The sequence below is a fragment of the Micromonospora sp. KC723 genome (assembly GCF_004348595.1).
GTDB lineage: Bacteria > Actinomycetota > Actinomycetes > Mycobacteriales > Micromonosporaceae > Micromonospora.
The window spans coordinates 1-48,245 of record NZ_SMKD01000031.1; the positions used below are offsets into that span (position 1 = coordinate 1).

At 72.5% G+C, this 48,245-nt stretch carries 44 protein-coding genes and 2 tRNA genes; 14 read left to right on the forward strand and 32 right to left on the reverse strand.

The window, feature by feature from the left end:
• Positions 1–285: 285 nt before the first annotated feature.
• A complete protein-coding gene (locus E1165_RS09955) occupies positions 286–1,764 on the reverse strand; it encodes a glutamate--cysteine ligase (RefSeq protein WP_132389973.1) in 1,479 nt (492 codons plus the stop codon).
• A gap of 236 nt (positions 1,765–2,000) precedes the next feature.
• Positions 2,001–2,579, reverse strand: coding sequence for a YceI family protein (locus tag E1165_RS09960; RefSeq protein WP_132389975.1), 579 nt, complete (start codon positions 2,577–2,579; stop codon positions 2,001–2,003).
• Positions 2,580–2,680: 101 nt separating this feature from the next.
• Between E1165_RS09960 and E1165_RS09965 the strand changes: the two genes are divergently transcribed.
• Positions 2,681–3,190 carry a MarR family winged helix-turn-helix transcriptional regulator gene (locus tag E1165_RS09965; RefSeq protein ID WP_132389977.1) on the forward strand — a complete coding sequence of 170 codons (510 nt, stop codon included), beginning with the start codon at positions 2,681–2,683 and terminating at the stop codon, positions 3,188–3,190.
• Between the two features lie 366 nt (positions 3,191–3,556).
• Here the strand turns inward: E1165_RS09965 and E1165_RS09970 are convergent, their stop codons facing one another.
• From E1165_RS09970 to E1165_RS09985, 4 genes are all read right to left on the reverse strand, one after another.
• Positions 3,557–6,151: a helix-turn-helix domain-containing protein gene (locus E1165_RS09970; protein ID WP_132389979.1), complete on the reverse strand. Its 2,595-nt coding sequence runs from the start codon at positions 6,149–6,151 to the stop codon at positions 3,557–3,559.
• A gap of 114 nt (positions 6,152–6,265) precedes the next feature.
• Positions 6,266–7,414: an acyl-CoA dehydrogenase family protein gene (locus E1165_RS09975; protein WP_132389981.1), complete on the reverse strand. Its 1,149-nt coding sequence runs from the start codon at positions 7,412–7,414 to the stop codon at positions 6,266–6,268.
• 97 nt (positions 7,415–7,511) lie between these two features.
• Positions 7,512–9,080 carry an acyl-CoA carboxylase subunit beta gene (locus E1165_RS09980; RefSeq protein ID WP_132389983.1) on the reverse strand — a complete coding sequence of 523 codons (1,569 nt, stop codon included), beginning with the start codon at positions 9,078–9,080 and terminating at the stop codon, positions 7,512–7,514.
• A gap of 117 nt (positions 9,081–9,197) precedes the next feature.
• On the reverse strand, positions 9,198–9,839 hold the full coding sequence (locus E1165_RS09985; protein WP_132389985.1) for a TetR/AcrR family transcriptional regulator: 642 nt from the start codon (positions 9,837–9,839) through the stop codon (positions 9,198–9,200).
• A gap of 35 nt (positions 9,840–9,874) precedes the next feature.
• Between E1165_RS09985 and E1165_RS09990 the strand changes: the two genes are divergently transcribed.
• On the forward strand, positions 9,875–10,213 hold the full coding sequence (locus E1165_RS09990; protein WP_132389987.1) for a rhodanese-like domain-containing protein: 339 nt from the start codon (positions 9,875–9,877) through the stop codon (positions 10,211–10,213).
• Between the two features lie 52 nt (positions 10,214–10,265).
• Here E1165_RS09990 and E1165_RS09995 read toward each other — a convergent pair whose 3' ends face one another.
• From E1165_RS09995 to E1165_RS10005, 3 genes are all read right to left on the reverse strand, one after another.
• A complete protein-coding gene (locus tag E1165_RS09995) occupies positions 10,266–11,186 on the reverse strand; it encodes a hydroxymethylglutaryl-CoA lyase (RefSeq protein WP_132389989.1) in 921 nt (306 codons plus the stop codon).
• A gap of 72 nt (positions 11,187–11,258) precedes the next feature.
• On the reverse strand, positions 11,259–12,596 hold the full coding sequence (locus E1165_RS10000) for an acetyl/propionyl/methylcrotonyl-CoA carboxylase subunit alpha (protein WP_132389991.1): 1,338 nt from the start codon (positions 12,594–12,596) through the stop codon (positions 11,259–11,261).
• A gap of 145 nt (positions 12,597–12,741) precedes the next feature.
• Positions 12,742–13,335: a TetR/AcrR family transcriptional regulator gene (locus tag E1165_RS10005; RefSeq protein WP_132390045.1), complete on the reverse strand. Its 594-nt coding sequence runs from the start codon at positions 13,333–13,335 to the stop codon at positions 12,742–12,744.
• Between the two features lie 206 nt (positions 13,336–13,541).
• Between E1165_RS10005 and E1165_RS10010 the strand changes: the two genes are divergently transcribed.
• Positions 13,542–14,915: an MFS transporter gene (locus E1165_RS10010; RefSeq protein WP_132389993.1), complete on the forward strand. Its 1,374-nt coding sequence runs from the start codon at positions 13,542–13,544 to the stop codon at positions 14,913–14,915.
• On the opposite strand, the gene E1165_RS10015 is transcribed toward E1165_RS10010, so the two are convergent.
• Together E1165_RS10015 and E1165_RS10020 are read right to left on the reverse strand one after the other, a co-directional pair.
• The gene (locus E1165_RS10015) at positions 14,812–15,150 is read right to left on the reverse strand and encodes a VanZ family protein (RefSeq protein WP_243704687.1); all 339 of its coding nucleotides are present in this window, start codon (positions 15,148–15,150) and stop codon (positions 14,812–14,814) included. The two genes, E1165_RS10010 and E1165_RS10015, sit on opposite strands and share 104 nt — an antisense overlap.
• Positions 15,151–15,199: 49 nt before the next feature.
• Entirely contained in the window at positions 15,200–16,102 is a 903-nt protein-coding gene (locus E1165_RS10020; RefSeq protein ID WP_132389997.1) for a sulfurtransferase, read from the reverse strand.
• A 108-nt stretch (positions 16,103–16,210) separates the two neighbouring features.
• On the opposite strand from E1165_RS10020, the gene E1165_RS10025 reads away from it, so the two are divergent.
• Positions 16,211–16,732 carry a SigE family RNA polymerase sigma factor gene (locus tag E1165_RS10025; RefSeq protein WP_132389999.1) on the forward strand — a complete coding sequence of 174 codons (522 nt, stop codon included), beginning with the start codon at positions 16,211–16,213 and terminating at the stop codon, positions 16,730–16,732.
• Entirely contained in the window at positions 16,725–17,960 is a 1,236-nt protein-coding gene (locus tag E1165_RS10030; RefSeq protein WP_132390001.1) for a hypothetical protein, read from the forward strand. Before E1165_RS10025 ends, E1165_RS10030 begins: the two co-directional genes overlap by 8 nt.
• Before the next feature lie 4 nt (positions 17,961–17,964).
• Here E1165_RS10030 and E1165_RS10035 read toward each other — a convergent pair whose 3' ends face one another.
• From E1165_RS10035 to E1165_RS10060, 6 genes are all read right to left on the reverse strand, one after another.
• Complete coding sequence (locus E1165_RS10035) at positions 17,965–18,417, reverse strand: hypothetical protein (RefSeq protein WP_243704688.1); 453 nt, start codon at positions 18,415–18,417, stop codon at positions 17,965–17,967.
• Entirely contained in the window at positions 18,414–19,181 is a 768-nt protein-coding gene (locus E1165_RS10040; protein WP_132390003.1) for an SGNH/GDSL hydrolase family protein, read from the reverse strand. Before E1165_RS10040 ends, E1165_RS10035 begins: the two co-directional genes overlap by 4 nt.
• Before the next feature lie 114 nt (positions 19,182–19,295).
• The gene (locus tag E1165_RS10045) at positions 19,296–20,345 is read right to left on the reverse strand and encodes a phosphatidylinositol-specific phospholipase C (protein ID WP_132390005.1); all 1,050 of its coding nucleotides are present in this window, start codon (positions 20,343–20,345) and stop codon (positions 19,296–19,298) included.
• 53 nt (positions 20,346–20,398) lie between these two features.
• Complete coding sequence (locus tag E1165_RS10050; protein WP_132390007.1) at positions 20,399–21,526, reverse strand: hypothetical protein; 1,128 nt, start codon at positions 21,524–21,526, stop codon at positions 20,399–20,401.
• Positions 21,527–21,682: 156 nt separating this feature from the next.
• Positions 21,683–22,786 (reverse strand): hypothetical protein, encoded by a 1,104-nt coding sequence (locus tag E1165_RS10055; RefSeq protein ID WP_132390009.1) that lies wholly within the window; start codon positions 22,784–22,786, stop codon positions 21,683–21,685.
• A complete protein-coding gene (locus E1165_RS10060; RefSeq protein ID WP_132390011.1) occupies positions 22,783–23,307 on the reverse strand; it encodes a SigE family RNA polymerase sigma factor in 525 nt (174 codons plus the stop codon). The genes E1165_RS10055 and E1165_RS10060 overlap by 4 nt, the downstream gene beginning before the upstream one ends.
• A 140-nt stretch (positions 23,308–23,447) precedes the next feature.
• On the opposite strand from E1165_RS10060, the gene E1165_RS10065 reads away from it, so the two are divergent.
• Genes E1165_RS10065 through E1165_RS10080 form a run of 4 tightly spaced genes read left to right on the forward strand, consistent with a single transcriptional unit; the run spans position 23,448 to position 26,827 of the window.
• A complete protein-coding gene (locus tag E1165_RS10065) occupies positions 23,448–25,214 on the forward strand; it encodes a proline--tRNA ligase (protein WP_132390013.1) in 1,767 nt (588 codons plus the stop codon).
• A 55-nt stretch (positions 25,215–25,269) separates the two neighbouring features.
• The gene (locus E1165_RS10070; protein WP_132390015.1) at positions 25,270–25,689 is read left to right on the forward strand and encodes a CBS domain-containing protein; all 420 of its coding nucleotides are present in this window, start codon (positions 25,270–25,272) and stop codon (positions 25,687–25,689) included.
• A 56-nt stretch (positions 25,690–25,745) separates the two neighbouring features.
• Positions 25,746–26,171, forward strand: a complete 426-nt coding sequence (locus tag E1165_RS10075; RefSeq protein ID WP_132390017.1) for a SufE family protein — start codon at positions 25,746–25,748, stop codon at positions 26,169–26,171.
• A 20-nt stretch (positions 26,172–26,191) separates the two neighbouring features.
• Complete coding sequence (locus E1165_RS10080) at positions 26,192–26,827, forward strand: DsbA family oxidoreductase (RefSeq protein ID WP_132390019.1); 636 nt, start codon at positions 26,192–26,194, stop codon at positions 26,825–26,827.
• A gap of 113 nt (positions 26,828–26,940) precedes the next feature.
• On the opposite strand, the gene E1165_RS10085 is transcribed toward E1165_RS10080, so the two are convergent.
• From E1165_RS10085 to E1165_RS10110, 6 genes are all read right to left on the reverse strand, one after another.
• A complete protein-coding gene (locus E1165_RS10085; RefSeq protein ID WP_132390049.1) occupies positions 26,941–27,492 on the reverse strand; it encodes a YbaK/EbsC family protein in 552 nt (183 codons plus the stop codon).
• A gap of 199 nt (positions 27,493–27,691) precedes the next feature.
• Positions 27,692–27,886, reverse strand: a complete 195-nt coding sequence (locus E1165_RS10090; RefSeq protein WP_132390021.1) for a hypothetical protein — start codon at positions 27,884–27,886, stop codon at positions 27,692–27,694.
• Positions 27,887–27,923: 37 nt separating this feature from the next.
• Complete coding sequence (locus E1165_RS10095) at positions 27,924–28,706, reverse strand: SDR family oxidoreductase (RefSeq protein ID WP_132390023.1); 783 nt, start codon at positions 28,704–28,706, stop codon at positions 27,924–27,926.
• A gap of 103 nt (positions 28,707–28,809) precedes the next feature.
• A complete protein-coding gene (locus E1165_RS10100) occupies positions 28,810–29,460 on the reverse strand; it encodes a GAP family protein (protein ID WP_132390025.1) in 651 nt (216 codons plus the stop codon).
• A gap of 104 nt (positions 29,461–29,564) precedes the next feature.
• Positions 29,565–30,932: an MFS transporter gene (locus E1165_RS10105; RefSeq protein ID WP_132390027.1), complete on the reverse strand. Its 1,368-nt coding sequence runs from the start codon at positions 30,930–30,932 to the stop codon at positions 29,565–29,567.
• A gap of 177 nt (positions 30,933–31,109) precedes the next feature.
• Positions 31,110–31,370 (reverse strand): hypothetical protein, encoded by a 261-nt coding sequence (locus E1165_RS10110; RefSeq protein ID WP_207916806.1) that lies wholly within the window; start codon positions 31,368–31,370, stop codon positions 31,110–31,112.
• A 208-nt stretch (positions 31,371–31,578) separates the two neighbouring features.
• On the opposite strand from E1165_RS10110, the gene E1165_RS10115 reads away from it, so the two are divergent.
• Both E1165_RS10115 and E1165_RS10120 read left to right on the forward strand, forming a co-directional pair.
• On the forward strand, positions 31,579–36,054 hold the full coding sequence (locus E1165_RS10115; RefSeq protein WP_132390031.1) for a cation-translocating P-type ATPase: 4,476 nt from the start codon (positions 31,579–31,581) through the stop codon (positions 36,052–36,054).
• A gap of 32 nt (positions 36,055–36,086) precedes the next feature.
• Positions 36,087–36,437 (forward strand): MBL fold metallo-hydrolase, encoded by a 351-nt coding sequence (locus tag E1165_RS10120; RefSeq protein WP_243704689.1) that lies wholly within the window; start codon positions 36,087–36,089, stop codon positions 36,435–36,437.
• On the opposite strand, the gene E1165_RS10125 is transcribed toward E1165_RS10120, so the two are convergent.
• From E1165_RS10125 to E1165_RS10135, 3 genes are all read right to left on the reverse strand, one after another.
• On the reverse strand, positions 36,388–37,350 hold the full coding sequence (locus tag E1165_RS10125) for an L-threonylcarbamoyladenylate synthase (RefSeq protein WP_132390051.1): 963 nt from the start codon (positions 37,348–37,350) through the stop codon (positions 36,388–36,390). The genes E1165_RS10120 and E1165_RS10125 overlap by 50 nt on opposite strands.
• A 77-nt stretch (positions 37,351–37,427) precedes the next feature.
• Positions 37,428–38,330 (reverse strand): hypothetical protein, encoded by a 903-nt coding sequence (locus tag E1165_RS10130; RefSeq protein WP_132390033.1) that lies wholly within the window; start codon positions 38,328–38,330, stop codon positions 37,428–37,430.
• 33 nt (positions 38,331–38,363) lie between these two features.
• Positions 38,364–38,960, reverse strand: a complete 597-nt coding sequence (locus E1165_RS10135) for an RNA polymerase sigma factor (RefSeq protein WP_132390035.1) — start codon at positions 38,958–38,960, stop codon at positions 38,364–38,366.
• 358 nt (positions 38,961–39,318) lie between these two features.
• Here E1165_RS10135 and E1165_RS10140 point away from each other — a divergent pair, with 358 nt between their 5' ends.
• Both E1165_RS10140 and E1165_RS10145 read left to right on the forward strand, forming a co-directional pair.
• Complete coding sequence (locus tag E1165_RS10140; protein ID WP_132390036.1) at positions 39,319–39,750, forward strand: uL11 family ribosomal protein; 432 nt, start codon at positions 39,319–39,321, stop codon at positions 39,748–39,750.
• On the forward strand, positions 39,743–40,147 hold the full coding sequence (locus E1165_RS10145; RefSeq protein WP_132390037.1) for a hypothetical protein: 405 nt from the start codon (positions 39,743–39,745) through the stop codon (positions 40,145–40,147). The genes E1165_RS10140 and E1165_RS10145 overlap by 8 nt, the downstream gene beginning before the upstream one ends.
• A 689-nt stretch (positions 40,148–40,836) precedes the next feature.
• On the opposite strand, the gene E1165_RS10155 is transcribed toward E1165_RS10145, so the two are convergent.
• The 6 genes from E1165_RS10155 to gyrB form a co-directional block, all read right to left on the reverse strand.
• Positions 40,837–40,912: transfer RNA gene (locus E1165_RS10155), tRNA-Ala, on the reverse strand.
• A 42-nt stretch (positions 40,913–40,954) separates the two neighbouring features.
• Positions 40,955–41,083 (reverse strand): DLW-39 family protein, encoded by a 129-nt coding sequence (locus tag E1165_RS29835; protein ID WP_243704690.1) that lies wholly within the window; start codon positions 41,081–41,083, stop codon positions 40,955–40,957.
• A 44-nt stretch (positions 41,084–41,127) separates the two neighbouring features.
• Positions 41,128–41,201: transfer RNA gene (locus tag E1165_RS10160), tRNA-Ile, on the reverse strand.
• Positions 41,202–41,555: 354 nt separating this feature from the next.
• A complete protein-coding gene (locus E1165_RS10165) occupies positions 41,556–42,449 on the reverse strand; it encodes a DUF3566 domain-containing protein (protein WP_132390038.1) in 894 nt (297 codons plus the stop codon).
• A 2-nt stretch (positions 42,450–42,451) separates the two neighbouring features.
• The gene (gyrA, locus tag E1165_RS10170; RefSeq protein ID WP_132390039.1) at positions 42,452–44,974 is read right to left on the reverse strand and encodes a DNA gyrase subunit A; all 2,523 of its coding nucleotides are present in this window, start codon (positions 44,972–44,974) and stop codon (positions 42,452–42,454) included.
• A 128-nt stretch (positions 44,975–45,102) separates the two neighbouring features.
• On the reverse strand, positions 45,103–47,049 hold the full coding sequence (gene gyrB / locus E1165_RS10175; protein WP_132390041.1) for a DNA topoisomerase (ATP-hydrolyzing) subunit B: 1,947 nt from the start codon (positions 47,047–47,049) through the stop codon (positions 45,103–45,105).
• Positions 47,050–47,570: 521 nt separating this feature from the next.
• Here gyrB and E1165_RS10180 point away from each other — a divergent pair.
• On the forward strand, positions 47,571–48,155 hold the full coding sequence (locus tag E1165_RS10180; RefSeq protein ID WP_132390043.1) for a hypothetical protein: 585 nt from the start codon (positions 47,571–47,573) through the stop codon (positions 48,153–48,155).
• The last annotated feature ends 90 nt before the right edge of the window (positions 48,156–48,245 follow it).

Consider the following 48,245-nt stretch of genomic DNA (forward strand, 5'->3'; position numbering starts at 1 on the left):
CCACCGCCCCACCGCCGCCGACCGATCCCGCGCCGTCCGGTGCCGCCCCGACCGACCCGGCACGAGACGGGGACGCCGCGACCAGGCGGCGGAGACCCGTGACCGAGGGCCGCGACGCCGCGTCGGCAGAGGGGTCCGGTCAGCCGGCCAACACACCCGGGGAGCAGACGGCCCCGGGGGCCGTTCCGACGACCCGGCCCGGTCGCCGCACCCGGTGACCCGGCTGGTGACGCTGTCCCGTCGGAGGCGGCGGAACCAGCGTCGGTGGCCCGGCGCGGCGGGGCGTCAGTCGACCGGCCAGGTGTGCACCGGCTGGTTGCCGCGTTGGAGGTCGGCGTAACAGCGGGCCATGTGGTGCAGGGCCGCGTCGCGGTCCATGCCTCGGTGCCGCTCCGCCGCCCAGACCGCCTCGGTCTGCCACACCGCGCCGTTGCGGCCGGTACGGCAGCGCTGCTCGATGATGCCGAGCAGCCGGTCCCGTTCGGCCGGCGCGACGCCGAACCGGTCCAGTCCGGTGGCCGCCGTCGGCAACAGGGTGTCCAGAACCAGCCTGGTCACCGGCACGTCGCCGAGCCGGGGCCAGTGCAACACGGCGTCCATGCCCCGGCGGGCGGCGGCGTGGAAGTTCTCCTCTGCGGTGCTGAAGGTGAGCTGGCTCCAGATGGGGCGGTCCGCCTCGGCGAGCCCCCGGGCCAGCCCGAAGTAGAAGGCCGCGTTGGCCAGCATGTCGACCACGGTCGGGCCGGCGGGGAGTACCCGGTTCTCCACGCGCAGGTGTGGACGGCCGTTCATGATGTCGTAGACCGGGCGGTTCCAGCGGTAGACGGTGCCGTTGTGCAGGCGCAGCTCCGCCAACCGCGGTACGCCGCCGGCGTGCAGCACCTCGACCGGATCCTCGTCCTCACAGATCGGCAGCAGCGGCGAGAAGTAGCGGACGTTCTCCTCGAACAGGTCGAAGATCGAGGTGATCCACCGCTCCCCGAACCACACCCTGGGGCGCACACCCTGGGCTTTCAGCTCGTCGGGGCGGGTGTCGGTGGCCTGCGCGAACAGCGCGATGCGGGTCTCCGCCCAGAGCTGCCGCCCGTACAGGAACGGGGAGTTCGCGCCGACGGCGACCTGGACGCCCGCGATGGCCTGCGAGGCGTTCCAGTAGTCGGCGAAACTGTCCGGCGCGACCTGGAGGTGGAACTGGAGGCTGGTGCAGGCGGCCTCCGGCGCGATCGAGTCGGTGTGGGTCCGGAGCCGTTCGACACCCCGGATGTCCAGTTCGAGGTCCTCGCCCCGGGCCCCGACGATCTGGTCGTTGAGCACCCGGTACCGCTCGTTGGTGGAAAGGTTGTCGGCCACCAGGTGACGCTCGGTGAGGGTGGGCAGGATGCCGACCAGGACGATCCGGGCGTCGGACTTCGCCGCGCGCTCGTCGGCGCGGGTGAGGCTGCTGCGCAGGTCCTGCTCGTAGTCGGCGAAACCGGTGCCCTCGATCAGCCGGGGCTTGGCGTTCAACTCCAGGTTGAACTGCCCCAACTCGGTCTGGAACAGCGGGTCGGCGATGGCGGCCAGGATCTCCTCGTTGCGCATCGCCGGCTCGGCCGCCGGGTCCATCAGGTTGAGTTCGATCTCCAGGCCGGTCATCGGTCGGTCCGCGTCGAAGCCGAAGTCGTCCAGCATCAGCGCGAAGACGTCCAGGCAGCGCCGGACCTTCTGCCGGTAGCGGACCCGGTCCTCCCGGGAGAAGGCGCCCTGCTCGACGTCTCTACCCATGTGCCCTCCTGGCGCGAGGCGCGCGGGACCGTGCCGTCCCGGCGCGCGTTGGTGAACCAACCGTAAGAGCGCTTTCGCATAAGGACCAGAGCCCGACGGTTGTACGCTCCGCGCCCATCTCTACCCCGCGCCCCTCACCCACACCGACCCGCAGTTGCCCACAAGCAGTGACAATCCGCACGTCGGATACGGCGAGGCCCCCGCTCCGCGAGCGGGGGCCTTCGTCGGAGGGTGGCTCAGGCCTGGCGCACGGCCTCGCCCTCGATCTCGATCTTGATCTTCTTGCCGACCAGCACGCCGCCGGTCTCCAGCGCCACGTTCCAGGTGAGACCGAAGTCCTCACGGTCGATCTCGGTGCTGGCGGTGAAGCCGAACACGTCGGTGCCGAACGGGGTGTGGCCGACGCCCTCGAACTCGACCTCCAGCTCGACCTGCCGGGTGACGCCCTTGATGGTCAGCTCACCGAGCAGGACGAACTCGTTGCCGTCCCGGGACTTCACGCTGGTGCTGCGGTACTCCAGCGTCGGGAACGCCTCGGCGTCGAGGAACTCCGGGCTGCGCAGGTGGGCGTCCCGGTCGGCCTGCTTGGTGTCGATGCTGGCCGCCTGGATGGTGGCGACGACCGAGGACTGCATCGGGTCGTCGGTGACGGTGATGGTGGCGGCCACGTCGGCGAACTCGCCGCGCACCTTGCTGACCATCATGTGCCGGGCGACGAAGCCGACCCGCTTGTGCGCGGCGTCCAGGAGGTAGGTGCCGGGGGCGGGGATGGTAAGGCCTTCCCAGTCGCGGGTAACCGACTCGGTGCTGGTCATGAAGCTGCCCTCCAGGGGGAATGAGTTAGCGTCCAAACGACTGACTGAGCAACTATAGCTTCGACAATATTCCCCGTGTCAAGCACTGCTAGGATGGCCAGGTGGACCAGAACGTGTTCGACGACCCCCGGATCACCGCCGTCGGCCTGCTCGTCGAGGCGTACGCCGGGCTGTCGGCCCGATTCGCCGCGCAGTTCGAGGAGCACGGCCTCTCCGCCGTCGAGTTCGAGGTGCTGATGCGGCTCGCCCGCTCACCCGGGCACCAACTGCGGATGACCGACCTCGCCGCCCAGACGTCCCTCTCCACCAGCGGCGTCACCCGCGTGGTGGACCGGATGGAACGCGACGGGCTGCTCTGCCGGCGGGCGTGTCCGTCCGACCGGCGCAGCTCGCACGCGGTCATCACCGCCTCCGGGCTGAAGCGGCTGAACGAGACCATCCCCGGTCACCTGCGGATCATCGAGCAGTGGTTCACCAGCCAGCTCGAACCGGAAGCCCTCGCCGCGATGCTCGACGGGCTGCGCCGGGTACGCGACGCCGTGCACCCGGGTGCCACGGCCGGCAGCACCGCGCCCGCCCCGGCCGACGACGAGTTCGACCCGCGCGACTGAGCCAGCACCGGCAGAACCACCGGCAGAACCCGGCGAACGGCCAGGACAACCCCGAGAAGGCCGACAAACCAGACAGGAAGCCTGGCTACCCTACGTCTCGCGCGGGGAAGCACCGGGGGGTGCTGGGCGCGAGCGATTGAGCGAGGGTGTCACCAGGGGGCTTCTTCGCTCGCGCCTCCCTCCACGTCACTGGCGGATCGCCGCCCGCGCGGCGCGCAGCCCGTCGAGAACGTGCCTCCGGACTCGGCCGCCCCTGCCAGCGGCGTCCTGCTCGGGGCTCCCCGCACCAGATCTGGGTCGGCACCCTGGACCGTTCCCGCACCACAGGTCTCTCGGTGGCGAACCATCCCGACACCGGCGACCCCTTCAGTCGTCCTGGTCGGCGTCGCGGGGCGGCCCCTGGTCGCGCAGCAGCCCCAGCTCGTACGGCAGGAGCCGGGTCCCGCTCTGCCGGCAGGCCCGGTCGAGACGTTCCCGCGCCACCGGGTCGCCGGTGCTCGCCACCAGCCCGACCAGCGCTTCGATGACGTCCCGCCGGTCCTGGCCGGTGGCACCGGCCTCGGCCGCGACGCCGAACCACTCCGCAGCCAGCTCCCGATCGCCCCGGCGCAGCGCCATGGTCCCCTCGATCAGGGCGCAGATCCCCTCCTCCGGCCGCCACACCGTCGGCGGGCCGGAGCCCGGACGCCCGGACCCGGACACCGGGCCGGCCTGGCCCGCACCCGTCCGCAGCTCGGCGAGCACCTCGGCGGCCTCGTCCACCCGGCCGTCCTGGGCCAGCGCCAACCCCACCGTGCCGAGCACCCGGCGGCGGTGCCCCGGGTCGCCCAGTTCGGCCAGCGCCCCCACCACCCGTCGACCCCACTCGACCGCCTCGGCGTACCGGCCCTGGTGACGGGCCACCTCGGCGAGATTGGCCCGGGCCAACAGGCGCAGCCGTCGCTCGCCGCACTGCGCGGCCAGCCGGTCGACCGTGGCCAGCCGGCGGCGGGCACCGGCCAGATCACCCAGGCGGATCTCGTGCCAGGTGAGGTTGTTCTGGGCGACCGCCATGTCGCGTGGCCGGTCGTGCAGGGTGGCCAGCGCCAACACTGTCCGCGCCTGGTCCCGGGCCTCGTCGTGACCGCCGGTGGCGATCAGCAACGCGCAGAGCACGTTGCGCGCCTCCAACTCGCCGGTGACCTCGCCGTGCCTGACGAACACGTCGAGCGCCGACCGGGCCGCCGCCAACTCCTGCGCCCCCGCACCGTGCTCAGCCGCCAACCGAGCCACCCCGAGCAGCGCCCAGGCCCGCACCACCCGGTCGGCGTCGGCGGTGCGCGGGTCCGCGAGCAGCCGCCGCAGCCACCGCCGTCCGGTGACGTCCCGCCCGCGCAGCCGCCACCAGCGGGGCAGGGCCGCCGCCAGCCGCAGCGCGGTGTGCGGATCGTCGGTGGCCGCGTGCGCCAGGGCGGTACCGATGTCGCTGGTCACCTCGTCGAGTCGGCGCACCGCACGGGCCAGCTCCGGGCCGGCCAGATCCGGTGCGGTGCGGGCCACCAGCCGGGTGACGACCACCGCGTGCCGGCGGCGGATCGCGGTCAGCTCACCCCGCCCGGCCGCTCGTTCGAGGGCGAAGTCACGGACCGCGTCGAGCAACCGGAACCGGAACGTCCCGGTGCCGCGGACGCTGACCAGACCAAGCTGTACCAGTCGGTCCAGTAGCGGGACCGGGTCGGCGACCCTGTCGCTCCCGTCGGCCAGCAACTCCTCGGCCAGCTCCACCGACCACCGGTTGGCGAAGACGGCGAGTCGACGCAGCGCCGCCCGTTCGGACCCGGCGAGCTGGCGGTAGCTGGTGGCCACCGCCTCCCGCAGGGTCACCGGCGCGGGGGCCCGCACGGCCGTCCCGGCCGGCTCCCAGCCCCGCCGGCCCGGGTCGGCGGCGGCCAGGTCGAGCACCCGGTCGCCGTACCGGTCGAGCAGCTCGTCCAGGTCGAGGATCCGGCCCCGGGCGGCCATCAGCTCGATGGCGAGCGGCAGCCCGCCGAGCCGGCGCACCAGCGTGGCCAGGGCCGGCAGTTCCCGCTGGTCGGGTGGGTCCCGGCGGACCCGGGCGAGGCGGGAGGTGAAGAGTGCCGCCGCCGGGTACCGGGCCAGGCCGAAGGCGTCGTCCACGCCGGGCGGGGGTACGTCCAGCGGGGCGACCGGCCGGACCAGCTCTCCCGGTACGCCCACCGGATGCCGGCCCGTCACCAGCAACCGCAGGGTAGGCACCACGTCGGTGAGCTGCCGCAACGCCTCTGCCACCGGGCCGGGGGCCCGCTCCACCGCGTCCAATAGCAGCAACGCCGGGCGGCCTCGGAGCCGGCCGGCGAGATCGGGCAGGCGGGCCGCGCCCAGAACCGCGCTGACCGTGGCCAGAATGTCGGCGGCGTCGGAACTCTCGTCGACCAACACCCCGGCCACCCCGCCCGGGTGCGCGTCGACCACCTCGTGCGCCACGGCCAGGGCCAGGGCGGTCTTGCCGACACCGGCCAGCCCGACCAGACTCACCACCGGCGGTCCCCCGTCGGCGGTGAGCAGGCCTACCACGTCGGCCCGGTCCCGTTCCCGGCCGACCAGCTCGACCGGAGGCGGGAGCGCGAACGGCGTACCCGGGTCGGGAGCGGAGGTGGCGACGGGCCGGGCTTCCCCGTCCCCGGCGACGGCCCGCTCGATGGTTCGACGCCGGGCGGTGGACAGGAAGGCGACACGCGCCTCGCCGGCGAGGCCGAGCGCGTCGGCGAGCAGTTCGACCGTGCTGCGCTGCGGTCGGCTGGCCCGGCCGCGCTCCAGGTCCCGCACCGTCCGCACCCCGAGCCCGGCCCGCTCCGCCAGGTCGGCCTGGGTCAGACCGGCGGCCAGGCGATGCCCCCGCAACAGCTCCCCGAGCGGGGTACCACCACCCGGGCCCGACAGGTGATCATGAGCCGGGGTCATGGGCAGGAAGGGTACGGATCGGATAGGACGGTCGACACCGGTACGTCGCATGCCCGACGGCCCGAACCTGACAGAACCCCTGCCCCACGGGCACGGCAGGGGTTCTGTCGGAAATCAGACTCCCAGGTCGCGGGCGATGATCATCCGCTGTACCTCGGAGGTGCCCTCGCCGATCTCCAGGATCTTGGCGTCCCGCCAGAAACGGGCCACCGGGTACTCGTTCATGAAGCCGTAGCCGCCGTGGATCTGGGTCGCCTCGCGGGCGTTGTCGACCGCGATCGTGCTGGCGTGCAGCTTCGCGATCGCGGCCTGCCGCTTGAACGGCTCACCGGCCAGCATGCGCGCCGCCGCGTCGTAGTACGCCAGCCGCGCGGTGTGCGCCCTCAGCTCCATATCGGCGATCTTGAACTGGATCGCCTGGTAGCTGCCGATCGTCCGGCCGAACGCCTGCCGCTGCTTCGCGTACCTGATCGACTCGTCGACACAGCCCTGGGCCAGACCGACGGCGAGCGCGGCGATGGCGATCCGGCCCTCGTCGAGGATCCGCAGGAACTGGGCGAACCCGCGCCCCCGCGTACCGAGCAGGTTGGCCGCCGGGACCCGGCAGTCGTCGAAGGTCAGCTCGTGGGTGTCCGACGCGGTCCAACCGACCTTCGAGTACCCCGGCGCGACCGTGAAGCCGGGCGTCCCGCTCGGCACGATGATGGTGGACAACTCCTTGGAGCCGTCCTCCCGGGTGCCGGTGACGGCCATGACGGTGACCAGCGCGGTGATGTCGGTGCCCGAGTTGGTGATGAACGCCTTCGCACCGTTGATCACCCACTCGTCGCCGTCCAGGACCGCCCTCGTCTGGGTGCCGCCGGCGTCGGAGCCGGTGCCCGGCTCGGTCAGACCGAAGCCGGCGAGCGCCTCACCGCTGAGCAGCCTCGGCAGCCACTGCGCCCGCTGCTCGTCGGTGCCGAAGCGGTAGATCGGCATCGCACCGAGGGAGACCGCCGCCTCCAGGGTGATCGCCACACTGGAGTCGACCCGGGCCAGCTCCTCCAGGGCCAGGCAGAGCGCGAAGTAGTCGCCGCCCATGCCGCCGTGCTCCTCGCCGAAGGGCAGGCCGAACAGTCCCATCTTGCCCATCTGCCGGACGATCTCGTACGGGAAGGTGTGCTTGTCGTAGTGCTCGCCGATGACCGGGGCGACCACCTCGCGGGCGAACTCCCGCACGCTGGACCGCAGCGCCTCGTGTTCCTCGCTGAGCCGGAAGTCCATCTGATCCTCCTGTGTGGCTGAGCCGCCGGGCGCTGGTGACGCCGGGACGGGCGGTGCTGGTCCCGGTCGTGCCAGGACCATGGCGGGGTGGGGCGGGTCAGACCGGGGTGACGCCGTGCCGGCGACGCGAGAAGTGCCGGTCCTTGGTGCGCGCGGCGGCGAAGCGGCGCAGCAGCTCGGCGCGGAGCTCGTGCGGCTCGACGATCGCGTCGACCACCAGCTCGCTGGCGAGCCGGACGATGTCGATGTCCCGCTCGTACTCCTCGCGCCGGGCCGTGACGAAGGCGGCGCGCTCGGCCACGTCGGCGATCGCGGCGATCTTGTTGGCGTAGACGGCGTTCACCGCGGCCTCCGCGCCCATCACCGCGATCTTCGCGGTGGGCAGCGCGATCGTCGCGTCCGGCTCGAAGCCCGGCCCGGCCATCGCGTACAGGCCCGCGCCGTACGCCTTGCGGACCACCACGCAGATCTTCGGTACGGTCGCCTCGGAGATCGCGGTGATCATCTTGGCGCCGTGCCGGATGATGCCCTGCTTCTCCACGGCGCTGCCGACCATGAACCCCGGCACGTCCGACAGGAACAGCAGCGGCACGTTGAACGCGTCGCAGAGCTGCACGAACCGGGTCGCCTTGTCGGCCGAGTCGACGAAGAGCACCCCGCCCTTGAACATGGAGTTGTTGCCGACCACGCCGACGACCTCGCCGCCCAACCGGCCGAGGCCGATGGTCAGCTCCTTGGCCCAGAGCGCCTGGATCTCGAAGAACGAGCCGTCGTCGAGTAGGCCCCTGACGTACCGGCGCATGTCGAACGCCTGCCGCTCGCTGGCCGGCACGAGCGCGGCCAGGTCGACCTTGTCGGACGCCGGCCTGGCGGGCGCGGCCGGCGGCTGCTGGGTCCAGTTCGCCGGCAGGTAGGACAGGTAGCGCTTCACCACGTCCAGCGCCTCGGCCTCGGTCTTGCAGAGGAAGTGCCCGACGCCGGACTCGGCGCAGTGCACCTTGGCCCCGCCCATCGCCTCCAGCGTCGTCTTCTCGCCGGTGACCATCTCGACCATCCGGTCGGAGCCGAGGTACATGCTGGCGTTGCCGTCCACCATGGCCACCACGTCGCAGAACGCCGGGATGTACGCCCCACCGGCCGCGCTCGGCCCGAACAGCGCGCAGACCTGCGGGATCGAACCGGAGGCGCGGACCTGGTTCCAGAAGATCTTCCCCGCGCCACGCCGGCCGGGGAAGAGCTCGACCTGGTCGGTGATCCGGGCGCCGGCCGAGTCGACCAGGTAGACCATCGGCACGCCGGTCGAGTACGCCCGCTCGATGATGCGGATGATCTTCTCGACGGTCCGCGCGCCCCAGCTACCGGCCTTGACGGTGGAGTCGTTGGCCATCAGGCAGACCTGGCGGCCGTCGATGGTGGCGGTACCGGTGACCACGCCGTCGGCCGGCAGGCCGTCAGCAGTCGTGTTGGCGGCCGGGCCAACCGGTTTGCCGCCGCAGGCGTTGGCGAACAGGCCGTCCTCGACGAACGAGCCGTCGTCCACCAGCAGGGCGACCCGCTCGCGGGCGAAGAGCTTGCCCCTGGCGGCGTTCGCCGCGTGGTACTTGTCCGCACCGCCGGCCCGGGCGCGCTTGCGCAGCTGCTCCAGTGCCTCACCGTCGAGCGTCACGCCGACTCCCTCGCCCCTGCGACGTCCGCCTCGTGAACGGACGACCCGACCTGAACGATCGTTAGGCTAGCGCATCGACTCCCCCCTCGGCGACCCGCCGAGGCTCTGCACCGCGACTTACGACGTGAGGGCTTCGACCAGTCCGTGCAGACTCCCGCGCAGCCGCTCGTCGCCGAGTTCGACCCGGACGGCGGCCACGTGCTCGGCAGCCAACGCAGCGAGCAGCAGGTGAGCGTCGGCCACCGGGTCGGCGCGGCCGGCCAGCAGCAGAGCGACATGCCGGTGCCAGAACCGGTACGCCCCAATCCGGTACCGCGCGCCGGGGGCGGCGGTCTCCGACACCCGCACCAGGTCCAGGTGGCCGAGCAGGTGGTCCAGGTATGCCTCGACGAAGGCACGGAGCCGCTCCTGGGAGGTCACCGCGGCACCGGGCGGCCCGGGCCCCAGCGGAGCCGGGCCGAACAGGATCGCCTCCTGCAGATCCCGCTCCTGCTCGTCGAGCAGCGCGGTGGCCAGGCCCGCCTTGTCGCCGAACCGGCGGAACAGCGTCCCCTTGCCAACCCCCGCGGCGGCAGCCACCGCGTCCATCGAGACGGCCTCCACGCCGCGTTCCCGAAAGAGGACGGCGGCCGCCTCCAGCACGGCCGCCCGATTGCGCGCCGCATCAGCCCGCTCCCTGGGCGGTGACATACGCAACTCCAGCAGCTCGGCGGGAGGAGTGGCGTAAACGGACTGCGGTCCGCTAACCTTCCGAGGCATAACCGGACTATAGTCCACCTACTTCGGAGGTCACCATGTCCAGCCTGATCGCCCGTGACGAGTTGCGCGCCGCCATCAATGCCGGCACCGTCACCGTCGTCGACGCCCTCGGCGGCGACCACTACGCCCGGCAGCACCTGCCGGGAGCCGTCCCCCTGATCGAGGCCGACGTGTCCGCACGCGCCGCGGAACTGCTGCCGGACCGGGAAGCCGCGATCGTCACCTACTGCTCCAACCCCTCCTGCCCGAACAGCGGCCGGGTCGCCGACCGGCTCACCGCCCTCGGCTACACCAACGTGCGCAAGTACGCCGAGGGCATCGAGGACTGGGTGGCGGCCGGCCTGCCGACCGAGTCGGGCGCGCCGACCCGGTGAACCACGAGGCTGGGGGTACGCCGCAGCCGACGTACCCCCAGCACCCCGTGACTCAGGCCGGGAGCGGCGTGAGGCGGGTACGGGGGCCGGCGCGCAGGACGCCGGAGGGCAGGCGCTTGCCGGTCAACTCCTCGGCCAGTTCCGCCGCCTCGATGAGCGCGTCCAGGTCGATGCCGGTGTCGATGCCCATGTCGTGCAACATGTGCACGGCCTCCTCGGTGGCCAGGTTGCCACTGGCACCCGGGGCGTACGGGCAGCCGCCCAGGCCGCCCACACTGGCGTCGAACTCGGTGACGCCCAGTTCCAGGGCGGTGAGCAGGTTCGCCAGCGCGGTACCCCGGGTGTTGTGGAAGTGCAGCAGCACCGGGACGTGGGCGTTTCGGTCGCGTACGGCGGTGAGCAGTTCCCGGACCCGGCGGGGCGTACCCATGCCGGTGGTGTCGCCGAACGCCACCCGGTCGGCGCCGTCACGGACCACCCGGTCGACGATCCCGGCGACCCGGGCGGGATCGACGTCCCCCTCGTACGGGCAGCCGAAACTGGTCGCCACGATCACCTCGGCCCGGGCGCCGGCCCCGTGCAGCAGGTCGATCAGCTCCGCGATGTCGTCCAGCGACTCATCCGTGGAACGGTTCACGTTGCGCCGGTTGTGGGTGTCGCTCGCCGACACCACCACCTCGATCTCGGTGAACCCGGCGGCCAGGGCGCGCCGCGTACCCCGCGTGTTCGGCACCAGGGCGGAGTAGCGCACGCCCTCGGCCTTGGCGGCCCGCCGCCACACCTCGTCCGCGTCGGCCATCTGCGGAATCGCGCTCGGATGCACGAACGACACCGCCTCGATCCGCCGTACGCCGGTGCGGGACAGGGCGTCGAGCAGCCGTACCTTGGCCTCGGTCGGGATGGGCTCCTCGTTCTGGAGCCCATCCCGGGGGCCGACCTCACGGATGGAGACGAAGTCCGGCAGTTCCGCCATTAGGGGTCACCTCACTGTGACGGTGGGATGCTGGTTCCCCCAGCATCCCACCGCACGAAAGAGACCGGATCGTCAGCGCATGCGGGTGACGATGGCGGTGTCGTAGTCGCCGGAGAGGAACTCCTCGTTCTCCATCAGCTCGGCGAAGAAGGGGAGGTTGTTCTTCGGGCCGGCCAGCTCGAAGGCGGCCACCGCGGCCTTCGCCCGCTCGATCGCCTCGGCCCGGTCGGCGCCACTCACGATGAGCTTCGCCATCAGGCTGTCGTAGAACGGCGTGACGGTGTTGCCCTCGACATAGCCCGAATCCACCCGGACGCCCTCGCCGGTCGGTTCGACCCACGTCTTGATCACGCCGGGACCGGGCAGGAAACGCTTCGGGTCCTCGGCGTTGATCCGCAGTTCGATGGCGTGCCCGCGCGGGGCGAGCGCGTCCGGGTCGAAGGTCGGCGCCAGCCCGGCGGCCACCCGTAGCTGCTCCTCGACCAGGTCCACGCCGTACACCAGCTCGGTCACCGGATGCTCCACCTGGAGGCGGGTGTTCATCTCCAGGAAGAAGAACTCTCCGGTGGTCGGATCGAGCAGGCACTCCACCGTGCCCGCGTTGCGGTAGTTCACCGCCTCGCCGGCGCGGACCGCCGCCGCCAGGAACCGTTCCCGCAGCTCCGGCGAGACCGCCGGGGACGGCGACTCCTCGACCAGTTTCTGGTTACGGCGCTGCACCGAGCACTCCCGCTCGCCGAGGGCCACCACCCGGCCGTCGGCGAGGCCGAGGATCTGCACCTCGACGTGGCGTACCCGGGGAAAGTAGCGCTCGATCAGCACCGAACCGTCGCCGAACATCCGCTCGGCGAACGAGCGCACCTTGTCGTACTCGATGCGCAGCGCGGCCTCGTCGTGGGCCACGCCCATGCCCATGCCGCCGCCACCGGCCGCGGCCTTGACCATCACCGGGTAGCCGATCTCGGCGGCGGCGGTGGCCGCCGCGTCCAGGTCCGCCGCCGGGTCGGTGGTGCCGGGCGCGACCGGCACGCCGGCCGCCGCCATCAGGTTCCGGGCGTTGATCTTGTCGCCCATCGCGCTGATCGCGTCCGCGCCGGGCCCGACCCAGATCAGGCCGCTGGCCTCGACGGTACGGGCGAAGCCCGCGTTCTCCGACAGGAAGCCGTACCCGGGGTGGATGGCCTGCGCGCCGGTGGACCTGGCGGCGGCGAGGATCGCCTCGGTGTTCCGGTAGCTCTGCGCCGGGTTGGCCGGGCCCACACAGACCGCCTCGTCGGCCTCGCCGACGAACGGCAGGTCGGCGTCGGCCTCCGAGTGCACCGCGATCGCACGGATGCCGAGCCGCCTGGCGGTACGGATGATCCGGCGGGCGATCTCGCCCCGGTTGGCGACCAGCAGTGACTCGATCATGTTTCCTCCCGACGTCCAGGGGTGAAGACGGCTGCCAGCCAACCATGACCCCACGGTTACTGACGAGTCACCGACCACCGGGCCCGGAATCGGACCGGGAAGTCCGGCGGGTACGGCATCGCCGGTGACGGGTACGCCGGGCGGTTCAGACAGGAGTGGGGGCGAGCAGGGCGGCCAGGGTGGCGCCGCGTAGCAGTGCGGCCCGCCGTCGACGTTCCACCTCGCCACCGAGGAACGGGGTGGAGTTCATCAGGCCGAACGCGGCGTGGGCGAGCACCCGGGCCTCACCGTCGGGCAGGTCGGGGTGCAGCGCGGTCAGCACCGTCACCCACTCCTCCACGTAGAGGCGCTGGAGCCGGCGGATGCGGCGACGCGGCTCGTCGGGCAGCCGGTCCAACTCGTGCAGGTGCAGCGCGATGACCGCCGGGTTGGCCAGCGCGAAGTCGACGTGGAAGTCGATCAGGGACTCCAGGGCGGCACGCGGCTCACCGGGGTGGCCGGCGGCCCGGTCCCGGCCGCCGTCGAGCAGCCCCTCGCTGACCGGGATCAGCGCGGCTGCCAGCATCGCCTCCTTGCCGGCGAAGTGGTGGTACAGGGCCGGCCCGGTCACCCCGGCGGCGGCCCCGATGTCGTCCATCGACACCCCGTGGTAGCCGCGTGCGGCGAAGAGACCGACCGCGATCTCCAGGATCTCGTCCCTGCGGGACCGCCGTCGACCCGTACTCGTCACGCCGTTCATCGCACCCCGCGCCTGCTGTTCCACCGCCACCGGGCAAGCCTAGACCGCCCGCCCGCCGTAAAGGAGGCTCGGTTACCCACCGGTCGCCGCACATTCGCACCGTCCGGCCCCACCGCTGGCCGTGCCCCGGTCGGCCGTAGGGATTCCGACCGCTCCCGAACCTTCCGTTTGACCCTCCACCTGGTCAAGGGTCCACGCTGCGTCACATGACCGCCCACCGTCTCGGCCACCCCTACCGACTGCTCTGGTCGGCCGCCGTGACTTCCCGCTTCGGCGACTCGGTGCGTACGCCGGCACTGGCCCTGCTGGCCGCCACGCTCACCCGCGATCCCCGGGCGGTGGCCGTGGTGACCGTCGCCGGGCAACTTCCGTCGCTGCTGTTCGGCCTGCTCGGCGGCGTGTACACGGACCGCTGGGACCGCCGCCGGACGATGGCGGTGGTGGACGCCGCGCGGGCGGCGCTGGTGGCGGTGCTGGCCGTCGCGGTCGCGGTGGACCGGGCCGGTGTCGCGGTGCTGGTGGCGGCGGCGTTCCTGCTGGCCACGCTCGGCGTGCTCTTCGACGCCGCCGCGTACGCCCTGTTGCCCGCGCTGGTCACCCCGGCCGTCCTGCCCACCGCCAACGGCCGCCTCCAGGCCGGTACGGCGGTCGCCGCCGGGTTCCTCGGCGCCCCGCTGGCCGGCGTCCTCTTCACGGTGTCGGCCGCTCTTCCCTTCGCGGTCGACGCCCTCACCTTCGCCGCGGCGGCCCTGCTGGTGCTCGCCCTCCCCGCCGCCGCACCCCCACCGGGCGACGGCAACGGGCGGGGGTGGCGCGGAGAGCCAGCCGACGGGTCGCGCCCCGGCGACACCCGCGCCCCGCACGGCGGAGGGCCGCAGGACAGCCCCGCTCCGGGCAGCGGGCAGGCCCGGGGCGGCCGGCTCCACCGGGAGGCGCTGGTCGGAGTGGCGTGGTTGCGGGGCGACCCGCTGATGTGGCGGATGGCGCTGCTCGGCGGGGGCGCCAACCTGGCGATCAGCGCGCTGATGGCGGTCCTGGTCCTCTACGCGCTGGACGTGTTGCGGGTGCCGGCCGCCGGGTACGGACTGTTCCTGGCGGGGGCGGTGCTCGGCGGCCTGGCCGGGGCGTTGGCGGCGGGACGGCTGGCCGCCCGGCTCGGTACGGTGCGGGCGCTCCGCGTGGCACTCCTGGCGCAGTCCGTCGCCCTGACGGTGTTCGCGCTGGTCCGGCAGCCGGTGGTCGGTGGGTTGGCGCTGGCGGTCTTCGGCGCGGGCGGCACGGTGTGGAACAGCCTGTGGGCCGCGTACGGCCAGGGTCGGGTGCCGGCCGGGCTGCTCGGCCGGGTCGGCGCGGCGCAGCGGACGGTGACGCTGCTCACCGCGCCGGTCGGCGCGACGGTGGCGGGGCTGGCCGGTGCCGCGTACGGGGTGGAACCGGTGGTGGTCGCGGTGGCCGGAGCGTTCGCGCTGGTCACGCTCACGGCGTGGCGGGCACTGCGGCCGGCCGCTGCGGTACCGGCCGGCGCCCCGCCCACCGCGGCCGGGACGCCAGCGCGGCCAGGGCCGCTCCGGTCGCGTTGATCAGCACGTCGTCGACGGAGGTGACCCGGCCCAGGTCCAACGCGTACTGCAACCACTCGACCAGCGCGGAGCCGGCCACGCCGAGCAGGAAGAGCCGGCCGACGCCGGCCAGGGCGGCCCAGCGTACCGGGGCGAGGAAGCCCAACGCGGCGAAGACCAGCAGGTTGCCGACCACCTGGACCACGGCGGTGGCCGGGCCGTCGTCGAGCAGGTCGACGACGTCGACCAGCGGCACCAGCTTGACCTCGCCGGCCGGGGCGGGCCAGGCCCGGCGACGGTAGGCGTCAGGGGGTCAGGCCACCCGGTTGGTCACCCTTGACGACGGGGGCGCGGACCAGGTTGCCCCACTCGGTCCACGAGCCGTCGTAGTTGCGCACCTGCGGGTAGCCCAGCAGGTGCCGCAGCACGAACCAGGTGTGGCTGGACCGCTCCCCGATCCGGCAGTACGCCACCACGTCGTCGGATCGGCTCAGCCCCAACTGGTCGGCGTAGATCGCGCGCAGTTCGTCGGCCGATCTGAAGGTGCCGTCGTCGTTGGCGGCGGACTTCCACGGCTTGTTCACCGCGCCCGGGATGTGCCCGCCACGCAGCGCGCCCTCCTGCGGGTAGTCCGGCATGTGCAGCATCTCGCCGGTGTACTCGCCCGGTGAGCGCACGTCGACCAGCGGCCGGCCGGCGGCGACGTGCGCCATCACCTGCTCCCGGTACGCCCGGATCGGCGCGTCGTTGCGCTCCGGCACCGGGTACTCGGCGCGCGGACGGATGACCTTCTCCCGGGTCAGCTCACGCCCCTCGGCCGCCCACTTCTGCCGACCACCGTCGAGCAGCCGCACGTCCGGGTGGCCGAAGAGGGAGAAGACCCAGAGGGCGTACGCGGCCCACCAGTTGAAGTTGTCGCCGTAGAAGACCACCGTGTCGTCCCGGCCGATGCCCTTCGCGGCGCACAGCTCGGCGAAGCTGACGGCGTCGAGGTAGTCGCGGGTGACCTGGTCGTTCAGTTCGGTGTGCCAGTCGACCTTGACCGCGCCCGGGATGTGGCCGGTGTCGTAGAGAAGCACGTCCTCGTCGGACTCGACCACGACGAGACCATCGTCGCCCAGATGCTCGGCCAGCCACTCCGTGGTGACCAGACGCCGCGGATCGGCGTACGACTGGAGGCGGGGATTCGGATCGCTCGGCACAGGCATGATCCCCAAGGTACGCCGGATCCGGGCCGGGCGAACGGTCATCGGGCGCAGCGGACCAGACCGGCCACACGTGTCAGGGGCGGGACCCGCCGACCACAGAGGACCGACATGACCGTACGGCAGCAGACCGGGTCACCCCCGGACGCCGCGCCAGCCGGGGACTTCACCGCCTTCTACCAGGCGCACTTCCACCGGATCGCGGTGCAGCTCTACGCCTACCTGGGAGACCACGCCGAGGCGCAGGATCTCACCCAGGAGGCGTTCTGCCGGACCCTGGAACGCTGGGACCGGGTCAGCGGGTACGACGACCCGTCGGCCTGGGTCCGGCGGGTGGCCTGGAACCTGGCAACCAGCCGGCTGCGCCGGATGCGTACCGCGGTGCGCCACCTGGCCCGGCAGCGGGAGGAACACGTGCCCGGCCCGGAGCCGGACCGGGTGGCGCTGACCCGGGCCCTGGCCACCCTGCCCGCCTCGCAGCGGCAGGCGATCGTCCTGCACCACCTGGGCCACCTGAGCGTCCGGGAGATCGCCGAGCAGGCCGGTGCGGCGGAGGGCACCGTCCGCTCCTGGCTCTCCCGGGGTCGCGCCGCGCTGGCCACCTACTTCTCCGAGGAGGCCCCCGATGCCTGAGAGCACAGTCGATCGGGTGTTCGCCGAGTTCGAGGCGGAAGCCCTGACCATGTTCCGTCCTCCGGGGGTCGCCGCGGCCCGGCGGCGCGCCCGGATCCTCCGACGCCGTCGCAGGGGATTCCTGGCAGGGCTGGTGGCGCTGCTGCTGGGCGGCCCCGCCGGCGCGTTCGCCCTGGCCGGGACGGACAACGCACCGCCGACGCCGGCACCGACACCCAGCGCCACGCCCAGCCCGTCCGACGGGCCGGTGATACGCCGGGTCGCGCCCTCCGGCGCGCCCGGCGAACTGCGGGAGCTGCGGTTCGTCAACGCCCGCGCCGGCTGGGGCCTGTTCAGCACCTGCGCGGTCGGTGGCTCGACCTCAAACTGCCGGTCCGCGGTGGCGTGGACCGACGACGGCGGCCTGACCTGGCGGGCGGCCGCCGTCCCGGACACCATCCGGGGCCACCTCCAGCTACTCCCCGCACCGGACGGCGAGACGCTGACCGTGATGGCGGAGACGGGTTGGCTGGTGACCTCCGACGGCGGCAGGACCTTCAGCGAGCATCCGCGGCAGTCTCCGCCACCGCCGGCACAGCGGGCGCTGGCCACCCTCAGTGGATACCTGCTCGGCTGCCCGGGCGCGGCCGCGTTGACCGTGGTCGACCCGGGTCCCGTGTGCGGCCGCCGCGTGCTGACGAATGTCGGGGGGCGGCGGGTTCCCGACCAGCCGCCGGTGGAGCTGCGGATCGACCAGAACCAACAGCTCGTCGAGGGCCGCGACCGGCGGCTGTGGCTGGCGGTCCACCAGCGGGGCCGGACAGTCGTGCTGGTCCGTGGCAGCGCGACGACGGACCGGTGGCGGACGCTGCCGTCGGTGCCCGGCGAACTCACCCTGCTGGTGTCACCGGACGGTCGGCACGTCTGGCTGGCCGGCTTCCAGGAGCGCAAGCCGCTGTGGCGGCTCACCGGCGACAGCTGGCGGGAGCTTCCCGGCCTGCCGGACGACACGGGCTCGGTGGCCGCGCTGGACGACGGGCTGCTGATCGTCGGCGGCGGCTCCGGAACCGTCGGCTTCCTGGTCGACGGCCGCTACGTCGACCGCCCCGAGCTCCGGGACGGACCGGGGTCGACCGGACCGGGCGTCGGGGTGCTGGCCGACGGCACCATCGAGTTGGACTACAACGGCACGAAGGCGCTGGGCGTCGGATCGGGCGTCGAACGCACCTGGGTGCGGTACTTCTCCTGACCGGTCAGGCCCGGCGGTGCACCAGCCGACCGGCGACCACCGTGGCCAGGCAGGTGCCGTCGTCGGCGAAGACGGCCAGGTCGGCCCGCCCGCCGGTCACCAACACCGGCGGGCACGGCCCGGCGGGCACGGCCATGTCGTTGCGGACGGCGGCGGCCCGCAGCTCCGGGTCGGTCAGGTACGCGGCGGGCACCGCCGCCACCCCGGCCCGGAACAGCGCGTGCACCCGCTCGCGCGGGCTGGGGGCCGGGGGCAGCGGCCCGTCGTGCACCAGCGCCGGCCCCAGGGTGCCGGCCCACCGCCGCACCCGCACGGTCGGGTACGCCTGCGTCAGCTCGTCCAGCGACGCGACCGCCTCGATGCGGTCGCCGGCGACCAGCACGGCCCGGTCGGGGACGGGCTTCCCGTCGAGGGTCGTCCGGAGGCGGCTGGCGGTGTGGACGGTCCGCACCGTCATTCCGTGACCGGACCGAGCGCCGGGCGCTTGGCGGTGACCAGGTCGCCGGAGGAGCGGCCGGTCAGCCGCCTCCTGATCCACGGGGCGAGGTGCCGGCCGGCCCAGCGCAGGTCGGCGGCGCGGGCGGCCAGCCACGGCGTGGGCGCGGGCCGCTCGGGGACGAGCAGCCACTCCTCGTCACAGCCGACTCCGAGTGCGGTCAGCACCTGCCCGGCTACCCGCCGGTGCCCGGCGGCGGACAGGTGCAGCCGGTCGGTGCTCCACAGCATCGGGTTGAGGAACGTGTCGTCGGCGTACAGGTCGACGAGGATCGCGCCGTGCCGCTCGGCGGTCTCCCCGACAGCCCGGTTGAGCAGTTGGATCCGGGGCGCGACCAGACGCTGGCCGGGCAGCCGGGCCAGCACGTCGGCGAACCGGAACAGGATCACGTCGGCGCCGCCGGAGCGCAGCCGGCCGACCACCTCGTCGAAGCGGCTGACCATCGTGTGCGGGTCGAAGCTGCGGCGCAGCACGTCGTTGCCGCCGGCCGCGAAACTGATCAGGTCGGGCCGCATGGCCAGGGCGGCGGGCACCTGCTCGGCCACCACGCTGGGGAACAGCCTGCCGCGGATCGCCAGGTTGGCGTACCCGAAGTCCGGCCCGGCCTCGGCGGCCAGCCGGGTCGCCACCAGATCCGCCCACCCGCGGTAGGTGCCGTCCGGGTACGCGTCGTCCATGCCCTCGGTGAAGCTGTCCCCCACCGCCACGAAGCTGCGCCAGCGCACGCCGCCTCCCTCGTCCGGTTGCCTGCGGCGACCAGTCTGTCACCGCGCCCGTCCCGGCCGCCGCCACCCGCCCGGCCGACGTGGCGGACGTCATCGCGACCAGAGTGGGCCCGGTTACGGTCGTCCGCCGGCGTTCACCGCGATGATCCGGTCGATCAGCCCGCCACCGGGGAAGTCCAGCATCAGCATCCCGGTACGGCGGACCGGTGGGTGCACCTCCGGCCCCTCGTTGAGGTAGGTCCACAGGAACGGGTTGACGCCCTGCACCCCGAGCGCACCGCCGGCCACCGCCTCGGGGGTGGCGAGGACGCTCGCCCCGCTGGCGAAGTTGACGTACATCCGGGTCGGGTCTCCGGCGCTGGTCGCGTCGAGGTGACGGCGCACCTGGTCGCGCTTGGTGGCGATCGCCCCGACGTTCGGCACGTGGTATTCGTCCTGCACGTAGGCGGACGAGCCGTCACCCCAGCCGGCGAACTGGGCCAGCCCGTACTGGCCGTACCGGCCGCCGCGCGGCCCGTGCAGGACAGCGAGGACGACCTTCCCCCGGACCGCGCCGAGGGTGGGCACGGCGGCCCCGGCCCACCGGTTCACCGACGGGCCCCAGAACAGACCGGGCCGGCCGTCGCGGTAGCGGTCGAAGATGTCGGCGAAGCCGAGCTGCCCGGTGGCGTCGGTGCAGGAGCCGAACTCGCCGGTGCACTCGTGCTTGAGTCGCATGACCACGGTCTCGGTGGGCCGTGCGGCGAGGAACGAGCCGAGCACGTTCAGCACGTCGTCGAAGTTGGCCTGCTGGTACGTCGCGCCGTGGTGGATGGTGAGGGTGTTGCCGCCGTTGATCCGGGCGCGGATGTCGACAGCCCGTACCCCGGCGTGGAGCTGGGCGGCGAGGGTGGCCGCGCTGTTGCCGTGGTTCTCCTGGGTCTGGGTCCATGCTCCGCCGTGGATGGAGAGGGTGTCGTGGGTGCCGGGCAGGGAGAGGGCGGCGAGGCTGGCGCCGTCCGGCAGGCGCCGCATCCAGTCGGGGTTGCTGGCGGTACGCAGGGAGCGGTGCGCGGCGTCGGCTGCCAGCGCCGGGGCGGGCGACACCAGCGGCCCGCCGGCCGTGGCGAGCACGGCGGCGACGAGTCCGGCGGTGAGGCGTCGCCGGAGAACAGGGGTATTCATGCGGGGGAATATAGCGATGTTCTGACCCGCATGATCAGCCGGAGGCAGCCTGCCTACCCGGTGACCGCCACGATCTGCCAGTCCCGCAACCCGGCCGGCTCGGTGACTGCGGCTGTCGGGCGCCCACCCCGGTTCACCAGCAGCAACGCGTACCCCGTACCCGCGCGCACCCGCAGCACCATCGACCCGTCCGGCCGGAAGAACGCCTGCCGCAACTCCCGGCCTCCGGTCGGCGGCGTGACCTCCCGCCCGGTCCGCGTCTCCAGCACCGCGTTGACCGTGAGCATCCGGCCGATGTCTCGCACCTGCTCGTTCGGCCGCGTACGGAACAGCGCGATCCGGGCGCCGTCGGGAGAGAGGCTGGCGACGTGGGTGCTGCGCCAGGGCGCGGGACCGGACAGGTGCGGAACCGGGCGGGGACGGCTGCCGTCCGGGCCGAACACGGTCACCCCGGTGGCGCTGTTCATCGCGATGGCCCGCCCGTCGGCGGACCAGAGCGCGTGGCAGGCCTGCGGCTCGGCGTCCCACCACCGGACCGGAGCCTTGCGCCCACGGGTGTCCACCACCCCGAACCGCCCCGGGGTGCCCATCGGGTCGGCGGCCCGGAACAGCAGGTGCCGGGAATCCGGCGACCACGTCGGCGTGACGCAGTACTGGTCGACGTGCCGGACCAGCGCCCGCTTCCGCGAGCCGTCCACATCCGCCACGAAGAGGGTGGCCGCCCGCTCCGGATCCACCCAGGCGACCCGCCGGCCGTCCGGCGAGACACTCGCGTTGGCCACCGCCGCCATCTGCGGCAACGCGGCCAGAGTCTGCGGTTTCTGCCCGGGCCGCCACGACCGTAGCCGGACCTCCGCACCGGCGACGTGCTCGGCCGGCAGGTAGAAGAGCCGGCCGAACGCCGACGGAGCGCCGGTCGGTGTGACGGCGGCAGCCGGCGCGGCCGAGGCGGTCCCGGACGGGGTGGTGGACGGTGACGGTGATGCCGCCGCTGCGGGGGTGGCGGTGATCGGCAGCATCGGGGCGGGAGCGGCGGACGGCGCGGCTGCGGACCGGCGTACGCCGGGCAGGTCGGCCAGGCCGACGGCGAGCACCAGCACGGCGGCCGCGCCCGTCATCGCGTACCGGCCGGGCCGGTGCCGCGCGGGACGGGCGGTGCGGTCGGACAGGTCGATGGTCATCGCGTCGCCTCCGGCGTGGGTCTGCGCATACCCTCCCTGACGGGAGTCCGGCCGGGGAAGGTTGCCGGAGACAACCGCCGATGTCCGTAACGTGACAATGGCCGCTCACGGCAACCTTCTCCCGCCGGTCGGGCGTCGCGCCGAGCGCCCGACCGGTCAGGACGAGGTGACGGCGAGGATCTGTTGGTTCGCCAGCGCCGCGGGCTCGGCGACCTCGGTCACCAGGTGTCCGTCGGCGTCGATCAGCAGGAGATGTTGGTTGCCGCCGCCCCCCTTCACCCGCGCCACCAGCCTGTCGTCCGGCAGGAAGTACGCCTGGATCAACTTCCGCCCACCCAGCGGCAGATTGACGGTCGCGCCGGTACGGGTGTCCACGACCGCGTTGGCGTTCAGGTCGCGAGCGATGTCGCCATCGTCCTCCGTCGGGCCTGTTCGCAGCAGCGCGACCCGCGAGCCGTCCCGCGACAGGCTGACCACGTGGTAACTGTCGTAGACGTTGTTGCCGCCCAGCCTCGGCACCACGCGGGTCGCACTGCTGTGCCGGTTCGTGACCGCCACCCGGCCCTCGCCGTCGGTGTACGCCAGGAGCTGGCCGTCCGCCGACCAGACCGGACGGCAGCCGTTCACACTGATCTTGAGTGGGGCGAACCTCCCCGTCTTGAGGTCGACCAGACCGTACTGCGCGATCGGGATGCCCGGGCGTCGCATGACGGCCGCGGCGAGCGACTGGGAGTCGGGCGACCAGGACGGCCCCCAGCAACTCCCTGCCTCCACGTGCGCGCTGACGACCCGCCGGTTCGGCCCGTCGACGTCGGCGAGCATGAGTTCGGTGTCCTGAACCCACGCCACCTGCCTGCCGTCGGACGAGACCGCCGCGTTGCTCCCCAGCACCGACCCGGGCAGGTCGACCAGCGTGCTGGGCTGGCCCCCCGGCCGCCAGGCCGTCAGGGGGATGTTGCCCATGTCACTGACCGTCGGGAGGTAGAAGATCCGCCCCACGTTCGCCCACGGATCCGCCGGGCTGGGACTGGTCACGACGGACGGGAGGTTGCCGGGCGTCGGACCCGGACTGCCTTTCGGGGAGAACGCGAAGGCGGTGCCGGTGGCCGCGCCGAGCAGTGCCACCGCCGCGGCCGAGCCGGCGACCGCGCGGCGGATGCCGAGCCGGCGCGACGTGCGCAGGACACGGTCGCGCACGTCGACCAGGGTTACCTCCTCGGCCAGGTCGGCAAGGTCCAGCCGGAGACGCTGGTCGTTCATCGGACGCTTCCTTCCAGGACGTACAAGTCGGCGAGCTCGGGCGCGACGGTGCGCAGCTTCGCCAGGGCCTTCGAGGTCTGGCTCTTCACGGTGCCGACGGTGACGCCGAGCATCTCCGCGGCCTCGGCCTCGCTGCGGTCCTCGAAGAACCGCAGCACCAACACCGCGCGTTGCTTCGCGGAGAGCCGGGCCAGCGCGGCCCGCAGGGTGAGGCGCAGGCTGGTCTGGCTGGCGAAATCGCCGTCGTGCCGCCGGGGCTCGGGCAACTCGCCCGTCACCGACTCGGCGACGCGGCGGCGACGCCACCAGGAGACCTGGAGGTGGTACATGGTCTTGCGGGTGTACGCCTCGGCGTTGCCCGTGTCGTGCAGCCGGCTCCACGACCGGTGGGTACGGGCCAGGGCCGACTGGACCAGATCCTCGGCGAGGTGCTGGTCCCCGGTCAGCAGGTACGCGGAACGCAGCAGCGCCGGCGTCCGGGCGCGGACGAACGAGTCGAACTCACTCAGCAGCGGGTCCACACGAGCCGATCCTGATAGGGGTGGTTGACGACCCTTCAGACGCCGGAACGGGCCGTCGGGGTTGCCGTCCGGCCGGAACGAATCCCGGGGGCGGCCAAACCGGATCGCCGATCCGGCCGCCCCGACCGTACGCTGCGCTGATGTTGCTTCGTACGTCGACCGCGTTGCTGCGGACCCTTCGCGAGGACCCGGCGGACGCGGAGGTGCCGAGCCATCGGCTCCTGGTCCGCGCCGGCTACGTCCGCCGGGCCGCGCCGGGCGGGTACACCTGGCTGCCGCTGGGCAGGCTGGTGCTGGACCGGGTGTCCGAGATCGTCCGGCGGGAGATGACGGCGATCGGTGACCAGGAGGTGCACTTCCCGGCGCTGCTGCCGGCGGAGCCGTACCGGACCAGCGGCCGGTGGACGGAGTACGGCGACGACATCTTCACCCTCGTCGACCGCAGGGGCGCCGAGCACCTCCTCGCCCCGACCCACGAGGAGATGGCGGCCCTGCTGGTCAAGGACCTCCTCTCGTCGTACCGGGACTTCCCGGTGACGTTCTTCCAGGTCCAGACGAAGTTCCGGGACGAGGCCCGACCCCGGGCCGGTCTGCTCCGCGGGCGCGAGTTCCTGATGAAGGACGCCTACTCGTTCGACCTGGACGAGGCAGGTCTGGCGGAGTCGTACGACCGGCACCGGGGTGCGTACCGCCGGGTGTTCGACCGGCTCGGGCTGGACTACACCGTCGTGCACGCGATGGCCGGGGCGATGGGCGGCTCCGCGTCGGAGGAGTTCCTGGCGGTCACGCCGGTGGGCGAGGACAGCTTCGTCGGCTGCACCGCCTGCGACTACGCGGCGAACACCGAGGCGGTGACCACCCGCGCCCCGGCCGCCGTTGACCCGGAGGCGCAGCCGGCCGCCGAGGTGCACGACACGCCCCGGACGCCGACCATCGCCTCCCTGGTCGAGTTGGCCAACGCCCGCCGGCTCGCCGGCCGGGACGACTGGACCGCCGCCGACACCCTGAAGAACGTGGTGCTGTCCGTCCGCCGGCCGGGCGCGGAGGCGGCCGAGCTGCTGGTGGTGGGGCTCCCCGGCGACCGTGAGGTGGACCTCAGGCGGGTCGACGCCGCGCTCGCCCCCGCCACCGTGACGGTCTTCGAGGACTGGGCCGCCCACCCGGGGCTGGTCCGCGGGTACATCGGCCCGCAGATCCTGACCGGACTGGGCGTGCGGTATCTGGTCGACCCGCGGGTGGTGGCCGGCACCGCCTGGCTGACCGGGGCGAACGAGCCGGGACGGCACGCCACGAACGTGGTCTGCGGCCGGGACTTCACGCCGGACGGCACGATCGAGGCGGCCGAGGTGCGCCCGGGTGACCCCTGCCCGGCCTGTGCCGAGGGTGGGCTCACCATGCGGCGGGGCATCGAGGTGGGGCACATCTTCCAGCTCGGCCGCCGGTACACCGACGCGTTCGCCGTCGACGTGCTGGGCGCGCAGGGCAAGCCGGTCCGGCCCACCATGGGTTGCTACGGCATCGGCGTGTCCCGGGTGGTCGCCGCGATCGCCGAACAGCACCACGACGAGCGGGGTCTGGTCTGGCCGGCGGCGGTCGCGCCGTGCGACGTGCACCTGGTCGCCGTCGGCAAGGGACCGCAGCTCGACGCGGCGCTCGACCTCGGCGCACGTCTCGCCGACGCGGGGCTGCGGGTGCTGGTCGACGACCGGGTGAACGTCTCGGCCGGGGTGAAGTTCACCGACGCCGAGCTGATCGGCATCCCGCGCGTCGTCGTGGTCGGCCGCCGCCTGGCCGACGGGTACGTCGAACTGCGCGGTCGGGCCACCGGCGAGCGCGCCGAGCTGCCGTTCGACGGCCTGGTCGAGCGACTGGCGACGGAGGTGCGTGCGGTCCGCGACAGGGTGTAGCCGACGCACCACGGGGTACCGCAGTTGGATCGACGACGGCGCAACGGAGGCTCTCATGTTCCGGGTCAGTGACGTGATGACGAAACAGGTGGTCTACCTGCCGGCCGAGACCACTCTCGACGAGGCGGCCAGGGTGATGAAGGAGGCGGACATCGGCGACGTGGTGGTCACCGAGGGCGCCACTCTCGCCGGGCTGCTCACCGACCGGGACATCGTGGTGCGGGCGGTCGCCGAGCGCAGCGACCCGGCGGCCACCACCATCGGTTCGATCATCACGCGCGAGGTGGTGATGATCGAACAGCACTGCACCGCCGCGGAGGCCGCCTCGCTGATGCGCGAGCGCAACATCCGGCGGGTGCTGGTCTGCGACAACGAACGCAAGCTCGTCGGCATCGTCTCCCTGGGCGACCTGGCCATGCAGCTCGACCCCACCTCGGCGCTCGCCGATATCAGCGAGGCCGCGCCGAATGGCTGACTGCACCGCTGGAGCACGCGCCCGCCTGCGCCGACGGGCGGCGGTAGCCTGGCGGGATGCCCGAGATGCCGACGAAGCTGGCCGAGATCGTCGAGGAGTTCGCCGCCGCGCCGCGTGACGTGGTGCTGGAGATGCTGCTGGAGTACGCCGACGTCATACCGCCGCTGCCGGCCGGGACGGAGCGGAACGACCTGGAGCAGGTCCCCGAGTGCCAGACCGCCTTCTTCCTGCGGGCCGACGTCAACCCGGACGGCACGGTGAGTACGGTCTTCGACTGCCCGCCCGAGGCGCCGACCACCCGTGCCTTCGCCGGCATCCTGGCCGAGGGGTTGGCCGGGGCGAGCGTCTCGGAAGTGCTGGCCGTGCCCGGCGACCTGTACCAGCGGATGGGGCTGGCCCAGGCGATCAGCCCGCTGCGGGTGCGCGGCGGCACGGCGATCCTCGCCCGGCTCCAGCGCCAGGTCCGGGAACAAGCGGGTTGAGCTCGGCGTTCACCTCGACCATGGAGATCGAGATCTACGCCGACGTGGTCTGCCCCTGGTGCTGGATCGGCAAGCGCCGTTGGGAGCGGGCCCTCGAGTCGTACGACGGTGAGGTGACCGTCACGTACCGGCCGTTCCAGCTCGATCCGGCACCGGTCACCGAGCCCCGCCCGCTGCTCGACGCGCTGGCCGACAAGTTCGGCGGGCCGCAGCGAGCCGAGGCGCTGGCCGCACAGGTGACGCAGGTCGCGGCCGGGGTGGGCCTCACGATGCGCTTCGACCGCGCGGTACAGGCCAACACCTTCGACGCGCACCGGCTGGTCCGGTTCGCCGCCACGCGGGGGCGGTCGGAGCCGATCGTCGAGGCGCTCTACCGGGCACACTTCACCGACGGGGTGGATGTCGGTTCACGGGACGCGCTGGGCGCACTCGCCGCCACCGCCGGCCTCGGCGAGGCGGAGGTCCGGGAGTACCTGGAGTCGAACCTGGGCCGGCGGGAGGTCGCCGCCGACCTGTCCGCCGCCCACCGGCTCGGCGTGAGCAGCGTGCCGACCTTCGTGCTGTCCGGGAAGTACGCGGTCACCGGCGCGCAGGAGCCGGAGACGCTGCTCGCCGCGCTCCGCGAGGTCGCACAGCGCGAGGCGGCTGCCGAGTGACCGGTGTGGCGTGACGGCCCGCGGTTCGACCCGATGACCGAGGGCGGCGAGGCACACGGCGTAAGGACCGGCACCGGTCTTGTTTCACGTGCAACAACATCGATAGAACTGGATCAGAGGACCGGCTTGGCCAGCCCTTCCAGCACCGTCGCCCCGGGCAGGGCGCCGAGCGCCGGCCCGGGGATCACGACCTTGCTGTGCCGGACGCCGGATCCGACGATCACGTGCGGGGCGGCGATCACCCGCGCGTCGACCAGGATCGGCCAGGATTCCGGCAACCCGATCGGGGTGATTCCGCCGTACTCCATGCCGGTCAGGTCCACCGCGTCGGCCATCGGCGCGAAGCTGGCCTTGCGCACGTCGAGCGTCTGCCGGACCATGCCGTTGACGTCGGCGCGGGTGGTGGCCAGCACGACGCAGGCGGCGTAGCGGATCCCACCCCCACGCCGGCCCGCGACCACCACGCAGTTGGCCGACACGTCCAGCCCCACCTCGTACGCCGCGCAGAACGCCGCCGTGTCGGCGAGGTCGGCGTCGATCGGGGCGACCAGCACGTCGTCCACGTCGATCGGCGCGTGCGCCGGCCACTGTCGCAACGCGGCGGCGACCGGCGGTGCCAGCAGGTCGAGGCGACTCCGGGCGGGTTCGGTCTTCAACGTCCCCATCACGGATGCGATCCTCGCATCCGCCATACCGATCCGCCCGCCGAGCACCTCACGTCCGGCGCCGCCCACCCCTGACCAACTCCGTATGCCGGGTGGCGGTGTCCAACAGGGCTGGTACCGCCACCCGGCGCATACGGCGACGGCCCACTACGGCGATGCCCACACCGGCGATGGCCCACGCGGGGTCGGAAACGGAGACTCAACTGCCGCCGAGGAAAGCGTTCTCCCGCAGGAACGCGCGGTCGTCGGCGGCGGCGTTCTGTGCCGCGCGCAACACCTGCGGACGCCCTGCCTCCAGGTCCTCCATGCCGTGCCGGACAGCGAGCCGGATCACGCCGTAGAGGAAGACGAAGCCGAAGACGTAGAGGATGAGGGTGGCGATGAACATGAGCATGCCGTCACGGTAGGGCGAACCTGAACGAGGAAAAGCTTCAACTAGCGCCGGTTCGCCCGTACGTGTCGGCGAGATAGTCGGCCCAGGTTCGACTACCGGCCGGAGTGGCGGTGGTGGTCAGACCGCCCTCACGCAGCGCCCGACCCAGCCGGCCGGGAAACCGCACCGGCAGCAGCGGACGGCGCGATCCCCGTGCCGCCTGCCAGGCGCGTACCGCCTCGTCGAAGCGGAGCACCTGCGACCCGCCGTACTCCTCGACCCCACGCAGCGGGCCGGCGGTGAGCCGTTCGGCGAGCCGGCCGGCGACCTCGTGCTGGTCGACGGGTTGGGCGAGCACCGCCGGGTCGCCGACCACCGGGCCGAACCGGCTCGCCGTACGCAGCAGCACGTCCAGGAACGGCGGAAACTGGGTGGCGCGCAGCACCGTCCAGGGCACCGGGCCGGCGGCGACCACCTGCTCGGCAGCCAGCTTGTGCCGGTAGTAGCGGTACGGCACCCGGTCGACACCGACGATCGAGACGTACACGAGGTGATTGACCCCGGCCCGCCCGGCGGCGAGCACCAGGCGGCGGGTGCCGAGCACGTCCACCCGGTGGGTGTGCCGGCTGTTCGGCAGCGACGCCAGGTGAAGCACGGCGTCCACGCCGGCCACCGCCTCGGTCAGCCCCGCCCCGGTGGCCAGGTCCACCACCGCCCAGTCCGCCCCCGGGTCGTGCCGTGGACGCCGACTCGTCGCCCGTACGTCGAATCCGTCGGCACGCAGCCTCGGCAGCACCGCCCGCCCGAGCAGGCCGCCCGCACCAGTGACCAGAACCCTCATGGATCGCACCCTTCCGATGTCGACGGATCGGCGATCCGATCATGGCACCGTCGGGCGCGCGACGAGCGCCACCCTCCCGGGGCAGCCTGCCCGGCTTCACCGTTCACCTCAGCAGGTCGGCCCCGGTGATCAGGATGAAGAACACGATCACGATCTCGCTGACGATCCACGAGTGGTGGTCGGCCCAGTCACGGATCCCGGGCAGCACCCGCGCCGCCCGGCGACGCAGCAGCAGCAGCGCGAGCAGGGGCAACGCGAGCAGCAGCAGGGTCAGCAGCATGAACGGCAGCAGATGCCACCACGGCTGGTCGTGCCGGGCGGCACTGGCCCCGACGGTCAGCATGGTGAGGTCGTCGGAGGGCATCGCCAGGAACAGGGTCAGCCCGAGCCGGAAGGCGTACCCGGGGTCGGCGTGCTGGAGCCTGCCCATCCACCCGGGTCTGCCGGCCCGGTGACGGCGGAGGAAAACCACCACCGCCAGCACCAGCAGCAGCGCCAGCACCACCCCGTCGATCGCGGTCTCGGCCGGCCTCCGACCGGCACCTCCGTGGCCGGCTCCGCCGGCCACGCCCTTGATTGTCCTCGTGACCAGCCAGGCAAGCGTCGTGACGGGCACGACCACCGCGGCGGCGCCCGCCAGGAAGCCGACCGAGGCGCGGCGCGGCCGGTCGGCGGAGGCCAGGAAGACCGCCGCCACCAACTGGGTGCCCGCCACCATGACCACGGCCATCGGCAGGATGGTCAGGAAGTTCACCACCCAATCCTGGCCGCCCGCCCGGTTCCGCCACGCCCGATCAGGCCGTCGATCATGAAGTTGCGGCGAGACGGCCGGACGACAACCTCAGGATCGACGGAGGGTCAGCGGGACGGGGCGACCCGGTACGCGACGAGGAGGCCGACGAGGGCGCAGGACGCGGCGACAGCGAGCATGGCGGCGTACTCACCCGGGCCGGGCACGGCTCCGGCGGCGAGCACGGCGCCGGTGAGGGCCAGCACGGTGGCGGCGAAGAGCGAGTCGCCCAGTTGCAGCGACGAACTGTTGCGCCCCTGCTCGTCGGGGGCGGACAGCTCCAGGGTGAGCACCGACAACGACGGGTAGAGCAGACCCATCCCGGCCCCGGCGACCGCCCAGCCGCACACCCCGACCACCACCGGCACCGCCGGCCACACCGACAGGGTCACCGTGGCCGTGCCGACGGTGACACAAGCCAGGCCGGCCCTGGGAAACGTCGCCGACGAGCGGGGCGCGGGCAGCCGCCCCTGCAACCAGGAGCCCACCGACCAGGCCAGCGCGGCGACGGTGAGCACCAGGCCGGCGGCGGTCGGCGAGAAACCCCGCTGCCGGGAGAGCATCAACGGGATCACCACCTCGGCCCCGGCGAACGCCGCCGAGGCCAGCCCGCGCAACCAGATCACCGTGGGCAGGCCACGCGCCACGCGCAGGAAACCGGCCGGCAGCAGCCGGGGCGCGCAGCAGGCCAGGCCCACCAGCGCGGCCACCACCAACGGCACGGCGGACGCGCCGCGCTGCTGCCCCCCGTGGTGCAGCAGTGCGGCGCTCACCCCCGCCCCGGCCGCCCAGCCGGCCCGCGCCAGCGCCCCGGCGGGCAACCCCGCGGCGGCCGGCGGACGCAGTGACCGCAGACCGGGCTGGACCAGCAGCGCCGCCGGCACCGCCACCGCCGGTACGGCGAGGAAGACCCACCGCCAGCCCAGGTGCTCGACGATCAGACCGGCCACCGCCGGTCCGACCAGCGACGGAACGACCCACGCGGCGGCGAACGCGGCGAACACCTTCCGCCGCAACCGCTCCGGGTACGCCTGCCCGACGACGACGTACAACGCGACCGAGAGCAGCCCCGAACCGAAACCCTGCACCGCCCGGCCGACGACGAGCTGCCCCATCCCACCGGCGCTGCCGGCCAGCAGCAACCCGGCCACGAACAGCCCGACGCCGCTCCACATCGGCACCCGTGGCCCCCGGACGTCGCACCAGATGCCGGAGAGCACCATGGCGAACACGCCGGCGGCGAAGGTGCCGCCGAAGGCGAGCGCGTAGAGGGTGAGCCCGTCCAGCGCCCGGGCGACCGTGGGCATCGCGGTGCCCACCGCCAGCGCCTCGAAGGCCAGCAGGGACACCAGGGCGACAATGCCCACGGTCATCGCGCGCAGGCCCGGGTCGTACAGGCGGGCGGCCGGAGTGTGCACCTGGGCCGTGGCCGTCATCGACCGGCCGCCGTACCGGGCATCCGGCGCGGGACCGACGGTGCTTGTCCAGGCCGGTACGGGTGCCGCGGCCGGGTGCCACGGTCCCGGCCCGCCTCGGGCCCGAGCAGTTCGATCGCCATGGGGTTCAGCCTGCGACCTCAACCCGACGTGAGGTCAACCGTGAGCCAGATCTCGTCAGGCCGCTTCCAACGCCTCGCCGATCCCCCGGGCCAGACCGGAGAGGTGCTGGTCGGCGAGGAGATGCCCGGCGGTGATCACCAAGGCCAGCGGCCACTCGATGACCTGGAGCGCGGCCAGTACCCCCAGGCCGGCGTAGTAGGCGACCTTGTCGGGCGGCGGCACCGCCACCTCGCCCAGCATCGGGACCTCGACCCGCCGGTTGTAGGCGCGCACCGTCTCGTGACCGCCGCTGAGGTGTCGCGTGATCGTGCTCATCCCGGCCTCCCCTGGGTTTGTCGGTTGCCTCCGGATTCCACGACCACCGGCGTCCATGCCCCGCCAACGGCGCGAACTTCCCCCACACCGGCGGCATAAGGACCGTGACGGCGGGAAGGCAGGCCGCCGGACGAACGCGGGAGGCGGAGATGGCGTACGGCAGCAGCGGCGGCGAGGAGCGGGGCCGACGGCTCGGCCGTACCGCTCGATGAGCACGCTGGGCCGGCTCGCCGCCCGGGTGCGTCCACCGGTGCCGCCCCTGGTCGCCGACACCTCCCGTACCGTCGGCGCGGCCGCGTCCCGGCTGGCCCGCGCGGCCGGTCTGACCAGACGCCGGGTCTGGTCCCGCGACGGCCGGCACCACATCGAGGTGCACGGCGTCTGCCAGGACGGCGGCGACCGGCTGGCCCGTCAGGTCGAGCAGGCCCTGGAGCGGATGCCCGGGGTGGCCTGGGCGCGGGTGAACGCCCCCTCCGGCCGGGTGGTGGTGGCCGTCGAGGAGCCGAAGCCGCCGCTGCGCGACCTGATCGCGACGGTGGCCCGGACGGAACGGGTGTGCCCGCACGAGCCGGACCCGGACATCCCGCCGCCGCACCCGCCCGAGGAGGGGCCCCGCACCCCCCGCACGCTGGGTGCGCTCGCCTCCGACGCGCTCGGTCTGACCCTCTCGGCAGCCACCCGGATCCTGCCGTTCGCACCGGTTCCCGGCGAGGTGTCTGGGCTGCTCACCGCCGTCGACCTGCATCCGAAGCTGCACGCCCTCGCCGACCGGGGGCTACGCGCCGACCCCCGCGCCGACGTGCTCTTCCCGCTGGCCGAGGCGGTGGCGCAGGGCCTCGCCGGCGGGTGGGCCGGCATCGTGCTCGACGGCGTGCAGCGGATCGTCCAGTGGGGTGAGGCCCGGGCGCAGCTCTCCGCCTGGAACAGGGCCGAGCCGGGGTTGACCGGCGACCCGGAACGGGCCGTCGCCCGGTCCCCGGCGACCGACCGGCCGTGCCCGAAGCCCGACGGTCCGGCCGAGCGGTACGTCACCTGGGCGCTCGGCGCCGGCACGGTCGCCGCGGCAGCGGCGCTCCCGGTCGTCGGGTGGAAACGGTCCGCCGCGCTCGGCCTGACCTCGCTACCCAAGGCCCCGGGCAGCGGCCGCGAGGGGTACGCCGCCCAGCTCGGCCGGATGCTGGCCCGCCGGGGCGTGATCGCGATGGATCGCAGCGTGCTGCGGGAACTCGACCGGATCGACACGGTGGTGCTGGACGCCGCCGTGCTCGGCTCGGAGCGGGGCGTCCTGGCGGACCTGGCCCCGCTGGCCGGGGCGGACACCGGCGAGGTGGCTGCCCGCGCGTTCGCGCTCTTCGCCCCGGACCGGCCGGAGGCGGTCCGGGAGGAGGACGGTTGGCGGCTCGGGCCGCTGACCGGGCTGGACGCCGACGACCCGGGAGACACCCCGGACAGCCGACGGCTGCGCGAGGGCGGTGGCCTGCTCCTCGGTCTCGCCCGCGCCGGCCGGCTCGCCGCGGTCATCCGGGTCGCCCCGGAACCCGCGCCCGGCGTCGACCTGCTCCCCACCGCCGCCCGGCAGGCCGGTCTGCGGCTGGTGGTGGCCGCCGACGACCCCCGGCCGTACGACTTCGCCGACGCCGTCCTCCCCGGCGGGGCACAGCTCGCCGACTCGGTACGCGCCCTGCAACGCGACGGCGCGGTGGTGATGCTGGTCTCTGGTGACCGGGCGGCGCTCGCCGCCTCCGACTGCGGGCTCGGCATGGCCGCCCCGGACGACCTGCCGCCCTGGGGCGCCCACCTGCTCGTCGGCACCGACCTGCGGATCCCTGCGCTGCTGCTGGAGGCGGTGGGGACCGCCCGGCAGATGACCCGGCGGAGCATCCACATCGCCATGGCGGGCAGCGGCCTCGGCGCGCTCGGCGCGTTGACCGCCGACCGCCGGCAACTGCCCAGCCGGGCCCTGGCCGCGGTGAACGGCGCCGCCGCACTGGCCTTCGCGCACGGTGTGTGGCGGGCGCACCGGCTGCCCGACCCGACCGGGACGCCCGCGCCGGCCACCACCGCCTGGCACCTGATGCCCGTGGAGACGGTGCTGCGTCACCTCGACACCACCCCGGACGGGCTCACCGACGCCGAGGCCCGCCGCCGGCACGGCGGGAGCACGGCGGGCGCACCCGGCTCGGGCGGGCTGCTGCGTGCCTTCGTCGACGAACTGTCCAATCCGCTCACCCCGGTGCTGGCCGCCGGGGCGGTGCTGTCGGCCACCGTCGGGTCGCTGGTCGACGCCGCCCTGGTCGGCGGGGTGGTGGGTGGATCGGCCCTGGTCGGGGCGGTGCACCGGCGCACGACCGAACGGTCCCTGGCCGCGCTGCTGTCCCGCTCGGCGGTCACCGCCCGGGTCCGTCGGGACGGTGCCGAGCAGGTGCTCGCCGCCGACGACCTGGTGCCCGGCGACGTGATCGTCCTCGGAACCGGGGACGCGGTGCCGGCGGACTGCCGGGTGCTGACCGGCGACGGGTTGGAGACCGACGAGTCGTCGCTGACCGGGGAGTCACTGCCGGTGGGCAAGTCGGCCGAGCCGGTGGTCGCCACCGCTGTCGCCGACCGGCACTCGATGCTGTACGAGGGCACCACCGTCGCGGCCGGTCACGGCACCGCCGTGGTGGTGGCGGTCGGTGCCGACACCGAAGCCGGTCGCAGCCTGGCCCTGGCCCGGCAGGCGCCCCCGGCCAGCGGGGTGGAGGCCCGGCTCGGCCGGCTGACCGGTGCGGCGGTGCCGCTGGCGGCGGGCTCGGCGATCGCGGTCGCCGGTACGGGGCTGCTGCGGGGCGTACCGCTGGCGGAGACGGCGGCGACCGCCGCGAACCTGGCCGTGGCGTCGGTCCCCGAGGGGTTGCCGTTCCTGGTCAGCGCCGCGCAACTGGCGGCGGCCCGGCGGCTGGCCGAGCACGGCGCGCTGGTCCGCAACCCGCGCACCATCGAGGCGCTGGGTCGGGTCGACGTGCTCTGCTTCGACAAGACCGGCACCCTCACCGAAGGCAAGCTGCTACTGGCCGGGGTGGGCGACGACGACCGGTACGCCGCGGTGGACCAGCTCGACGACGGGCTGCGCCGCACCCTCGCCGTCGCGTTGCGCGCCACCCCGTACGCCGAGAATCCGGAGGAGCTGTCGCAGCACACCGACCGGGCCGTCCGGTACGGCGCCCGGGACGCCGGGGTGACCGAACGGACCGGCGCGGACGGCTGGGAAGCGATCGGTGGCCTGCCGTTCGAGCCGTCCCGGGGGTACCACGCCACCGTCGGCCGTGCTGGTGGCGGGCTGCTGCTCAGCGTGAAGGGCGCGCCGGAGACGGTGCTGCCCCGGTGCGGGGCGTGGCGGACGCCGGACGGGCGGGACGCGCCGCTGGACGACGAGACCCGCGCCGGGCTGCACGCCATGCTCGCCGAACGGGCCGGGGCGGGGCACCGCATCCTCGCCGTCGCCGAGTGCCGGACAGCGGTCGAGCAGGTGACCGACGAGGAGGTGACCGACCTGGTGTTCGTCGGTTACCTCGCGCTGGCCGACGGGGTGCGGAAGTCCGCGGCCCCGGCGGTGCGCCGGATCCGGCAGGCCGGCGTGCACACCATCATGATCACCGGGGATCACCCGGCGACCGCCGAGGCGATCGCCTCGATCATCAGCCCGGACCACGAGGAGCAGCGGGTGGCCACCGCCACCGAACTGGACCGGCTCGACGACGACGCCCTCGCGGAGCGGCTGTCCCGCACCGACGTGGTGGCCCGCTGCACCCCGGCGCACAAGGTGCGGATCATCCAGGTGCTGCAGAAGCACGGCCGTACGGTCGCGATGACCGGGGACGGCGCCAACGACGCGCCGGCGATCCGGCTGGCCGACGTCGGCATCGCTCTCGGCCAGCGCGGCACTCCCGCCGCCCGCGCCGCCGCTGACCTGGTGGTGACCGACGACCGGTTGGAGACCATCATCGCCACTCTCGTGGAGGGGCGGGCGATGTGGTCGTCGGTACGCCACGCGCTGAGCATCCTGGTCGGCGGCAACCTCGGCGAGATCGCGTTCAGCGTGCTGACCGCCGCCACGACCGGCCGTTCGGCGCTGAACGGACGGCAGCTGCTCCTGGTCAACCTCCTCACCGACCTGGCGCCGGCGCTGGCCATCGCGATCCGGCCGCCCGACGCGGACCACGCCGACGGGCTGCTGCGGGAGGGCCCGGACACCTCCCTCGGCGAGACGATGACCAAGGAGATCAGCCTGCGGGCCGCCGCCACGACCCTCGGCGCGACGGCCGGCTGGACCCTGGCCCGTCACACCGGCCGGCAGGAACGTCGGGCCGGCACGGTGGCGCTGGTGTCGCTGGTCGGCACCCAGCTCGGCCAGACGGTGCTGGCCGGCGGCACCAGCCCGACCGTGCTCGCCTCCACCGCCGTCTCGATCGGTGTGCTGGCCGCGGTGGTGCAGACCCCCGGGGTCAGCCAGTTCTTCGGTTGCACCCCGCTCGGCCCGGTCGGCTGGGGCATCGCCGCCGGGTCGGCGCTGGGCGCGACGTTCGCCAACGGCGCGCTCACCCGGCTGGTCGACCACCTCCCGCCACCACCCGGTGTCGCCCCGCCACCGGATTCGACCGACGGATCGGGGGTACGGACCGCGGATGACGATGGACACGGCTGAGGTGACGTTCGTCGGCACCGCGACGTCCGGCGTTGACCATCGCGCAGCTACCCGCCCTGGACGCGGTGGTCCTCGCGGTGGTCCTCTCCCACCTGCACGGCGACCACTTCGACCGGGTGGCCCGCCGGGAACTCGACCGGGAACTGCCGATCGTCACCACCCCGGCGGCCGGGCGTACGCTGCGCCGCTGGGGGTTCGGGGCCGCCGAGGGCCTGCCCACCTGGCAGTCGCGCGAGCTGCGCCGGGGTGACGGCACGCTGCGCCTGACCGCGCTGCCCGGTCGGCACGGGCCGGGGGCGCACCCCCGGATGGTCGACCCATGCACCCGACCGGTCAGTCGGGAGCGGACCAGGTGGCGGCGGCGCGGCGCAGCCGGTCGTTGATCGCCCGGCCGACCCCCTGCTCCGGTGCCGGCTCGGCGTGGATCTCGGTCACCCCGGCGGCGTCGAGCCGGTGCAGCGCGTCGAAGAGCCGGGCGGCGGCCTCCGTCACGTCCCCGCCGGGGGAGAGCACCTCGACCGCCGCGTACCCGCCAGCCGGGGCCTCCCGGAAGGCCAGGAACCCCCGCCGGCGGCCGTCGCCGGGCGGCGGCTCCACGCCGGACACCACCCGCAACGGGGTACGCGGCGCGTAGTGCGCGGCCAGCGTCCCCGGTGCCACCGGCTGCCCGGAGCTGCCCGGGCGTACGCTCACCGGCCCGACCGCCGCGACCAGGTCCTCCAGGGCGAGTGCGCCGAGACGCAACACCACCGGCTGCGGGCCGCGCGCGTCCACGATGGTCGACTCGATGCCGCACCGGGTGGCGCCGCCGTCGAGCACCACGTCGACCGCCGCACCGAGCCCCTGCACCACGTGTTCCGCCCGGGTCGGGCTGAGTTGCCCGAAACGGTTCGCGCTGGGCGCGGCCACCGGCACCCCGGCGGCCCGGATCAACGCCCGGGCGGACGGCTCGTCCGGTACCCGGACCGCCATGGTGTCCAGCCCCGAGGTGACGATGGGCGGGATCTCCACCGGCCGGTCCACGATCAGGGTCAGCGGCCCTGGCCAGAATCGCCCGGCCAGCGCGGCGACCGCCGCCGGCACCGGACCGACCAACCTCTCCAGGTCGGCGGTGTCGGCCAGGTGGGTGATCAGCGGGTCGAAGCTGGGCCGTGCCTTCGCCTCGAAGATCCGCGCGGCGGCCCGGGCGTCGAGAGCGTTCGCTCCCAACCCGTAGACGGTCTCGGTGGGGAACGCCACCAGGCCGCCGTCGCGTAGCACGACGGCGGCCTGGGCGATGCCGGACTCGGCGGGCAGGAGACGAGGAGATCGGGAGGTCACGCCCCCGACGCTAACCTGTCCGCGGTCGACTCGGCAGCGCGGAGTCCCGACGGTCAGGAACCGGGAGCGGGCTCCTTGCCGTCCACGGAGACCCACAGCACCACGACGTTGTTTGCCAGGGGCGCGGTGTCGTAGACGTACCAGCTACCCGGCACCTGGTCGGCCGCGGTTTCGCGGGACTCGAAGCCCACCCGGTACGTGGCGGTCTGGCCGAGGGCGGTCAGTTCCTGGCGCACGTCGGACACCCGCTTGCCCTTCAGCGCCTTCAGCTTCGCCTCCTGTGCCTCGTCCAGGACCGGGGCGTCACCCTCGGCGGCCTCGCCAGGCTTGGGCGTACGGCCGAAGACGATCACCGCCTGGCCCTTGTAGTTCAGCGGCACCCGGATGCCGACGGAGCAGTTTCCGCCGGCGGCACAGTCGCCCGGTGCCTCGATGGTGGTGATGCCGGGGCTACTTTCCTCCATGAAGATGACCCGTCCGGTCCGATCCGCAGTGGCGGGTGCCAGCTTCAGGTCGATGTTGAGCCCGTGCCGGGCGAGTTCGGCCTTGTATCGCTGCGGGTCGGCAACGGAGTCCAGAATCCTGACGTCGAGGTGACCCCCGTCCTGGCTGATCTGGAGCGTGTTGGCCTGGGCCGGGGTGGGGCCGACCGGGCTGGACGCGGGCAGCACAGCGCTCACGACGAAGGCCAGCGCGCCCAGCCCCGCGAGGGCCGGCCCCGCGAAGGCGAGGCGCCGGCGCAGGCTCCAGGTCCTGCGACGGCCGTTCGTACCGTTGACGGGCTGCACGTCCTGCTTCGTGATGTCGGTTACCGGAGACACGGTGGGCACTCCCATGATGAGTCGGCGGAGTTCGTCGGCGGCGGGCCCGGTCGGCTCCGACGCGGAGGGGGGGATGGTGAACTGTGGAGACAGCAGCCGGATCAGCCGGTCGTGCTGCTCGTCGGTGTCGGTCATGGTGATTCCTTCGTCATGTCGTGCGGTCGGTGGTCACGTTGTGAGGAAGGAGGCCCGCAGTGCCTCGGCGAACCGGCGGCGGGCGCGGTGCAGGCGGATGCGTACGGCGTTCGTGGAGCAGTCGAGGGCCAACGCCAGCTCGTCGGCCTTCAGCTCCTCCCAGGCCACGAGACGCAGGAGCTCCTGGTCGGCGTCCGGAAGTTCGCGGAAGGCGGCGGCGACGTCGGCGGGAACCTCCGGCTGGGTCACCGTGACGTGGGCGAGTTCGTCGCGGAGTCTGCTGGCGAGCCTGGTGGCGCGGCGGGCGGTCCGATGCTGGTTGGCGAGGACATTGCGGGCCACCCCGTAGAGCCACGCCCTCTCCTGGTTCGCCGGAATGTCGTCGATGCGTTGCCAGGCGACGACGAAGGTGTCCGCCACCACGTCGGCGGCCATCTCCGGGCGGTCCGAGCGGCGTAGGGCATACCGGAGCAGGTCTCCGTAACATGCCCGGTACAGGGCCTCGAACCGGGTGGCGGCATCGCCATCACGCGAGGGGGGTGCGGCGCGTGCCAACTGAGCTCCCTTCACCTGGGCCAGTGCTGGGCGGGGCCGCCCAGCACATCTACATGTCCGGCAGGAGAGCGTCATTTCATCGAATGTCGCCAATCACCGTACGATCCAGAAAGCACGGTGACCACGACCGCGGCGCAGGACCCGGGCGGTGCGGCGGCTCAGGGCTGAACCGGCACGGCCGGCGGGGCCCGCGAGGTGCCGGGTACCGCCGTCCACAACCGGACCGACACGCTCCTGGCGGCCGTGCGGTGGGGCGGCGCGCACGACGGCCGAGCCGAGGTGACTCGATGACGGCATCCGCCGAACTGAACCCCTCGTCCGCCGACGAGCGGGAAGCTCGCCCCGCACTGTTAGCCCAACTGGACAATCGGCAACGGTCGGCCCGTCGAACTAGTTTGACCCTTCTGTCACGTGAGGTTCTAGCGTCGCCGGCATGGCGAAGCAGATGAAGGTTTCCCGCCGCTTGAAGCTTGAGCTTGAGGCGGGTAATGCCGCAATGGTCGAGATCGGCAAGATGCTCGGTCCGACTGGCATCAACACGCGGCAGGTCAAGCTCGACTATGACGCGGCCACCGCAGGCCAGCGAGGCGACATCGTGCCTGTTGTCGTGACGATCTTCGAGGACCGTTCCTACGCGCTGGAGTATCGGACCCCTCCAACGTCTCATCTCATCCGGCGGACCCTAGGATTGTCGAAGGGATCGGGTCGGCCCGGAGCCGAGTCGGTCGCGAAGATGTCGCGGGAGCAGTTGCGAGAGGTCGCGTTACGGAAGCTTCCGGATCTCAACACCGACGACGTGGAGGCTGCGATGAAGCAGGTAGCCGGCACCGCGCGATCAATGGGTGTCCTCATCGCCGATGAGTGACGGCCTCTGGCGGGCCGTCGTGCCGCCCTACCGGATGCTTGATCCTGGCCTGTTGTTAGCCGAGACGACGCTCTTGGTCACACTGGCGGAGCTCTGCGCGGTGCTTCCCGACGAGAAACGAGCCAGCGACCTGCTCAACGAGGCGCTGATTCGCGCCGGGGCAACCCCACAGCTGATCGGACGAGACGGCGAATGGCGGATGGTGGTGGCGGGACAAGATCCACACGCCGCTGCCGCCACCGCCTTGGCCGTGCTGGTCGCCGCCCACGGATGGCGACGACTCAAGCGCTGCGTCCGGTGCGGGCGACCCTTCGTTGACCGAACCAATGGCGTGAGTCGCCGTGGTTGTGTCGACCACCCGGGCCGTCCCCGTGGCGGCCGTACCGCCAAGCCCTGAGCCAAGCATGTTCCACCTCGGGGCGGCCCGCTTGCGGACCCGCCCGAACAGCAGGCGTTGACGGTCTCTGGTACCTCAGCGGGCGCGGCGCTGACGGCAAGCGCCTCCGGTCCCGACGGCACGGGCAGGACAGGCGCTGGCGGGTTCGCTTCACCGAGCCGGTGGTCAGCCGCGTACGCCACTCTTCGAACGGAAGGCAGACGTGGACGCCTTCGACGCTCGCGCCCGTGCGGGCGTGGCCGAGGAGCCGAAGGTGCAGCAGTCCGAGCACAACCTGACGCTGCGGTAGTACGGGGAGCGGTGGCGGCTCTCCCGGGAGGTCGGGTGGGCGCTGGAGGAGGGCACCCCGTACCTCGATCAAACGATCCCGTCCGGCAGTCGGTGCCGCTGCTGTTCACGCTCAGCGCGGTAACGCGTCCACCGACCGGGCCTGGTCGTGGGAGTGGGCGGACTGGCGGGACGCAGCCGGCAGGCCGAAGGGCACGGGACCTTCCTCACGCTCTGCGGCACTTCTTCGCCACGAGGCTGATCATGAAGCACGCCGAGCCGCAGGAGGTGCTCCGGCACAAGACACTCCGGGTCACGCTAGAGACGTACGTGCGCTGGTGGCCGAAGCGTGATCGGCCTTTGCGGCATCGTTGGAAGGTTCTACGACCGGCGCTCTCAACCGCAGAGATGCGGGGAGGAGATGGTGGAGCCCAGGGGACTCGAACCCCTAACCCCTGCCTTGCAAAGGCAGTGCTCTGCCAGTTGAGCTAGGGCCCCCAGGGCGGTCGGTGCCGCCTGGTGCTGGCTGTGACGAGCGGGTCAGCGCAGGTCGGGTGCGGTGGTCGCCTCGTGCCAGAGGGCCCGCTCGTCGTTGGAAGCCTTGACCTTCTGAGCGACGACGGCAGCCACGGCGACGACGCCGGCCAGGATCAGAAGCTTCTTGAACATGGGGCGCCCCTTCGCGCTCGACTACCGTCGGAACGGGTGTGCGGTGGGGCTAGCTGGAATCGAACCAGCGACCTCAGAGTTATCAGCTCTGCGCTCTAACCGACTGAGCTATAGCCCCGCGTGGCGACGAGCAAGGTTAACCCATCGCCGGGTCCGGCCCCAAATCGGGGTGACCGTGGCGCTCACGCCAGCTCGACCGTACTCGCAGTGCCCGGCGGCGGCGACTTGTTTCCTCGCGTGTACTCGGTTCCGGCCGTGCAGATCGACTGTGATGCGGCGGGTTGGGTGTCCGGGCAACCGAGAGGCGCTGCGCTACACGCGGCAGGGGAAGTCGACCGAGCCGGGGCGGGACGGTTGGGGAGTCGGACCAGGCGGGGTGGCTGCCGGCCGGAAGGTCGATCAGGGAGCAACGTCAGTGGACAGCTTCGACGCCGGGGCGCCGCACCAGCGGCGCCCCGGCGTTGAGACGAGGTCAGTCGCGCTCGGCGAGGGTCAGCTCGATCCCGCCGACCAGGTCGGCGCAGACGTTGTAGACGAACGCGCCGAGCGTGGCGAGCGCGGTGAACAGGACAACGTTGACCAGGCCGATCAGCGCGGAACTGAGGATCACGCCCTTGGCGGTGATCTGGAAACCGCCGGAGGTCTGACCGCCCGCGTTGACCAGGTCGGTCAGGCTGTCGTTGACGCTCTGGAACACGCCCATGGCGTCCAGGGCGAGGTAGAGCACCGAGGTGGCGACCACCACCACGATGAAGAGCACCACGGAGACGGCGAACGCGAACTTCATCACCGACCAGGGATCGATCCGCTTGAGGTTCAGCCGGGCCCGGCGCGGCCCGCGCGAGGCGGCCGAGGTGACGGAGGTACGCGCGGCGCGTACCGCGTCACCCACCCGTGCGGCTCCGACGGCCGCCGGGTTGCCGATCCCCGGCGGCAGGCCGCCTCCGTTGGCGGGGCGGCCCGCGCCGGTCGGCCGGGCGCCGTCCGGCGACGGCGACGGCTTGGCCCCGCCGCCCACCTTGGGCTGGGTACCGGTACTCGACGGTGACGCGGCGGCGCCCACCCTGATCGGTTGGGTGGTGTTGCTCGACGGGCTCGACGTGGCCACCGGCGTGGCGGCGGAGGTCGAAGCCTCGACTCCCGATGTCTCGGTCTTCTCGCTCGCCGGCGCGTCGTCGCCGGGCTTCTCCGGCGGCGGTGCCATGCCAGGAGCCCGGGTGAACTTCGGGGCAGGCGCGTCGGCGGGGACGGTCGCCCGGCCCACGGCAGCGCGCCCCGCCGCGGTTGTGCCGCTCTTCGCGGCCTCCTCGTCGACCGGGGTGGCCGAGGTCCCCTTGTTCCCCGACTTCGCCTGTGTCTCCGTCATCACTAGTCCTGTTCGTCAGGCTCGTCGGCATTGCGAGCAATCGCCACGATAGTCACGCCGTCCGGGAGGTCCATCAGCTTGACCCCCATTGTGTTCCGGTCACGCGTACGGCGTACAGGCTTCACCGGAGTCCGGATGACGCCACCGTTGCTGGTGATGGCGAACAACTCGTCCTCCGGGTCGATCACGACCGCGCCGACCAGACCACCGCGTCGCTCGGTGATCTTCGCAGTCAGCACGCCCTTACCTCCCCGGCCCTGGACCGGGTATTCCTCGATCGGGGTGCGTTTCGCATATCCCCCGTTCGTGGCCACCAGGACGTCCATTCCCTCCCGGACCACCTCCATCGCGAGAAGGACGTCGTCGTCGGAGAATCGCATGCCGATCACTCCCGTGGTGGCCCGCCCCATCGGCCGCAGCGCCTCGTCGCCGGCGTTGAACCGGATCGCCTGCGCGTTCTTCGACACCATCAGCAGGTCGTCGGAGGGTGCGGCGAGGACGGCACCGACCAGCTCGTCCTCATCGCGCAGGTTGATCGCGATGATGCCGCCGGACCGGTTGGAGTCGAACTCCTCGAGCCGCGTCTTCTTCACCAGGCCGTTCTTCGTGGCAAGTACCAGGTAGGGGGCCACCTGGTAGTTCGGGATCTCGATGATCTGCGCGATCTGCTCGTCCGGTTGGAAGGCGAGCAGATTGGCCACGTGCTGGCCCTTGGCCACCCTACTGGCTTCCGGCAACTCGTACGCCTTGGCCCGGTAGACCCGGCCCTTGTTGGTGAAGAACAGGATCCAGTCGTGCGTCGAGCAGACGAAGAAGTGGCTGACGATGTCGTCCTGTCGCAGGGTGGCCCCGCTGACACCCTTGCCGCCACGCCGCTGCGAGCGGTAGAGGTCGACCTTGGTGCGCTTGGCGTACCCGGTGCGGGTGATGGTGACCACCACGTCCTCGCGGGCGATCAGGTCCTCCATCGAGACCTCGCCGTCGAACGGCACGATCTTCGTCCGCCGTTCGTCGCCCCACTTGGCGATGATCTCGCCCAGCTCCTCCGAGACGATCCGCCGCTGCCGCTCCGGCTTGGCGAGGATGTCCTTGAGGTCGGCGATCTCCACTTCCAGCTTCGCCAGGTCGTCCAGGATGCGCTGCCGCTCGAGGGCGGCCAGGCGGCGCAACTGCATGTCCAGGATCGCGGTGGCCTGGATCTCGTCGATGTCCAGCAGCCGGATCAGGCCCTGCCGGGCGTCGTCGACGGTGGGCGAACGCCGGATCAGGGCGATCACGTCATCGAGGGCGTCCAGCGCCTTGGCCAGACCGCGCAGGATGTGTGCCCGCTCCTCGGCCTTGCGCAGCCGGAACGCCGTCCGCCGGCGGATGACCTCGATCTGGTGCTCGACGTAGTACCGGATGAACTGGGCCAGGTTGAGCGTGCGCGGCACGCCGTCGACGAGCGCCAGCATGTTGGCGCCGAAGGTCTCCTGGAGCTGGGTGTGCTTGTAGAGGTTGTTCAGCACCACCTTGGCGACCGCGTCGCGCTTGAGCACGAGCACGATCCGCATGCCGGTACGGCCGGAGGACTCGTCGCGGATGTCGGCGATGCCGGCGAGCTTGCCCTCCTTGATCAGCTCAGCGATCCGCTCGGCCAGGTTGTCCGGGTTGACCTGGTACGGCAGCTCGCTGACCACGAGGGCGGGGCGGCCCCGCTTGTCCTCCTCGACCTCGACCACGGCCCGCATCCGGATCGAGCCGCGCCCGGTCCGGTACGCGTCCTGAATACCGGCCTGGCCGACGATCAGGCCGTAGGTGGGGAAGTCCGGACCCTTGACGATCTCCAGCAGCGCTTCCAGCGTGGTGGCCTCGTCGGCCTCCGGGTGCTCCAGGCACCACTGCACCGCAGCGCCGATCTCCCGCAGGTTGTGCGGCGGGATCTTGGTGGCCATGCCGACCGCGATGCCCTCGGAACCGTTGATCAGCAGGTTGGGGATGCGGGCCGGCAGGATCGTGGGCTCTTTGGCCCGACCGTCGTAGTTGTCCTGCATATCGACGGTGTCCTCGTCGATATCCCGCATCATCTCCATGGCCAGCGGGTCGAGCTTGCACTCGGTGTACCGCATGGCGGCGGCCGGGTCGTTGCCGGGCGAGCCGAAGTTGCCGTTGCCGTCGACCAGCGGATAGCGCAGCGACCAGGGCTGGGCCATCCGGACCAGCGCGTCGTAGATCGGCGAGTCGCCGTGCGGATGGAACTGACCCATCACGTCACCGACGACGCGGGAGCACTTCACGTAGCCGCGGTCCGGCCGGTAGCCGGAGTCGAACATGGCATAAAGGATCTTGCGGTGGACCGGCTTGAGCCCGTCCCGGACGTCCGGCAGCGCCCGCCCGACGATGACGCTCATCGCGTAGTCGAGGTACGAACGCTGCATCTCGACCTCGAGGCCGACCGGCTCGATCCGGTCGTGCTGCACCACCGCCGCGACGGCTGGCTCCGGGGTCTCCGGCTCGTTCGGGATGGACTCGGGAGTATCGGTCACTGTTAACCCTTATCAGACTCAGAGTCGTTCTCGTGCTGTGGATAACGGCTGTGGAAACCGGCCAAGCTGTGGATAACTCTGTGGACCGGTGGGGTGGCCGGTGGATGCCGGCCGCCCCGCCCGAGCCGTCAGATGTCCAGGAAGCGCACGTCCTTGGCGTTGCGCTGGATGAAGGAGCGACGCGCCTCGACGTCCTCACCCATCAGTACGCTGAACAACTCGTCGGCGGTTGCCGCGTCGTCCAGCGTGACCTGACGCAGGGTACGGGTGGCCGGGTTCATCGTGGTCTCCCACAGCTCGGGGTAGTTCATCTCGCCGAGACCCTTGAACCGCTGGATGTCGTCCGGCTTGGCGTTCGGCTTCTTCTGCTGGCGCAGCGCGATGAGCCCGTCCCGCTCCCGGTCCGAGTACGCGTACTGGGCGTCGTCGCCCTTCTTGTTCCACTTGATCTTGTAGAGCGGCGGGGCGGCCAGGTAGACGTGACCCAGCTCGACCAGCGGCCGCATGAAGCGGAACAGCAGGGTGAGCAGCAGCGTCTGGATGTGCTGGCCGTCGACGTCGGCGTCGGCCATCAGCACGATCTTGTGGTACCGCAACTTCTCGATGTCGAAGTCGTCGTGGATGCCGGTGCCGAGGGCGGTGATCAGCGCCTGGACCTCGTTGTTCTTGAGCACCCGGTCGATCCGGGCCTTCTCCACGTTCAGGATCTTGCCGCGGATCGGCAGGATCGCCTGGGTACGCGGATCGCGCCCCTGCTTGGCCGAGCCGCCGGCCGAGTCGCCCTCGACGATGAACACCTCGGACTCGCGCGGGTCGGTGGACTGGCAGTCGGCCAGCTTGCCCGGCATCGAACCGGACTCCAGCAGCGACTTGCGGCGGGCGAGCTTGCGGGCCTGCTGGGCGGCGATCCGGGCCCGGGCCGCCTGGGACGCCTTCTGAATAATGATCTTCGCCTCGGCCGGGTTCCGGTCCAACCAGTCGACCAGCCACTCGTTGCAGACCCGCTGCACGAAACTCTTCACCGGGGTGTTGCCCAGCTTGGTCTTGGTCTGGCCCTCGAACTGCGGGTTGGCCAGCTTGACCGAGATGATCGCCGCCAGTCCCTCGCGGATGTCCTCGCCGGAGAGCTTCTCGTCCCCCTTGAGCAGCTTCTTGTCCGCGCCGTACCGGTTGACCACGCTGGTCAGCGCGGCCCGGAAGCCCTCCTCGTGGGTACCGCCCTCGTGCGTGTTGATCGTGTTGGCGAAGGTGTAGACCGACTCGCCGTACGACTCGTTCCACTGCATGGCGATCTCGACTGACATGCCCTCCTCCTCGGCGCCGAACTCGACCACCGTCTTGTGGATCGGGGTCTTCGAGGCGTTGAGGTGCCGGACGAAGTCGGCGATGCCGCCCTTGTAGCAGAAGGTGACCTCACGGAGCTTGCCCTCCTCACCCTCCGGGACCCGCTCGTCGAGCAGGTGGATGGTGAGACCCCGGTTGAGGAAGGCCATCTCCTGCAACCGCCGGTAGATGGTCTGGAAGTCGAAGTCGACGGTCTCGAAGACGTCCGGGTCGGGCCAGAAGGAGACCGCCGAGCCGGTCCGGTCGGTCGGCTCGCCCTTCTCCAGCGGGCCGGGCTTGGAGTTGTGGTACTGCTGGCGCCAGACGAAGCCGGACTTGTGGATCTCCACTGCCATCCGGGTGGAGAGGGCGTTCACCACGGAGACGCCGACGCCGTGCAGACCACCGGAGACCGCGTACGCCTTGCCGTCGAACTTGCCGCCCGCGTGCAGCACGGTCAGCGCGACCTCGACACCGGGCTTCTTGAGCTTCGGGTGCAGGTCGACCGGGAAGCCACGACCGTTGTCGGTGACCCGCACGCCACCGTCGGCCAGCAGCACCACGTCGATCGTGTCGCAGTGGCCGGCCAGCGCCTCGTCAACGGCGTTGTCCACGACCTCCCACACAAGGTGGTGCAGACCACGCTCACCGGTCGACCCGATGTACATGCCGGGCCGCTTGCGGACCGCCTCCAGCCCTTCGAGGACGGTGATCGACTCGGCGCCGTACTCCTGCTTGTCCTGCGCTGCCACCCTCGGCCACTTTCTCGCGCCGGCCACGCCACAGGGCGCGGGGACGCGGGTTCGGCGGACAGGACGCGACGTCGACGCACAGACCGACCCCGGGACGCCAGGTCACGGATCGTGTGCGCCGGTCGCCGCGGTTGCCCGCGGATCGCGATCGGCTCGACCCGACACAGGACTTTGATCAGGGGCCCCGCCGGGGCCCGTGCCCGTCGCTCCGTGCCGGGTCTTCGTCTCGCCCCCAATCCTACTGTGCGCGACCGACGAAGACGCCACTCGGCACCCCTGCGCGGCGTCTGAGACCTCCGTAGCCGGCCGAACCGCGCTGTCCGCGACTCCCCCCACGTGCCAGGGTCGATCTCCGGCGGCGTCGCCGGGGAATCGGTCGCCGGGGCGGCCGGTCGAGACTCGCGCGGAGAGTGGCCGTACCGTACCTTTGCGGCACCGCCGCCGTTCGTCTTGATCTTTACCGTCCACAACCGGGACGATTGACCCGATCGATCCGACACGTGCTCAAGGGGTGACGCCAGATGGGGCTGGACAACGTCGCGGTGCACTGGCCGCGGACCGGCCGCTTCTACGATCCGGTCGCACCGGCCGAGTTCGTCGACTTCGGCGAGATCGTGGACATCCCCCGGATCTCCGCGCCCACCGCCGCGCTCGCCGAACACATCGCCAAGACCGGCACCGTACGGGCCACCGCCTACACCGAACTGGTGGACCTGATCCTCGGTCTGGAGAATGTGCTGTACGCCACCGAGGCCGCCGCCGAGGACGAGGACCCGGTGATCGACCCGGACGGCTGCTCCTGGATCGCGGGTGGGGTGGAGCGGTTCATCGCCCAGCACCGGCCGCACGGCGAGACGGTCACCTTCGAAACGGTCAGCGAGGTGCTCCGCTCGCTGTTGGCCGACGGCCGCCTGGCCGAACAGCAGCTCCGCTGGCTGGACAGCCGGCTCGACCGGCTGCGCGACGAGAACGGCGCCCCGCCGCAGTGGGACTTCACCTGCGCCGAGCTGGGCGTGCTGGCCGCCTTCTACCGGCGCTGCGCCGACCGGGGCTTCGCGGTCTACGCCGACGCCGAACCCGGCCGCCGCCCCGCCACCCAGCCGTAGCGCACAACCTGCTTCGATCCGCCCCGGTTGCGCCAGGTCGGGGTGTCCTCGGGCGTGGACGGCCCGAGGACACCCCGACCTGGCGCAACC

What these genes read in the sequence shown, in the direction of transcription:
- E1165_RS09955 (WP_132389973.1), bottom strand. Translation starts at nt 1,764, where the DNA reads ATGGGTAGAGACGTCGAGCAGGGCGCCTTCTCCCGGGAGGACCGGGTC.
- E1165_RS09960 (WP_132389975.1), bottom strand. Translation starts at nt 2,579, where the DNA reads ATGACCAGCACCGAGTCGGTTACCCGCGACTGGGAAGGCCTTACCATC.
- E1165_RS09970 (WP_132389979.1), bottom strand. Translation starts at nt 6,151, where the DNA reads ATGACCCCGGCTCATGATCACCTGTCGGGCCCGGGTGGTGGTACCCCG.
- E1165_RS09975 (WP_132389981.1), bottom strand. Translation starts at nt 7,414, where the DNA reads ATGGACTTCCGGCTCAGCGAGGAACACGAGGCGCTGCGGTCCAGCGTG.
- E1165_RS09985 (WP_132389985.1), bottom strand. Translation starts at nt 9,839, where the DNA reads ATGCCTCGGAAGGTTAGCGGACCGCAGTCCGTTTACGCCACTCCTCCC.
- E1165_RS09990 (WP_132389987.1), top strand. Translation starts at nt 9,875, where the DNA reads ATGTCCAGCCTGATCGCCCGTGACGAGTTGCGCGCCGCCATCAATGCC.
- E1165_RS09995 (WP_132389989.1), bottom strand. Translation starts at nt 11,186, where the DNA reads ATGGCGGAACTGCCGGACTTCGTCTCCATCCGTGAGGTCGGCCCCCGG.
- E1165_RS10000 (WP_132389991.1), bottom strand. Translation starts at nt 12,596, where the DNA reads ATGATCGAGTCACTGCTGGTCGCCAACCGGGGCGAGATCGCCCGCCGG.
- E1165_RS10005 (WP_132390045.1), bottom strand. Translation starts at nt 13,335, where the DNA reads ATGAACGGCGTGACGAGTACGGGTCGACGGCGGTCCCGCAGGGACGAG.
- E1165_RS10010 (WP_132389993.1), top strand. Translation starts at nt 13,542, where the DNA reads ATGACCGCCCACCGTCTCGGCCACCCCTACCGACTGCTCTGGTCGGCC.
- E1165_RS10020 (WP_132389997.1), bottom strand. Translation starts at nt 16,102, where the DNA reads ATGCCTGTGCCGAGCGATCCGAATCCCCGCCTCCAGTCGTACGCCGAT.
- E1165_RS10025 (WP_132389999.1), top strand. Translation starts at nt 16,211, where the DNA reads ATGACCGTACGGCAGCAGACCGGGTCACCCCCGGACGCCGCGCCAGCC.
- E1165_RS10030 (WP_132390001.1), top strand. Translation starts at nt 16,725, where the DNA reads ATGCCTGAGAGCACAGTCGATCGGGTGTTCGCCGAGTTCGAGGCGGAA.
- E1165_RS10035 (WP_243704688.1), bottom strand. Translation starts at nt 18,417, where the DNA reads ATGACGGTGCGGACCGTCCACACCGCCAGCCGCCTCCGGACGACCCTC.
- E1165_RS10045 (WP_132390005.1), bottom strand. Translation starts at nt 20,345, where the DNA reads ATGAATACCCCTGTTCTCCGGCGACGCCTCACCGCCGGACTCGTCGCC.
- E1165_RS10050 (WP_132390007.1), bottom strand. Translation starts at nt 21,526, where the DNA reads ATGACCATCGACCTGTCCGACCGCACCGCCCGTCCCGCGCGGCACCGG.
- E1165_RS10055 (WP_132390009.1), bottom strand. Translation starts at nt 22,786, where the DNA reads ATGAACGACCAGCGTCTCCGGCTGGACCTTGCCGACCTGGCCGAGGAG.
- E1165_RS10065 (WP_132390013.1), top strand. Translation starts at nt 23,448, where the DNA reads ATGTTGCTTCGTACGTCGACCGCGTTGCTGCGGACCCTTCGCGAGGAC.
- E1165_RS10070 (WP_132390015.1), top strand. Translation starts at nt 25,270, where the DNA reads ATGTTCCGGGTCAGTGACGTGATGACGAAACAGGTGGTCTACCTGCCG.
- E1165_RS10075 (WP_132390017.1), top strand. Translation starts at nt 25,746, where the DNA reads ATGCCCGAGATGCCGACGAAGCTGGCCGAGATCGTCGAGGAGTTCGCC.
- E1165_RS10080 (WP_132390019.1), top strand. Translation starts at nt 26,192, where the DNA reads ATGGAGATCGAGATCTACGCCGACGTGGTCTGCCCCTGGTGCTGGATC.
- E1165_RS10085 (WP_132390049.1), bottom strand. Translation starts at nt 27,492, where the DNA reads ATGGGGACGTTGAAGACCGAACCCGCCCGGAGTCGCCTCGACCTGCTG.
- E1165_RS10090 (WP_132390021.1), bottom strand. Translation starts at nt 27,886, where the DNA reads ATGCTCATGTTCATCGCCACCCTCATCCTCTACGTCTTCGGCTTCGTC.
- E1165_RS10095 (WP_132390023.1), bottom strand. Translation starts at nt 28,706, where the DNA reads ATGAGGGTTCTGGTCACTGGTGCGGGCGGCCTGCTCGGGCGGGCGGTG.
- E1165_RS10105 (WP_132390027.1), bottom strand. Translation starts at nt 30,932, where the DNA reads ATGACGGCCACGGCCCAGGTGCACACTCCGGCCGCCCGCCTGTACGAC.
- E1165_RS10110 (WP_207916806.1), bottom strand. Translation starts at nt 31,370, where the DNA reads ATGAGCACGATCACGCGACACCTCAGCGGCGGTCACGAGACGGTGCGC.
- E1165_RS10115 (WP_132390031.1), top strand. Translation starts at nt 31,579, where the DNA reads ATGAGCACGCTGGGCCGGCTCGCCGCCCGGGTGCGTCCACCGGTGCCG.
- E1165_RS10130 (WP_132390033.1), bottom strand. Translation starts at nt 38,330, where the DNA reads ATGACCGACACCGACGAGCAGCACGACCGGCTGATCCGGCTGCTGTCT.
- E1165_RS10135 (WP_132390035.1), bottom strand. Translation starts at nt 38,960, where the DNA reads ATGACGCTCTCCTGCCGGACATGTAGATGTGCTGGGCGGCCCCGCCCA.
- E1165_RS10140 (WP_132390036.1), top strand. Translation starts at nt 39,319, where the DNA reads ATGGCGAAGCAGATGAAGGTTTCCCGCCGCTTGAAGCTTGAGCTTGAG.
- E1165_RS10145 (WP_132390037.1), top strand. Translation starts at nt 39,743, where the DNA reads ATGAGTGACGGCCTCTGGCGGGCCGTCGTGCCGCCCTACCGGATGCTT.
- E1165_RS29835 (WP_243704690.1), bottom strand. Translation starts at nt 41,083, where the DNA reads ATGTTCAAGAAGCTTCTGATCCTGGCCGGCGTCGTCGCCGTGGCTGCC.
- E1165_RS10165 (WP_132390038.1), bottom strand. Translation starts at nt 42,449, where the DNA reads ATGACGGAGACACAGGCGAAGTCGGGGAACAAGGGGACCTCGGCCACC.
- E1165_RS10180 (WP_132390043.1), top strand. Translation starts at nt 47,571, where the DNA reads ATGGGGCTGGACAACGTCGCGGTGCACTGGCCGCGGACCGGCCGCTTC.